Consider the following 55660-nt stretch of genomic DNA (forward strand, 5'->3'; position numbering starts at 1 on the left):
AGGGCTTCCAGCGCCGGTTCATGGCGCGCAACGACATTCCGGGCCTCCCGGACTTCGAGGAGTTTACCGACACCGAGGCTGCCTGTGCGTACATCGACGAGTACGACGGCGACCTGGTCGTCAAACCGGCGGGACTGACCGGCGGGAAAGGCGTCCGCGTCATCGGCGATCAGGTGACGGCCGAGGAGGCCAAGGCCTACATCCGCGAGTCCGAACACGACCGCCTCGTCCTCGAGGAGCGACTCGTCGGCGAGGAGTTCACCGTCCAGGCGCTGGTCGCGAACGGCGACGTCCGCGTGACGCCCGCCGTCCAGGACCACAAACGCGCCTACGAGGGCGACGAGGGGCCAAACACTGGCGGGATGGGAAGCTACAGCGACGCGACGCTCGAACTGCCCTTCATGGACCGGGCGGACTACCTGGCGGCCGTCGAGATTCTCGAAGCGACCGTCGAGGCCCTCGATGGATACAAGGGCGTCCTCTACGGCCAGTTCATGCTCACCGCCGACGGAGTGAACGTCGTCGAGTTCAACGCTCGCTTCGGCGACCCCGAGGCGATGAACACGCTGCCCGTCTTGGAGACCGACCCGCTCGACGTGCTCGTATCGGCCCGGGAGGGCGAGTCCCTCCCCCAACTCCAGTTCCAGTCGGGCGCGACGGTCTGTAAGTACGCCGTCCCTGACGGGTACCCGACCGATCCGGACGCCGGTGCGAAAGTCCAGATCGACCCCGAAAGTGCCGGTGACGCCCGACTGTTCTACGCGAGCGTCGACGAACGCGACGACGGGATCTACACGACGACCTCCCGCTCGTTTGCGGTCGTCGGCATCGCGGATTCGATCACCGACGCCGAGGCGATCACGACCGACGCCCTACAGCGGGCAGGCACTGAGGGGTTGCGCGTGCGCTGGGACATCGGCACACCCGACCTGGTCCAGTCTCGGATCGACCACATGGCCGAATTGCGCGGGGAGTGACTTCCAGGCCTGATTCTCTCAGGGACAACCAGTCTTGTCCGCTGGCCCCAACAACGGGCAACAGTTGTGAGGAGGGGAGGTATTACCCCCCTGGCACCCGTCTATCTGTGTATGGCAACGTACACGAACCGCTATCGAGTCGACGCATCGTTCGACGAAACGATCGAAGCCGTCACTGACGCGCTGGGTGAGGAAGGCTTTGGCGTTCTTGCGGACATCGACATGCAAGGGGCGTTCCAGTCGAAACTCGACGAGGAGTTCGACCGCTATCGCATCCTGGGCGCGTGCAATCCTGCACTGGCCTTCGACGCGCTCGACGAGGAGTTCGAACTCGGCGCACTCCTGCCCTGTAACGTCGTCGTCTACGACGACGGCGATGCCACGGGCGTCAGCGTCGTCGACCCGACCGAGATGCTGTCGGTCGTCGACAACGACGACCTCGACCCGATAGTCGACGAGGTCGCCGGACGACTCGAACGGGCACTCGAGGCAGTTCCGGATGCGGAACCGGTCGGCGAGTGACCGGGCGCGTCTCCGAGACGACAGCGTCACGGCGTCTACGCCGCTCCGAAAGAAGCGTTTCACGCCGTCTGCACTGATCGAATCGGGATCCACACGATGAATCGTCGTGGTCGCCGATCCCAAGGAATTTGGCCGTGCTTGCCGGACATATCTGTATGAACCAACAGCGAACCGACGCCCTCGTCGACGCGACGTACGGCGCGCTGATCTTCGTCTCTGTGATCCTGATCGTCGTCGTCGACAACGATGTCGGACTGGCGTTTGGGATTGGTGTCCTGGTCTCGTACTTCGTCCACGTGGCCTGGAAGATGTCACAGTACGATCCCGACTGGATGGTGTCGGCTGTCGAACAGACTGTCGAGGAGACGGTGACTGAGACCGTCGACGAGACGGTCGAGAAGCAGGTCGGCGAGACTGTCGAATCCACCGTCAAGGAGACTGTCGACAAGCAGATGGGCGATTCCGTCAACGCGAGCGTCGAGGAGACGGTCGGCGAGACGGTCGAGAAAACCGTCGAAGCGGCCGTCGACGAGCAAGTCGGTGAAACGGTCGAAAAGACGGTCGAAGAGACCGTCGACGAAACGGTCGGCGAAACGGTCGAAGAGACCGTCGGCGAAACAGTCGAGGAAACCGTCGAACAAACGGTCGAGGAGACGGTCGAAGAAACGGTCGGGAAGACGGTCGAGGAGACGGTCGAAGAGACCGTCGAGCAAACGGTCGAGGAGAAAGTCCAAGAGACTGTCGAGGAGAAGGTCGACGACTCCGTCGTCGACACGGACGACGACCCGGAGGCCGACTCCGACTGAGAGTCCGGTCACCAGTCAATTATTTAAAAGGGACAGAGACGGTGAGTGCTGTACTGTCGTCGCTCAGGACGGCGAGACGACGATCTGCTGGCCCCGGTCGATCGCGCGTTCGAGTTCTTCGGCGATCGCACTTCCCCGGGAGACCTGAATCTCGCCGCCGCGGCTTACCGTTGCCGTAAAGAGGTACTCGCCGTCGGCCTGCACTTCGACCGTGTCACCGGCGTGACCCTCTGCCGGGACGATGACGTGACGAGACGTGATTTCCGGGGTGACCGCCACGCCTGCCGAATTGCTGTTTGGCGCACTTCCGGAACTCCCGGCTGTCGACCCGCGACGCTTCCCGCCCGGTCGTTCGTCGAACGTCCGGACGTCGATGTCGATGCCGAGACGGTTCTCGACGTCGCTGATTCGGCCACCGCCTTTGCCGATCACCTGGGAGATGTCCCGGTCCTCGACCCAGACGACCGCCCGATCGCGACCGCGGACTTCGACCTCGACGTGGCCGTCGGCGATCGACCGGATCTCGCGTTCGACCTCCTGGCGGGCGATCCGATCGACGCCGCTCTCGCTGTCCTCTCTGTCGCCGATCGGGACTGTCACAACCTGGCGGTTGAAGGTGTAGATCTCGTACTCGGGCCGGCCGGTCTCGAAGTCCTCGATGACGATCACTGGCCGCGCGAGGTCTTCCTCCATCAACCCCTCGGGGACCTTCACTTCCGTGGTGACGTCGTAGACGGTGTCGATCTCGCCGGCCTCGATGTAGACGACGGTGTCGACGACCTGGGGGATCATGCCAAGTTCTACCCGGCCGACCAGTCGCTGGAGTGCGTCGATGGCCCGCGTCGCGTGGACGACGCCGATCATGCCCACGCCGGCCAGGCGCATGTCCGCGAACACCTCGAAGTCGTCGGTCTTGCGCACCTCGTCGTAGATGGTGTAATCGGGTCGCACCATCAGCAAGGAGTCGGCCGTCCGCTCCATCGAGCCTGCGAGTTCGGTGTACTGGGTGACCTGCGGACCGACCTGGAGGTCGCGGGGCTTCTCCATCGTCTTGACCGAGTAGTCGGCGTCGGTCAGGAACTCGGCGACCGCCTGGGCGAAGGTGGACTTGCCGGCCCCCGGCGCACCCGAGATGAGGACGCCGCGCTGGCGTTCGACCAGCCGATCCCGGAGTTCGTCGGCGTACTCGTAATCCTCGAGGTCCGTCTTGACGATCGGCCGGACGGCCGTGATCTCAAGGCCGTCCGAGAAGGGCGGGCGGGCGATCGCGATCCGGTATTCGCGGAACTGGACGATACGCATTCCGGGTTCGTCGATCTCGATGAATCCGTCCGGGCTGGCGCGAGCGCTCTCCTCGATGTCGTGGGCGAACTCCTTGAGTTGGGCCTCGGTCGAGACCTCCTCGCGAATGCGCTCGTAGTGCATGTCGCCGATCGCCCCGCGCTTGGCCATCGGCGCGACGCCGACCTTGAGGTGGACGCTCATCGTCGTCTCGTCGAAGAAATGTCCGATATCGAGCGATTCGACGTCTCTGCCGACCGGTTCGATGAAGACGACGTCGAGCCCTTTCGCGCGGGCGACTTCGCTCTGGACGACGTCGCTGGTGACCAACGTCGCGCCCCGATCGTCGGCCAGGTCGCGGATCAGCGCGTCGACGTCGCCTTCGTCGGCGGCCCGTCGCTCGCTCGATTCGGGTCGCCGGCCGACGTACTCGACGTCGATCTCGCCGTCGTCTGCCAGGTCGGCGAGCCGTTGGAGCTCCTCGAGGCCGTCCCAGCCGGTCTGTCGCCCCTCGTTGGCCTGGGCTTCGAGTTCGCCGACGACTGCCTCCGGGACCGCGACCGTCGCGCCGGCGAATTCGCCGTCCGCGATGCGATCGGACACACGCCCGTCGATGACGACGCTCGTGTCCGGTACGATGTTCATATCGGAAGCTGGGGACGCGCCGGTGATAAACACAAGCATCCTTCGCGAGCCAGACTGGCCTGACACACGTCAGGCCGACCGTCCACAGCGCCGAAGTCTATTTGGGTTCCTCCCGCGAGTTAGGCAGTATGACAGACCGGTACAGACAGTCCGACTGGCTCGTCGATCGGCTTCGGAACGTCCTCCGGTTCTATTATCCCGCCGGTATCGACGACGAATACGGCGGCTACATCGCTCAACTCGACGAGGAGACCGGCGAAGTCTACGACGCTGAGTCGAAACACCTGGTCGCCACGACCCGCTACGTCGTGAACTTCTGTCTCGGGGATCGGTTCGACGGCGACGGGCCGTGGCTCGGGGCCGCCGAGCGCGGCGTCGAATTCCTTCGAGAGAGCCACTACGATCCAGAAACCGGTGGCTACGACTGGCTGCTCGAAGGCTCTGAGACGGTCGATCGACGACGCGTCTGCTACGGGCACGCTTTCGTCCTCCTTGCGTACGCCAGAGCACACGAGGCCGGCATAGACGCGGCTCGCGAGGGGATCGAGGAGACGTACGGTCTCCTGCTGGAGCACTTCTGGGAACCAGCGTATCACCTCTGTAAGAGCGAGTTCGACGGCGACTTCGATGACGCATCGGACTATCGCGGGCAAAACGCCAACATGCACACCTGCGAGGCGATGCTCGCCGCCCACGAGGCGACCGGCGAGGATCGGTATCTCGATCGCGCTCGCGAAATCGCCCACGCGCTCACCGTCGACCTGGCCGCCGAAGACGACGGCCGGTTGTGGGAACACTACACCGAGGAGTGGGACCACGACATGGATTACAATCGAGACAAACCGGCGGACCTCTTTCGCCCGTGGGGCTACCAGCCGGGCCATCACATCGAGTGGGCGAAGCTGCTGGCGATTCTGGACCGGTACGCCGACGTCGACTGGGCGATCGACCGCGCCGAGGAACTGTTCGAGATCGCCATCGAAGACGGGTGGGACGACGAATACGGCGGATTCTACTACACTTTCGACCGCGACGGCGAGCCGATCGTCGAAGACAAATACGGCTGGCCGGTCGCCGAGGGGATCGGCGCGGCCGCGGCGCTCTACGAGCGAACCGGTGACGAGGGCTACCTGGACTGGTACGACCGTCTCTGGGACTATGCTCAGGACTACCTGAGCGCCCCCGGCGGGAATTTCTACACCAAGTTGACGCGGGAGAACGAACCGGTCGAGACTGACGAAGGGCCAGCCGTCGAGCCCGGGTATCACCCGATCGGGGCCTGTTTCGAGGGGCTTCGGTCGCTGTCGGGCGATACGTAGGCGGCTCGACGCACCGCGCTCCCCGTCACTCGGCGGTGAGTTCGACGGGGTACTCGGTCAGGTTTTCCGCACCGTCTTCGGTGACGACCAGGAAATCCTCGATCCTGACGCCGCCGACGTCGGGATCGTAGAGCCCCGGTTCGATCGTAATGACGTGGCCGGGTTCGAGTTCGCCGCCACGCTGACTCACGCTCGGTTGCTCGTGGACCGCCAGCCCGACGCCGTGGCCGGTCGTGTGGATGAAGCCCGTCTCGGTACTCCCGTCGCTGCGCAGCGTCGGCAGGCCCGCGTCCTCGTAGACGTCACAGACAGCGTCGTGGACTTCAGCACCGGTGACACCCGGTTCGACCGCATCGATGGCTGCTTTCCGTGCTCGATCGGTCAGTTCGAACCACTCCTCGATCGTCTCGCTCGGCTCGCCGACCAGGAACGTCCGTGTCATGTCGGCGTGGTACTTCGTCGCCTTGTCCCGGGGGAAGATGTCGAGGATGATGGGTTCCTCGGCAAGGAGCGGACCGCTACCCTGGTCGTGGGGATCGGCGGCGTCCGCGCCGCAGGCGACGATCGTCTCGTCGAGCGCACACCCGTCTCTGAGGAGCGTCACCTCGATCTCCTCGCGGACGCGCTCGCTTGTCAGCACTTCGCCCTCGTGGACGAGTCGGCCCTCGTCGTCCACGCCAGCCCCCCTGATGAGGTCCTCGGCGGCGGCCATCGCGCGCTCGTTGGCTCGCTGGGCGGCCCGGACGTGCTCGATTTCTTCGTCCGTCTTTACGGCTCGGGCTTGCTCGATGGCGTCGTCGTGATCGACGACGACCTCGATACCCTGCTCGCGGAGTGCGTCCGCCGTTCCCGTCGGGAACCGTGGCGGAACGGCGACACTTTCGACGTCGTGATCGCGCAGGAATGCCGCTCGAACCTGGGCGGCCGCCTCGCGACGGCCGTGTTCCTCGAGACGTTGATCGTACGCGAAGTCGACGAAGCGCTCGACCGTATCGGCGCGCGCGTCCCGCTTCGCGCGGCCGAACTCCAGACTTCGAACGAACAGCAGGTGCGTACCGCCGGCGTACAGCGTCACGAACGGGTCGGGAGCGTCGAACCCGGAGAGGTACTGCTGGTTCGGATCGGTTCCGTCGGCGTCCAGAAGATAGCCGTCGGCGTCGAGTGCATCGAGGCGAGCGTCGACCGCTGAGAGGTCAGGATCCATGCCGTCGGTTCGGGCCGCGACCGCCAAAGGGCTACCGACCTTCGGCCAGCAACCGCGCCTCGACGTAGGCTTCGGCTTCCGCCCGCATCGACGAGAGATCGAGATCGGAGGTCACCTGCTCGGCCATCGCGCCGGATAGCATCGTATGCAACATGGTCGCCACCTGTTCGGGATCGACCTCCCGGAAGGTGCCGTCCTCGATGCCGTCGCGGATGACGTCAGCGAGTCGATCCCGGAAAAAGCGGTCGTGTTCGGTGAAGTGGCGACGGTACTCCTGGTCGGTGGCTGCCTGGGCACGCATCTCGGCCATCGCACGCTGAAACGCCATTGACTCTGGCGTCTCCTCGGCGAATATTCGGTCGAACAGGGTCAGCAATCGTTCGTCCGCGCTCGCCCCAGACTCAGTGCCCAGGCCAGCCTCAGCGTCCTCGAGCAGGTACGAGAGGAAGTCGACCAGAAGCTCGTCTTTCCCTTCGTAGTGGTGATAGAGTAGCGACGTGCTCTTCGGGAAGTGCTGGCCGATCCGGTCGATAGTCAGATCCGCATACCCGTGTTCGAGCAACGCCGCGTACGTCGCTTTCAGGATTTCGATACGCGTCTCCGCTGGGTCGTCAGGAAAGAGTCCCGATTGCATCGTTGGTGGTACTGTGTCGGGGTCCTCGATTAGTCTCCCGGTTTAGACCTGTGGCACGACGAGACGGACAGCACCTTCAGAGCTTCCCAACCCGTGACTGTTTCTGAGGAGACACGAGCGACTCCACTGGCTGATGAAACAGCCGCTCTGGACATTGGTGTAAACAATCTCGTCGCCTGTACCACGACGACCGGCGAGCAATACCTGTACGAAGGCCGCGAGTTGTTCCAGCGTTTGCGCGAGACGACACGGGAGGTCTCCCGGCTACAATCCAAACTCGAAGACGGACGATACAGTAGCGAGCGTATCCGGCGACTGTACCGAAAGCGAACCCGTCGTCGTGACCACGCCCAAGAAGCACTGTGTCGTGATTTGCTCGAACGGCTGTACGCCGAGGGCGTGGACACGGTGCATATCGGTGGCTTGACTGACGTGCTGGAGACGCACTGGTCGGTCGAGACGAACGCCAAGACCCACAACTTCTGGGCGTTCAAGCAATTCACTGATACTGCCGGCTGTAACAGACTGAAGGAATTCGCCACCCCGGTGTGGCGAATATCATTACGAACTTACAGCCGGCAGTATGAACGACTGGCCTGCACTGCCGAGGAATACGGCATCTCGATGGAAGTTCGGTCAGAGGCGTGGACCAGCCAAGAGTGCCCGCAGTGCGGTTCGACAGACCGAACGACACGGCATCAGGACACACTCACCTGTCCGTGTGGGTTCGAGGAGCACGCCAACCTCACGGCATCAGAGAGGTTCTTGGAGCGGCAGACAGAGGAAGCAGTCAGGCCGATGGCACGGCCCGTGTGGTTCGAGTGGGACGACCACGACTGGTCAGAGTTGTCATGCTCTCATCGTCCCAAAGAACAGCGCACAGACCAGAGTACCGCCCACCGTGACGGGAATATTGCCTCCGGGGAGTCTTGGGCCGGCTGAGACTCCCACGGAGGAAACCGCGCCGTCGTCGGGCAAGGCCCGACTGCCTGAGGGATCTTTGATCCCTCTCTGTTTACGGCGCGGGGGATGTCATATCCAGGGTAACTTCCCACGATCGTACTCCTGTTCGTCCCTGGAATCGCTCTCACTCGGAGTGTCGTCTTCCTGTCCGGAATCGGCTGCGTTGGCCGTACTCGATGCGTCCCCGCGACCGACTCCACCGTCGGTCGTCGGAATCGCGGTTTCTGGCGACCCGTCGCCGGTCTCGGGATCGATCGCGAGGAGGGCGGTCACACCGAGGACAGCCAGCGACAGCGGCGCTTCCGGGGGGACAAGTCCGTAGATCGACAGTGGCAGGACGCCGAGAGCGACTGCACTGCCGAAGCGGAAGCGGTCGATGTCGACCATCGTCCGGAGCCAGGGGCCAAGCGCCGCGATCAACAGGGCGAATGCGACACCGACGGCGGCGGCGGCCGTCCCGCGGACCACCAGCCCAGGGTCCGTCGCGAGGGCGAACTCTGCTCCCGACAGGTCGACGCTGGCGACGAGCCCGATGCCGATGACGACCGCTGGCCGAGGGAGGAACTCGCCGATCCGAGCACTCGCCGTCTTGGCTGCGATCGCGAGGATCACGAGGCCGGCGAACCGCTCGAAGACGGCCAGATCGAGGACGCTGCTGATGGTCGGTGCGAGCGTGGCCTCGACGGCCGCGATCGGCACCAACAGGATGCCGACGCCGAGGACGGCCACTATCTGCTCGCGGGGCGAGCCGTCCATGTCGGCGAGGATGACGGCGACGGTCGCACTCCCACCGAAGACGAGCAGGCCGATCTCGACGATCCCGACGACGTCGTCGACTGCTCCTGCGAGTATCAGTGCCGGGAACACGCCGTCGACCAGCGGAAGGATCATGACCGTCGCCAGGAGCCGCTGGGCACCGCCGACGCGTCGCTCGATGGCGAGCGCGATCGGATGCTGGGAGCTACTCATCAGGGACGCAGGCCGTCTCCCGTGGCCAGTGGGTACCTGGACCGTCTCCGGCATCGCTGAAGAACACCGTGACGGTCGTGCTCCGCCGGCTGCCAGTCGGTGACAGCGTCGAAATTAAATGTCCCCATCGACTTCCCTGTATTACTCATCGCTTCGGTAGCCGCAGGCTGCTCACAGGCGATCCGCGAGTTGATGGGGATGGCGGAAGCCATATGAAAAACCACGAAGGATAGAAGTAAAAACGTTGTGTGAGACGCGCCCGCAAGCGACGCGATCTATGGGAAATTCCCGCATAATGCGTGAATAGCAACTCTATTGTCCGTATTTATGACTGAATGTAGAAATACGCGGGCGGAAAGCAGACTGGAGCTGGACATTTGCTTGTTCGATCATTATGTTTTGGGGTGTTCGGCCCAGGAGTCAACCGGCGGCTGGACGCAACTGGGGTCGGCGGGAACTCGCAACGCTTTTGGCCCACGCTGTGCGACCGCTTACATGGCGAAGAACGATCGACCGTTTTCCGCGAAACTCGAGGTACCGGAAGCGCTGACCTTCGACGACGTCCTGTTGCGACCCAAGGAGAGTCGCGTGGAACCGGACGACGCGGCGACTGAGACGCACGTCTCGAAGAACGTCTCGCTGAACGTCCCCGTTCTCTCGGCGGCGATGGACACCGTCACCGAGAGCGAGATGGCGATCGCGATGGCCCGCCACGGCGGACTCGGCGTCATCCATCGGAATATGGACGTCGACCGGATGGTCACCGAGATCGAACGCGTCAAGCGTGCCGACGAGCTCATCATTCGAGACGTCGTCACCGCTGACCCGGACCAGACTGTCAGTGAGGTCGACGCGATGATGCAACGGGAGGGCGTCAGTGGGGCGCCCGTCGTCGGCGACGACGACGAGGTTCTGGGCATCATCTCGGCGACGGACATCCGGCCGTACCTGGAGGTTGGTGATTCCGACGCCGTCAGCGAGGCCATGACCGACGAGGTCATCACCGCCGACGCGGACGTCTCTCCACGGGAGGCGCTCGAACTCATGTACGAGCACAAGATCGAGCGCGTCCCGATCGTCGACGACGGGGACCGCCTCATCGGGCTCGTGACCATGCAGGGCATCCTCCAGCGTCGCGAGTTCGATCAGGCCGCCCGCGACGAGAACGGTCGCCTCCGGTGTGGCGTCGCCGTCGGCCCCTTCGAGGAAGACCGAGCCAAGGCAGCCGACGACGCTGGTGCGGACGTCATCTTCATCGACTGCGCGCACGCGCACAATCTCGACGTCGTCGATACCGCTCGTGATATCAAGGCCGACGTCGACGCTGACGTCGTGGTCGGCAACATCGGCACCCGGGAAGCCGCCGAGGCGCTTGCCGACTTCGCCGACGGACTCAAGGTCGGGATCGGCCCGGGTAGCATCTGTACGACGCGGATCGTCTCCGGGTCGGGGATGCCCCAGCTATCGGCCGTCGCCGAGGTCGCGGACGTCGCGGCCGAGCACGACGTCCCCGTCATTGCGGACGGTGGCATCCGCTACTCCGGCGACGCGATCAAGGCCATCGGGGCCGGCGCTGACGCCGTGATGCTCGGGTCGTACTTCGCGGGTACCGACGAGGCTCCGGGTCGCATCATCACGCGCAACGGCAAGAAGTACAAGCAGTACCGCGGGATGGGCAGCGTCGGTGCGATGAAATCCGGCGGTGGCGAACGATACCTCAAGGACGTCGAAGATCAGGACGAGGAAGACTACGTCCCGGAGGGTGTCGAGGCCGCAACCCCCTATCAGGGACCGGTCGAGAACGAACTCCACCAGATGGTCGGCGGGATGCAGTCCGGCATGGGCTACGTCGGTGCGAGTTCGATCCCTGAATTCAAAGAGCGCGCCGAATTCGTCCGCGTCTCCAGTGCCGGCCAACAGGAGAACCACCCACACGACGTCCTCATCACCGACGAAGCACCGAACTACAGTCCTGGCGAGTGACGACGGGGCAGTAGCGGAAAAACGACTTACTGCAGCTTTCGCCCGGCGGACAGGCCACTCCTGAGTGCCGCGCGTGTCCGCCCGATGCCGTTGACCCAGTCTCCGGCGATCGCCAAGTCAGACTCGAGCGCCTGTTCGATCAGTTCTCCGTCCGGCCTCCGCGTGGGGATCGCGTCGCCCCAGCGCTGGTACTCCCACCAGTTCGGATCGACGATCCGGTCGTCGCCGATGAGTTCCCTGGCTCGATGGGTCGCGGCCTCGGCGGCAGCGGCCGGCGACGTCTGTGGGTGGGTGACGACCCAGCTCGGGCCGAACTGGACGACGATCACCGTCTCGCCGTCCGGGACGTGGCCTGGCTTGTGGCGCTCGTTGGACACCCACGCCACGTCGTAGACACTCTCCTCGCTGACGAGTCCGAAGTACGGCGTCTCCAGCTCGAAGGCGAAGTGAAGCGCGACGGTGTCCATCGTCCGGTAGGGGATCTGGTTGATGGCGATGGCTAACTCCTCGCGCAGCGGCGCGTCCCAGTCGGCGGTCTCGAGCAGCACTGACGCCGATGCCGTGGGCACCGCGAGCACGACCTCGTCGAATTCCCGATCGCCCTCCTCAGTCGTGAGTCGCCAGCCATCGTCGAGTCGTTCGAGGTGTGTGACGCCGACTCCCTCTTTCAGTGTCGCGCCACTGGCGTCGATCATGCCCCGGACGATCTCGTCGAGCCCGCCACGACCCGTCCATCGCGAGTTCTGCGGTGTCTCGCCCGCGGTGACCTCCCCCGCGGCGTCGAAGCGCCAGACCGGCGGTTCGATCTCGACGAGGTCGCTCCTGGCGGCGTCTCTGACGATTTCTTCGAGGTCCGGATCGCCGACTTCGAGGTAATTCGCCCCGAAGTCGAAGACACATCCGTTTCGCCGTCGACTCGCCATCCGCCCCCCAACCCTGTCCATCTCGTAGACGGTGACGTCGGCGTCACTCAACGCGTAAGCTGCGCCGGCTCCGGCGATCCCGCCACCGACAATCCCGATTTCGTCGCTCATAGTAGCTCTTCGCCGGCGGGTACCTAAAAGTCGGGCTTGCAGGCAGGTACTGTCCCATTTCGTCTACAACCGGTTGTTGTCGTCGTTGCGCGCCAGAAGTAGCGGGAGGTGGATCTGAACCACGGTCGTTCCGCATTCGCTCCACTCCCTGCTTCAAATCCACTCGTATACGATTTGCTGCTCACGGACTTGTTCGCAGCAAAATAGTAGCGGGAGGCGGATTTGAACCACGCGAAACGCTCGCTACGCTCGCGTTTCTCTATTTCAAAACCACTCTATACGATTTGCTGCTCACGGACTTGTTCGCAGCAAAATAGTAGCGGGAGGTGGATTTGAACCACCGATCTGCGGGTTATGAGCCCGCCGGAATCTCCTAGCTATCCCATCCCGCTACCCCATTGTACCCTCGGTCGTCAATTAAGGGTTGTGATTCGGATGCCGTCCGTTAATTCCTCCCGTGGATCTAGGCCCGGTCTTCCTGATGGACTCGCCAGGTGAACAGACTCTCGAAAACGTAGTTTACCGTCATCGCCACCGCGATCGCGATCGGACTCGCCGCCAGGAACCACAGGTCCACGTCGAAGACGACCAGCGTTATGGCCAACTGCTGAGTGAGGACCCAGTAGACGCCCAGTTGAACCGCCACACCGCCCGACCTGACGAGGTGTGAGCGCACCAGCCGACCCAGAATTGACCGCGGGCGTCGCTCTCCTTCCCGGGCGAACGTCCAGCGGTCGTTGACGGCGAACATCACCAGGATCGCTGCCTCGATACCGGCAGCCTTCGCCCACATCTCGGGGACGCCGGCTCCGAGACGTAATCCGGCCAGGACCGCGTTGTCGACAACTGCGCCGACGACGCCGACTGACGCGAACTTGCCGAAGCGGACGCCCGACAGCAGCGCGCCGACCGTCCGTCCCGCACTGGGATCCGTCATATATCCTCCCGGTAGACGAGCGCACTCTCGTCGCCCCGGTGGATCGAACCCGGCGCAGACGGACGGTCCGCTGCGAGCTTGGCTGCCCGCCGACGCGCTGCGAGCAGGGTCCGGGCGAGCGACAGCGACGTCCGGACCGGCGAGACCGTCGACCCAGGCTGGTCGACCCACGTGACCGGCACCTCCGTGATTCGAAGGTCCAGCGCCCCCGCGATCGCGACCAACTCGACGTCCCAGGCAAACCCGGGCTCGAAGATGTGCTCGCGAACTGATTCCCAGGCTGATTCCGAGATCGCCTTCGCTCCACACTGATAATCGTACAGCCGCGCTTCGAGGGATCGTCGCGCCAGCCAGGCGAACCCGTCGCCCAGAAATCGCCGGCCGAGCGTCTGATGGCTCGTGACGTTCGCGTCCGGATGGCGACGCGACCCGACAGCGAGATCCGCTCGCTCCGCGAGGACGGGGCCGAGGACATCAGCAAAATCGTCGGCAGGTACCGACCCGTCCGCGTCCGCGAACGCGAGCACTCCGGTATCGAGACTCTCGAACCCGGCGGTGATCGCGGCCCCTTTCCCACGTCGATACGGGACCGCGTTGACGCGGGCGGGGAGGTCTCGGAGCCGCTCGGCTGTCTCCGCGCTGGCCGCGTCGAGTTCGATCAGGAGGGCGTCGGGATCGATGGTCGATCGGAGGGTCTGAACGTACGATTCGAGCGCGGGGACGTCGGGGCGGTAGGCCGGCACGACGACACCGACGGACCGACTCATTGCCGAAGCGTTCGAGGGAACGACCAAAAGCCGTTTGGGTTCGACACTCGCGTCGCTTCCGACGCTGGGTCCTCTGGTCGGTTGATGACACAAGACGTTTAGGCGAGTTCGGCGTTCTCCCGCGTGATGGAGTTCGGGCTCGTCCTGACGTGGCTTGCGGTCTACCTCGTAGTGCTGTTTGTCGGATTTATCATCACGCGCGCGGTGCTGGCCGGACTGGCTGACGAGGGGGCCGGGATTGCCCTTCCGGCTGCACTGGCGATCGTCTGGGTGGTGACGTACCTTCTCGGCCACGTCTCGCTCCCAATCGGGCTGTGGGCTGGACTCGCGACGCTCGCGGCCGTGGCTGTCCTCGCCCGACGCAGGCGGACAGGTCGGATCGACCTCTCCCCTTTCCTGGAGACCGCGGCAGTGTTTACGGTGGCGTTCCTCCTTCTGGTCGCGATCCGGGCATTCGACCCCGCTGTCCACCCCGGCGGGGGCGAGAAGTTCCTCGATTTCGGCCTCCTTCGGTCGCTGTTGCGTGGGTCGACGCTGCCACCCGCGGACTTCTGGTTCGCCGGCGAACCCGTCCAGTACTACTACGGTGGCCACCTGCTCGCGTCGATGCTCGCCCGGCTGACGGGGACAGCCGGCCGATACGCGTACAACCTCGCCCTCGCCGGCTTCTACGCGATGGTGGTGACCGCAGCCTACGGACTGGCGAAGAACGTCGCTGTCGACCGCGAGCTTCCGGGACGGCTGGCCGGTGGGCTCGGGGCCTTTTTCGTCGGGGTTGCGAGCAACCTCGTGCCGGCCGGTCAGCTCGTCGTCCTCGCGCTTCCCGCCGGGCTCTCGGCACGGCTGGCTGAGACGGCCGGCTTCGACCTCGAGGGACTCGCGACCGGGCTCGCGAACTTCGATTACTGGACGGCGAGCCGGGTAATTCCGGGGACGATCAACGAGTTCCCGGTGTTCGCCTGGCTCAACGGCGACATGCACGCTCACATGACGAGCACGCCGTTCCTGTTGCTCGCGGCGACGCTGCTGTATGGCTACTACCGGACGCCCGCCGACCAGCGAATGCGCCGACTGGGGTTGCTCTCCGCGCTCGGTCCCCTGGCGGCGATGCTCGCCGTCGTCAACACCTGGTCGTTCCCGTCGGTGGGCGGACTCACCGTCTTGACCGTGGCGCTCGCGCCCGCGAGCCCCCAATCGCTGCTTCCCGCTCACTTCTCCCAGCGGCTGGCCTCGAAGGACTGGTGGCGACGCGAGACGGTCCGACACTTCCTTGCAGTTGCGGCCGGGACCGCCGTACTCGCAATCGGGTTCGCCCTCTCAGTTCCCTTCTGGCTTGCCGCGGCCAGTGGCGGCCAGGGGATCGGCCTGTTCCCGCCCCGGAGCGGTCTCGGACCGCTGTTGCTCGTCCACGGTGCGTTCCTGGTGGCGTTCGGACTCTACTTCGCACGTTACACTATGCCACACCTGAACCGCCCGTGGGAGATCGTGGGGCTGGTTGTGGCGCTGTTGGTCGTGACTCTGCTGGCCGACGCCCCGGCCGTCGCGCTCTTCGGGACGCTGATTCTCGGCGGGTGGGCCCTTCGGCGGATCGATGCCCACGCGGACGGCCCGACGCCTGGCTTCGAGACAATTTTGATCGTGGCCGGGGCGGGCCTGGCACTGCTCGTCGAGTTCGTCTTCGTTCGCGAGCACGCCGGGCCAGGCCGGATGAACACCGTCTTCAAGGTCTACGCCCAGGTCTGGATTCTCTGGAGTGCGGCGATCGGTGTCGTCCTCGCCGGGCTCGTCGCTGACCGGCGACCCTCGATCGGCCTCAGACGTGTGGGCTGGCGACGCGGGTTCGCCGTCCTGACGGCCGCACTCGTTCTCGTCACCGGCATCTACGGCGGACTGGCGCTGTCACAGCACTTCGCCAATGGACCAACGGGGACCGCCACGGGGGAGCCGACGCTCGACGCCCTGGCGTTCGTCGAGGCGGACCATCCCGGAGAAGCGCCGGCGATCCGCTGGCTCGACGATCTCGAGGGCCAGCCCACCATTGTCTCTCGCCCCGGAACCGATATCTACCGGTGGGTCAACGGGCCGTCGAGTCTGACTGGTATCCCGACAGTCGCTGGCTGGGTCCACGAGACCGGGTATCGGGAGCCCGCCGCCTACTGGAAGCGCGTCGACGACGTCGAGCAAATTTTCACGGGCGAGCCGGCGGTCCAGCGCGGCCTGCTGGCCGCTTACGGCGTCGAGTATATTTACGTCGGGCCACTCGAACGGGGGGCCTACGACGAGATCACGGTAGATCGAATCGACGCCGTGACGGTCGCAGAATCCTGGAACGAGGTGACGATATATCGCGTCGATCAGAACGCACTCCCGTCCTGACTGATCGCTCAGGCGGCCTCGACGACCGTGATCGTCTCGGCGTCCGCTGAAAGCGTCTCCATGTGCATCGGGATGTAGTTCCGGCGTTCGAAGTCCTCGCGTTCGTCCTCGCTGCCGACGGTACACCACAGCTGGGGCCGGTCGGGGCCGTGCCAGTCGCCCTGGCGGTTGATCCCGAAGCAGACGTACTCCTCGCCCTCGTACTCGATGACGGCGTCCTTGCGGATGCCGGGGTCGCCGTGGATGATGAGTCGCTTCATGCCGTCGACTTCGACCATTCCGGCATTAAGCGCTTCGGAGCATGCAGTCCGCACCTGGAGACCAACGACGCCACGTGTCTGCTTCACACTCACGTCCGGCGCTCGCGTGGAACCAAACGGGTTTTAAGCCGGGCTGTCTAACTCTCCGGCAAGGTAGATATCCATGCAGATGCCACGCCGGTTTAACACCTACTGTCCGCATTGCAACGAGCACCACGAGCACGAGGTCGAGCGGGTCCGACAGGGACGGACGACCGGGATGACGAAGGTCAACGGTCGCCAGCGCGAGCGCCAGTCCGGGATCGGGAACGACGGCAAGTTCTCGAAGGTCCCCGGTGGCGACAAGCCGACGAAGAAGACCAACCTCACGTACCGTTGCTCGGAGTGTGGGAACGCCCACCTTCGCGAGGGATGGCGCGCCGGCCGCATCGAGTTCCAGGAGTAACGATGCCGGGGAACTTCTACAGCGTCCGATGCCCGGACTGTGAGAACGAACAGGTCGTCTTCGGCAAGGCAGCGAGTGAAGTCGTCTGTGCCGTCTGTGGGAACACGCTCGTCCGACCGACCGGTGGAAAAGCCACCATCGAAGGCGACGTACTCGAGACGGTCGAACAACGATGAAGTTCAGCGGCTGGCCCGAACCCGGCGAACTCGTCGTCGGACGTGTCGACGAGATCGAGGACTTCGGCGTCTTCGTCGACCTCTTAGAGTACGAGGACAAGCGCGGGCTGGCCCACATCAGCGAGGTCGCCTCGGGCTGGATCAAGAACGTCCGCGACCACGTCAACGAGGGCCAGACCGTCGTCGCGAAGGTGCTCGACGTCGACGAGGACGCCCAGCAGATCGACCTCTCGATCAAGGACGTCAACGACCACCAGCGCAAGGACACCATCCAGGAGTGGAAAAACGAGCAGAAGGCCGACAACTGGATGACCATCGCCTTCGGCGAGGACCTCGAAGCCGACCGGTATGCCGCCATCGCCGAGGAACTCATCGCCGGGTTCGGCTCGATGTACGACGGCTTCGAGCAGGCAGCTATCCACGGGACGGACGCACTCGAGGAGACTGACCTCGCTGACGACGAGATCGACGCGATTGTCGAGGCGGCACGCGAGAACGTCTCGGTCCCGTACGTCAACGTCACGGGCTACGTCGACCTTCGTTGCCCCGAGAGCGACGGCGTCGACGCGATCAAGGAGGCGATGCAGGCCGCCGAGGGGAACGGCGAACTTCCGGAGGAGATCGAACTCGCGGTCACCTACGTCGGGGCACCCGAGTACCGGATCGAGGTGCAGGCCCCTGACTACAAGACCGCCGAGTCTCAACTCGAAGCGAGCGCAGACCGCGCCGCGACGGCGATCGAGTCTTGCGGTGGCTCCGCCGAATTCCACCGCGAGCGCACCACCGACGAGGAATGAAGGCAGACATCCGGGTGTGTTCGGCGTGGCGCGACCGCCACGACCGTCCGGTGTACACGCTCGGTGAGGTCTGCCCCGAGTGTGGCGCGGCGACCGAAAACGCCGTTCCGGCTCCCTTTTCGCCCGAAGATCACTACGGCGAGTATCGACGCGCTCTTAAACGACGACGCCGGCAGTAGGCGGTATGGACGACTACGAGGTCGAGGTTCTCGACGATGTCGAACTCGACGAACCGGTGCTGGTCGAGGGGTTGCCCGGCGTGGGTCACGTGGGAAAACTTGCGGCCGAACACTTACTCGAAGAACTCGAGAGCACGCCGGTCAGGCGCGTCTACTCGACGCACTTCCCGCCACAAGTCAGCGTCGAGGACGGCGTCGAACTCGCGAGCGCGACGTTTCACGCCGTGACGCCCGAGGACGGCCAGGACATGCTCGTCCTCTCGGGCGACCATCAGGCCCAGGACAACACCGGCCACTACGGCCTGGTCGATACGTTCCTCGACGTCGCCGAAGACTTCGACGTCGAGCGGCTCGTCGCGCTGGGCGGCGTCCCGACGGGCGAACTCATCGAGGAGTACGACGTCATCGGCGCGGTCACGACCGAGGACCTGGAGACAGAGCTCTCGGAAGCCGGCGTCGACTTCCGGGAGAACGAACCCGCCGGCGGGATCGTCGGCGTCTCTGGGCTCCTGCTCGGGATGGGCCAGCGCCGGGAGTGGCCGGCCGCCTGTCTGATGGGCGAGACCTCCGGGTATCTCGTCGATCCCAAGAGCGCCCAGGCGGTCCTCGAGATCCTCCAGGACGTCCTCGGGTTCGAGGTCGATTATGCCTCTCTCGAAGAGCGCGCCGACGAGATGGAGGAGGTCGTCCGGAAGATCCAGGAGATGGAACAGGGTGCGCCCAGCACGCCCGACGAGGACCTCCGGTATATCGGCTGAGGGCGGCTTTCGACCCTAGATCCCGCGGCTCATCAACTGACTCCGCAGGATGTCACTCTCGGCAGCGGCGGCGAGCGGATCGACGACCAGGACGGACACGTCCGATCCGAGCGCTCCTTGCTCGGCCAGCGTCGTTGCCCCTGCTAATGCGACACCGCCAGTCGCACTGACTTCGACGCCGGTCGTGGCGTTGGCGTCGACGGCGGCCGCGAGCGCGTCGTCGTCCGGCACGGCGACGGCATCGCCGTCGCTGGCCGCAAGCGCGTCGAGCGCGAGCGATCCGACGGCGGGGTCGGGAATTTCGAGGGGGCCGATCACGCTGTCGGGCGTGTCCCAGGGCTCGATCTCCCCCTCGGCTTCGTGGGCAGTGACGATCGGCGCACATCCCTTCGGCTGTGCCGCGTACAGTTCGGGCAGTGAGTCGAGTCGCTCCATCTCCTTGAGGGCTGACAGGCCGGCGAAGAAACCGGCGAGTCGCGTCCCATGGCCGACGGGCACGACGACGGCGTCGGGCGAGTTCGGCTGCTTGCCGAACAGATCCCACGCGAGCGTCGCTGCGCCGAGTTGTCGAAACGGAGAGTCCGGACCGATCTGGAATCCCTCGGTGTCGGCACTGTCGTAGGCGGCCGCTGCGTCGGCGTACCGCCCCTCGACGACCGAAAGATCCCCGCCGTGGACGTTCGTCATCGCCTTCTCGAGGAACGCCGTCCGAGAGGGGACGTACGCAAGCGATTCGAGGCCGGCACGACCGGCGTAGGCGGCGGCCGACCGTGCAGCGTTGCCCGTCGAGGGCAGGACGACGCGCTCGGCGTCACGCTCGGCGGCGACCGAGACAGCAACTGCAAGTTCTCGATCCACGGCGCTGCCGGTCGGGTTGCGTCCCTCGTCGGCGATCCGGACGCTCTCGACGCCGAGTTCGGAGGCCAGTGACGGTGCGTCGACGACAGTTCGTCCGCCTGCACCGAGCGAGACGACCCGCGAATCCGAGTCGAATCCGATCGCCGGGGCGAAACGGTCGATTCCGGTTGCATCGTGCGTTCTTGCATCGAGGGCCTTTGCAAGCGCCCCGGGATCGAACGCGGGCGTGACTGGGTCGCCACAGTCGGGACAGGTCGTCTCGACGTCGTCCGGAGCGTGAGTTCTCCCGCACGTCGGGCAGTCGAAGCCGGCGAGCGCGCCGTCGGTGTGCATGTCCGTTCGTCAGGCCGCCCCGCTAAAGTGTGGTCCGGTCACCAGTGTGGTCCGGTCACAGACGTGTGCCGACTGTCCCCAACCGCGGGGCTCGACCGGGGTTTTTGACGCTCCCGACCGTAGCCCGGGCCATGACAGACGTCCTCGTCGCGGGCGGCGGCCTCGCCGGGCTGGTCGCCGCGCGTCACCTCGCCGAAGACGGGCTAGACGTAACGGTGTTCGAGCGCGAGTCGACCGTCGGCGGCCGCGTCCACACGCACCGGGAAGACGGGTTTATCTACGACCAGGGGTTCCAGGTCGTCTTCGACAGCTATCCCGCGGTCGAGCGCGAACTCGACGTGGACGCGCTCGACCTGCGCCGGTTCGCCCCCGGCGCGACGCTGGCACGACCGGGCGAGCGTAGCGTCATCGCCGATCCACTCCGGAACCCCCGGACCGCCACGCAGACGGTGTTCAACCGCGAGATCACCCTTGGCGATAAACTCCACATCCTGAGACTCCGCCGGGAACTCGCCGGCCGCGAGGAAGCCGATATTTTCGATCCGGCGGGGCCTGACCGCACGATCGAGGCCGCACTGGCCGATCGCGGGTTCTCGCGGGCCTTCGGTCAGCGCTTCGTCGCGCCGTTCTACGGCGGGATCACGCTCGATCGGTCGCTGTCGACGGACGCGCGGATATTCGAGTACACGTTCGCCAGACTCGCCGACGGGTCGGCGGCGGTCCCGGCCGACGGGATGGCGGCTATCCCGGAGCAACTGGCCCGTCGTGCCCGTGAGGCCGGCGCACGGATCGAGACGGGCGCGACTGTCGAGTCGATCGAGACTGCTGGGGCCGGCGAGGCAGCGACGACCGGCGAAGAGGTCTCGGTGACCGTCGACGGCGAGACGATCACCGCCGGGAGTGTCGTCGTCGCGACCGATCCCGAGACGGCCGCCGATCTCACGGGCGTCGAAACGCCGACCGAGTATCGGGGGTGTACTACCGTTTACGCGTCGTTGCCGTCCGGAACGCCACTGGATACGGGGAAACGCCTCCTGTTGAACGTCGAGGACGATCGGCCCAACCACGTCGCGCCGATGTCAGCCGTCGCGCCCGAGTACGCACCGGATGGCCAGCAGTTGCTCGCCGCGACGTTCCTGGGTGTGCCCGCGGCCGACGACGAGACACTGTTCGAGGAGACGAAGGACACCCTCTCACGGTGGTATCCGGAGCGGTCGTTCGCAGACCTCGAACATCGGCAGACCGACCGAGTTCCGTTCGCCCAGATCGACCAGCCGCCGGGGTTCCAGTCGGGGCTACCCGATCCAGACGATCCGGACGGCCCTGTCGTCCTGGCCGGCGACTACACGCGCTGGAGTTCGATCCAGAGTGCGCTCGAAAGCGGTCGCATCGCCGCTGATCGGGTTACAGACGCGTCGTGACTCCCCTGACTCGTCGCCGACTCAGTGACCGCCGGCCCGACCAGTCGGTTCTTCGGCGAGCGCTTTCGGGACGAGCCACCGGGTCAACGCGAGCAACACACTGAGGACGAACAGGCTCACCAGCAGTAGTATGACGGCGGCTTCCATAGCGGGGAGTTCGTCGGCGGTGACCAAAACGCTGGTGGGTACCGAGAGGGACAGTGCGGAGCTGACGGCGTCCCGTCCTTACAGCATCTCCCTGAGCGATCCCAGCGGCGGGAACTCCAGGGTCTCGGCGGCCTTCTCGTCACGGACAATCGGTCGGAACGCGCTCGCGTTCTGGATTAGTGGCGAGTGAAAGTCGGCGGCACGCATCTGGTTGATCCGGACGCCGGCGACGAGGTCGTTGAACGACGGCAACACGACGACGTCGCTCCCGCGGTACGCGTCGACGCCATGGAGGTAACACGGCCGCCTTTGACCCTCGATCTCGATGGCCGGGTGATCGTGGCCGATCAGGTATCGCTCGGCCGACGACGCTGGTGGGTCGTGGCCGTGGAGGACGACAGTCTCACCGTCGGCGAGGGCGTAGCTGTCGGGTGTCGCCCCGTCCCAGACAGCGTCGAGGAGCACGTCGTGGTTTCCGGGCGTGATGATCAGGTCCGCGCCGTGGTCGGCGACGGACGCCCGGAGGTCCGCGAACGCACTCGCGACGCCTGGCGGAAGCGAATCGAACGAGTGCAACGCGTCGCCGGCGATCACGACCTCCGCGGGGTCGTGTGCGTCCAGCAGGGTCCCGATTCGATCACACATGGACGCGTCCGAGCCGAGCGACAGTTCGACGTTCGAGGATCGCTCCCGGCCGAAGTGCAGATCTGCGACGACGAGCGTCTCGCCGACGATCACGGCCCGGTCCCGAAACGTCGGTTCCATCACTACGCCATCGACGACCCACGGGCGTAAGGGTGTCGTCGGGAGTCGATCGAGCCGAAAGGGACACGTCCCCGGGCTACAACTGGGGGTTTTTTACTCAGCGCCCCCAGGTTCCCGACATGATCGACGTCCTCGACAACAAGCGGACGGCGACCCGCTTTCGGATCCTCGTCGAGATCGCCGAACGCCAGCCAGCGGTGAGCCAGGGTGAGATCGCCGACGCCGTCGGCGTCACGAGCCAGGCCGTCAGCGAGTACATCCGCGAATTGGTCGAGGATGGCTTCGTCGAGAAAGAGGGCCGTTCGCGCTACCGGGTCACCAATGAGGGCGTCGACTGGCTGTTCTCCGCGGCGACGGACGTCCGCCGGTTCGCCGACCACGTGACCGAGGACGTCCTCGGGAGCGTTCAGGAGGACGCCGCGATCGCCCTCAAGCCCGTCAACGAAGGCCAGACAGTCACGCTCTCGATCGCCGACGGCCTCCTCCAGGCGCGACCGGGTGACGGCGAGGCGACGGGCGTCGCCACGACCGACGCCGAGGCGGGCGAGGTCGTCGGCGTCACCGGATTCGAAGGCGTCATCGACCTCGAACCCGGCGAAGTCACCATTCTGCAGGTGCCACCCATTCGATCCGACGAGACACCACCGCTGGATTCGATCCGAGACGCGGTCGAGACTGCTGACCTCGTGGCGGCGGCGGGCGTCGAGGCCGTCGGCGCGCTCCGGGCGATCGACTGTGAGCCGGCGATCCACTTTGCGGCCGGGGCGGTCGCCGCCGACGCGGCGAGTCGGGGCCTCGAGGTTGTGGTCGTGGCGACGACCGACGCGGTCGGTCGGGTTACCGACGCCCTCCGGGACAGCGACGTCTCCTATGCCGTCACGTAGCTGCTTCCAAAGCCTTGAGAGGCGTCGAGCCGAACGGTTGGGTATGAGCGACATCGAAGCCGCTGTCGAGGAATTTCTCAAAGAATACGACGACGCCCGCGAGGACTACGATCGCGGGTACGTCGACGCCGACGCGACCGTGCGACTGGTCGATTCCCACGTCGAGGACCTCCGGGACGCACTGGAGTGACCCCGGCTGGGACCCCCTCTCGTGGCGCGGGCGAGGTGGCTGCATGCCGGACGTTCCCACGGAAAACCGGCAGCTGTGCCGGGAACGCCGTCGTTTTACGCACCGATCCGCTACCGGCGAGCAATGAGTCAGGAGAGCGAGCGTACCCCGGGCGATCTGACGGCGACGGGGATGGCGCTCAGACACGACCGCGAGTGGGACTACGAACTCGACCGGATCGGAGACGCCGTCGCGGAGCGAAACGCCAACACCGTCGGACTGCAGTTCCCCGAGGGACTCAAGCGCCGCGGCCCGGCCGTCGCCGACGACCTCCGACGGACGCTTCCCGAGGACGTGGCGGTCATGCTCTCGGGGGAACCCTGCTATGGTGCCTGTGATCTCGACATCGAGTTGATGCGCCAGAGCGACGTCTTCGTCCACTTCGGCCACAGCCCGATGAACGAGTCCGAACAGATCATCTACGTCCCGCTGTTCTCGAACGTCGACGTTCTCCCGATCATGGAGGAGTCCCTCGCGGAGTTCGACGATCCCGAGGTGGACGAGGACATCGGCCTCGTCACGACGGCCCAGCACATGAACAAGTTCGAAGAGATGCGGGAGTTCCTCGAAGCGCGGGGCTATACGGTCCACACGCGGCGTGGCGACGAGCGACTGACCCACGAGGGTCAGGTACTTGGGTGCAATTACGCGTCGGCGGACGTCGACGCCGAGCAGATCCTCTACGTCGGCGGCGGGAAGTTCCATCCGATGGGCCTGGCGATGGACAAACCGGACAAACACATCGTCATCGCCGACCCCGTCAACAACGTCGTCGACATCGCTGACGCCGAGGCGCTGATCAAACAGCGCTACGGGGCGATCCACCGGGCGATGGACGCCGAAACCTGGGGAATCATCTACTCGACGAAGATCGGCCAAGGCCGCCTCGAACGCGCACGCCAGATCGTCGAGGACAACGACGACGCCTACCTCCTGACGATGAACAACGTCACGCCCCAGAAGCTCACTAACTTCGGACTCGACGCGTACGTCAACACCGCCTGCCCCCGGATCACGACAGACGACGGCCCGCAGTTCAAACAGCCGATGCTCACGCCCGGCGAGTACGAGATCGCGATCGGCGAGAAACCGATGGATTCGCTCAGCTTCGATACCTTCCACGGCACGTGGTAAGCTGTCGATCGGCGAACGCCACGGCCCTCTTTTCAGCGTGACCGGGAACACGTCGTGGAGTACTTCACTCGCCCGCCCGAACGAGAGTCCATGAAACGATCGCTCGAAGAACACGCCGCCCGGTTCGACGAGCAGGCCGACGCCTACGACGGCGACAACTCGCCCGAGTACCGGGCGTGTGCCGACCTGGTGATCGAACATGCCGATCCTGACGGGGACGACACCGTCCTCGATCTCGGGACAGGCACCGGCGCGATTGCCCTCGCGCTGGCTCCAGCGGCCGGCCACGTGATCGGCCGCGACATCAGCGAGGGGATGCGCGAACAGGCTCGAGGGAAAGCTGCCGACCGTGGCCTGGACAACACCGAGTTCGGCGAGGGTCGGTTTCGCGATCCGAACCTGCCGGATGGGGCCGACGTGGACGTCGTGGTCTCGAACTTCGCCATGCACCACCTCAGCGACGCCGAGAAGCGTGACGCGATCGAGACCATCGCGAGTCTGGAACCGACGCGGTTCGTCCTCGGCGACGTGATGTTCTTCGGGACGCCTGACCCCGACGAGCCGTTCTATTCGCCCGACGTCGACGATCCCGCCACCGTCGGGACGCTGGTCGACGCCTTCACCGACGCCGGGTTCGCGCTCACTGCCGTCGAGCGCGTCCACGATCAGGTCGGCGTGCTGGTGGCCGAACGAGTCCCGATGAAGCCACCTGCGGAGGACAGCCCATGAAGCACCTCCCGAAGCACTTCCGCCAGCGCTGGCGGTATCTCGCGGTCGAACTCGAAACCTGGCCGGACGCCGACTTCGATCGTGGCACCTTCCAGCGCCACCTCTGGTTCGCGGCCCAGAACCTCCTGGGTGACGTCGGCTCGGCGTCGGTCGGTCTATCGGTCCTCCGCTTCGACCGTGCGGGGCCGACCGGGACGGCGATCGTCCGGACGCGTCGCGACGAAGTGACGAACGCCCGGGCGGTACTCGCCACCCTCGCGTCCGTCGGCGACGATCCAGTCGGCCTCCGGGTCCGGGGCGTCAGCGGGACCGTCCGCGCGTGTGAGGAAACGTATTTAGGCGGCCGACCGGAAGCCAGGGATCAGACCGTCGCCTTCGAGGGAGCCGATCGATCCGCAGTCGCCCGGGGCGGCCGGGTCGACGTGGCCGTCGATGACGGGTTCGTCGGGGCAACCAACGGCGATCTTCACTAACGATGCAAGGACAAAAACAGCAGGCCTACGATCGCGGTATCACTATCTTCTCACCCGACGGGCGACTCTATCAGGTCGAGTACGCCCGTGAAGCCGTCAAACGGGGAACGGCGTCCATCGGGATTCGGACAGCCGACGGGGTCGTCCTCGCGGTGGACAAGCAGGTTCGCTCCCCGCTCATGGTGCGTGATTCCGTCGAGAAGCTTCACAAGGCCGACGACCACATTGGAATCGCCAGCGCGGGTCACGTCGCCGACGCCCGCCAGCTCATCGACTTCGCCCGCCGGCAGGCCCAGCTCAATCGCCTCCGATACGGTGAAGCCATCGGTGTCGAGACGCTTACGAAGGCGGTCACCGACCACGTCCAGCAGTACACCCAGATCGGTGGCGCTCGTCCGTTCGGCGTCGCGCTGATGATCGCCGGCGTCAGCGACGGGCAACCCTATCTGTACGAGACCGATCCCTCCGGAACGCCCTACGAGTGGAAGGCACTCGCCATCGGAGCTGATCGGGGTGCGATCCGGGAGTATCTCGAAGCCAATTACGACGAGGAGATGACGCTAGAGGCCGGCGTCGAGTTGGCACTCGAGGCACTGGAGTCAGTCGCCGAAGGGGGGCTGACGCCCGAGGGTGTCGGACTCGCAACGATTGCCGTCGAGGGCGCCCAATTCCACAAGTTCACCGACGCCGAGACAGAGGCGTACCTCAGCGATCTGGAGCTGCTCGCCACAGACGACGAGGATGATTCGACGGAAGACGACGAAGCAGGCCCGACGGAAGACGGGGGCACACCCCCGGAAGCGGACGAGGACAGCGACGATTCGGTCGACGACTGATCGGCTGAAAGGGAGGTTTCGAATTCGTGCGACCCCGAGAGCATCCGACACGGATTCGCGAATGGGTGGGCCAAAGCGGCGGTTCTCGAATTGCGGGACGTACCTGGCAGTAAGTCTGGGCGGCCGGTATCTCTCGGCTTGCGTGCGTTCGGAAACACCTTTTAGTCGGCCCCAAGTAGGAGTAACACATGATATCGCTTGACGAGGCTGTCACGGCCCGTCTGGAAACACACGGCGAACGCTTCGAGGTGCTGGTCGATCCCGACGCCGCGCTCGCGATGAAACGCGGTGACTTCGAGGGTGAGCTCGAGGACGTCATCGCCGCCGAGGACGTCTTCGAGAACGCCTCACGTGGTGACCGACCGCCGGAGAATGCCCTCGAAGAGGTCTTTGAAACGACCGAGCCCCTGGAAATCATTCCCGAGGTCATCGAACGGGGGGAGATCCAGATCACGGCCGACCAGCGCCGGGAGATGCAGGAGCGCAAACACCGCGAACTCGTCCAGCGCATCACCCGCAACGCGGTCAATCCACAGATGGACGACGCGCCTCACCCGCCGGACCGGATCGAGTCCGCCCTGGAAGAAGCCGGGTTCCAGGTCGATCCGATGGAACCTGTCGAGAACCAGGTCGACGACGCACTCGACGCCCTCAGGCCGGTAATTCCGATCCGCTTCGACGAGGTCACCGTCGCGGTCCAACTGCCACCCGATTACGCCGGGAGCGGACAGGCGAAGATCCGGGAGTTCGGGGACTTAGAGAGCGAAGAGTGGCAAAGCGACGGCTCGTGGGTCGGCGTGCTCACCTTCCCCGCCGGCCTCCAGAACGACTTCTACGAACTCGCAAACGAGGTTTCCAGCGGCGGGGCCGAGACGCGCATCATCAAGGACGAAGACGACATCAAAACTCGTTGATGCCATCGGTGGGTCGTCCCGTCAAATCTATCTGAGCCCAGGTCAGATCACTCACTGCGAAGGCAATATACGAATGGGCTGGCTCCCTCTCGAGCGCTACCGACGACCCGAATACACCGGTGCGAACCGATGTCTGCCGTGTACCGTTGTCAACAGTGTCATCGCTGTCGTGATCGGAAACACGACGTTTACGCTCTTGGTGGGCCTGAACACTCGCCCGACTCTCGCAGCGACAGTCGCGATCGGCGTAATCGCGATCGCCGGCGTCCAGATCTGGCTCCGTGGCTATCTGCTCCCCGGTACACCGACGCTCTCGGCGCGGTACTTCCCGCCGTGGGTACTCCGTGCCTTCGGCAAGGAGCCGTTCGTAGTCGATGGGACGCGCAGCGAATCTGGGATCGACACGGAACGGCCCCTCGCTGGGGCAAACGCCGTTCGATTCGGCGAACGCACGGCCTACGGCACCCTCGAGGACACCTTCGCGGACGAGTGGCAGGCTGCGATCGAGGACCTCGCTTCCGTCGAAACGACTGTCGTGGATGTCTTCGACGTTGACGGTGCAGTCCAGATCGACGAGAGGGGCAATCACGTGATACTCACGCTCGATGGCCGTCCGTTCGGCCGATGGGTCTCGCGAGCAGCGCTGCTCGCGGACCTCGGGGCCGGCCGCGTGCTCGCCAGCCGATACGACGGGTGGGGCGAACTGGAGACAGCAGAGCGCGGACAGGTCCTCGCCCAGCTGCGACGATACATCGACGCCTGTCCCGCGTGTGCGGGCGAGGCAGTCTCCAGCTTGGATTCCGCGACGTCTTGTTGTCGTGAGTACGAGGTTGTCACTGTCTCGTGTTCGGACTGCGGGACGCGGTTGTCTGAAGTGCCTGTCGCGGCTGTCGACGAACACGAAGCGGTGTCCTGAACCGTCTCGTTTGTCCCTATACGGCTTCCAGGGCCGATTCTGGGTGGCAAGCGGCCATCGGGAACTTCACAAGGCTTATGCGCGAGTTGGCAGTTTCCTTGCCTAATGAGTGTTCGGAGGGTTCCCGACATATGAGTGGGCTGAATGACTACGTTAGCGATGATTCGCCTGTCAACGACGTCATCGAGTGGTTGTCGGCGTGGTACCACGTCCTGATCGTCGCCGGCCTGTTCGGGTTCATGGTCTGGCTGCGAGCCCGAACGTGGGGTCGATTCCTCGTCGACGGGAAGGTCCTTTTCAGTGGGAACGACCCGTGGTATCACCTGCGCCAGATCTCCTATACGGTCTCACACTGGCCCTCGACGATGCCGTTCGATCCCTGGACGGAGTTCCCCACCGGAACGTTCGTCGGCCAGTTCGGGACGTTCATGGATCAGTTGGTCGCGACAGCGGCGCTCGTCATCGGCCTCGGAAGCCCGAGTGACGAATTGGTCCGTCTCGTCGCGCTGTTCTCCCCGGTCGTCTTCGGTGCGGCGATCGTCGTGCCGACGTACTACCTCGGCAAGCGGATGGGCGGTCGACTCGGTGGGGTGATCGCCGCGCTCGTCCTCGCGCTGTCGGCCGGGGAACTCCTCCAGCGGAGCCTCGTCGGGTTCGCGGACCACCAGGTCGTCGAGGCGCTGTTTCAGGCCCTCGCCGTCCTCGGAATTTTGATCGCCGTTCGGGTGGCACAGGAGGAAAAACCAGTCTACGAGCTGTTCGTCGACCGCGACTGGGCGGCGCTTCGTCGCCCGCTGGGATGGGCGACGCTGGCCGGCGCTGGCCTCGGACTGTATCTCTGGACGTGGCCGCCGGCGATCCTCCTCATCGGGATCCTGGGAGTCTACGTGACCATTCAACTGCCGGTCGCCTACCTCCGCGGCGAGAGTCCCGAACACGTCGGGATCGCGACAGCGACGATCTTCTCCGTGGCCGGTGTCCTCTCGCTGGTCTCGATCACTTCGTTCGACCTCAACATGGTCCAGCTATCGCTGGCCCAGCCGGCACTCGCATTCGCTGGCGTCGCGTGGTCACTCGGATTGGCCTGGCTCGCACGTGAATGGGACCGACGTCATCTTGCGAGCTGGCAGTACCCCGCGACGGTCTTCGGTGGACTCGTCGTCGGTGCCGTCCTGCTCGCCGTACTGCTGCCGGACCTGTTCTGGTACTTCTTCGATCAGTTGCTCCGGTTCGTCGGCTTCACCGTCAACCCGACCGCCTCGGCCAGTACGGTCGGCGAAGTTCAGCCTCTGACGACGATCGATCCACTCTGGCAGTGGTTCGGGGCCGCGCCATTTGTCGCGGTCGCTGGGGTCGGCATTGCCATCGCTCACCAGTACCTCAGCGACGAACTCAAGCCGGAGTTGCTCTTTGTCGCCCTCTGGTTCGTGTTCATGGTCGCGGCGACGTTCACCCAGCAGCGATTCGCCTACTACCTCACCGTTCCGACCGCGACGCTGACTGCCCTCGTCGTCACCTGGCTGTTCGGGTATCTCCGCTCGGCTGCTGACAGCAGCGACCTCGAGACCTATCAGGTCCTGACGATCCTCAGCGTGGTCGTCGCCGTCGTCCTGCCGATGGTCGTCGTCTATCCGACCGCCATCGACGTCTCCGGACAGAACGGTCCTGGTGGCGTCTCCGGCTGGGAGAGTAGCCTCGAGTGGATGAGCGAGAACACGCCCGCCGTGGGCAACTACGGCGGGGCCGGCAACGCCGAAGACCTCGACTTCTATGGCACCTACGAGCGGACCGACGACTACGAGTATCCCGACGGTGCCTACGGCGTGATGTCGTGGTGGGACTACGGTCACTGGATCACCCAGGAAGGCGAACGCATCCCCGTAGCCAACCCGTTCCAGGGCAACGCCGACAAAGCAGCCAGGTTCTTGATCGCTCAAAACGAGTCGGAGGCGGCTGGTGCCCTCGACGTGGTGAGCGAAAACGAGACCGACGCCCAGACGCGCTACGCGATGATCGACTGGAAGATGGCGACTGCCAACGGCGCTTTCGGCGGGAAGTACTTCGCGCCGCCGAACTTCCTCGATACCGTCTCTGAGTCGACGTACTACCGCAAGGTTCGCGGACTCGTCTCGACCGAGGAGCAGTCCTCGATCACCAGCCAGTATTACACCGTCCAGAAACAGGCTTACTACGAGTCGATGTCAGCCCGGCTGTACCGGTATCACGGGAGCGCTGCCTCACCGGAGAACGTGCCGGGCGTCAGTACTCAGGGGCGGATTCCGGTCGTCGACTGGGAGGAGACCCCGGTGACGCTTTCCGACGGGACTGAAACGACCTGGAACGTCCCGGCGAGAAACGAGAACGGGTCGGCCCAGGCGCTGCGATGGTTCGACAACCGCACGGCCGCAGAAGCCTACGTCGCCGAGGACGGAACCGCTCAGATCGGTGGGCTCGGGAAGATTCCGGCCGAGGAGGTGCCCGCACTTGAACACTACCGGCTGGTCCACGTGAGCAACCAGAGCCAGAACTCGTTCACGGCGAGCCAGCCCGGCCTGCTGTGGTTCGCCCAACAGAACGCCCAGAATCAGCAGGTGCAGTATCAGTCTGGCGTGGGCGTCCGGGATCTGCTGGGCGGGACGTTCTCCGAACCCAACAGCGCCTGGACGAAGACCTTCGAGCGGGTCCCTGGCGCGACCGTCGAAGGAACTGGCCCGGCCAATACGAACGTCACAGCCTCCGTCGAGATGGAGATGCCCAACGCCAACGGGACGTTCACCTACCGCCAGCACGCCCAGACTGACGCTGACGGCGAGTTCACGATGACGCTACCGTACTCGACGACGGACTACGACGCGGTGAGTACCGAAGACGGCTACACGAACGTCAGCGTGCGAGCGAACGGGTCCTACGAGTTCCGAACACCGTCGACGACCCACTCGACGAACGAGAGCGTGACGGTGACTGCCTACACCGACACCGCGGACGTCTCCGACGAGCAAGTCGTCGGGACCGACGAGTCGGTCGTGGAAGTCAACCTGACCGAGTCCGTCCTCTTCGAACAGGATCTCAATTCCTCGGACGATTCGACGAACGAGACGGGCGAGAACACGACAGACGGCACCGAGACGAGCGACACGGACGGTGGATCGACCGGCGAAACGGACGAGAACACGACCGAATCGCTCGCGCCTGCAATCGCCGTCGGCGACGCACCGATCGCTCGCGCAGCTCCCACCGGCTACTAAATCGTGTCTACGGAACAGTCACCCTCGGCTCTCGACGTTCGCGCCTGGGTGGTGATCTACCTCAAGGGGGTTGCGATGGGGACGGCCGACTCGGTCCCTGGCGTCTCCGGCGGGACGATCGCGCTCATCACCGGCATCTACGAGCGGTTGATCAGCGCCATTGCGACACTCGATCCCCGGGCCGCCAGACACCTCCTCCGGGTGCATCACGCAAACGGCCGACAGGCGCTGGTCAGCCGCTTGCTCGCGATGGATGTCCCGTTCCTGGTCGTTCTCGGGTCCGGTGTCGCGACGGCGATCGTGGTCGTCTCGCGGGTGATGCACGCGGCACTCGCCGACGCACGAGCGCTTACGTTCGCGTTCTTCTTCGGGTTGATCGCCGCGTCGGCGGTCGTCCTCTACGAACACGTCTCGGTCGCCACGCCCGGGCGGATCGCCGCCGCGGTCATCGGGTTCGCGCTCGCCTTTCTCGTCTCGGGCGTTTCGGCTGGTTCGGAAGCCTCCCACGCGTTGCCGTTCGTCTTCGTGGCGGGGGCTATCGCGATCACCGCGATGATCTTGCCGGGCGTCTCGGGGGCGTTCTTCCTCGTCCTCCTCGGCCAATACGACCACCTGACGACGGTCCTCAAACGGTTCGTCGACCGGTTGGTCGGCCTCGCGGTCGGTGACGCGACGCTCGCCGACGTATTCGACCTCGGGACGACTGTCCTGACGTTCGGGGTCGGCGCGATTCTCGGCTTGCTCGCGTTCGCCCGGGTCGTCCAGTGGGCGCTCGCGACCTACCGGGCGGCGACGTTGACCTTCCTCGTGAGTTTGATGGTCGGGGCGCTCCGGTTGCCCGCCATCGAGGTTCTCGACAACACCGCTGCCTGGACGCCGGGGACGACGGTCGCGACGCTCGCGGCTGGCGGCGTCGGTGCGCTCGCGGTCCTCCTGTTGGATCGGTACACGGAGTCGCTGTCGTACTGACAGCTCGCGCCGACGGGATCCGAGTCGGTAGCGTTTTCCCCACGCTGGGCCTGCCAGAGCGTATGCGCGTCCTCAACTATCTCGATTTCGAGCGGTATCTCGGTTCTTCCGGGATCACCACGGCGGCCAGTCACCAGCGGAGGGCGCTGGCCGGGCGAGGCGTCGAGGTGGAAACGTCGCCCTGGGACGGTCGAAACCCGCTGACTGCCAGCCTCTCGAATCTCGGCACCGATTCGGTATGGACCGACTTCGACGTGGCTCACTGTAACCTCATCGGCCCCGGGTCGATCGCCGTCGCCAGGCACGCAAAGCGCCAGGATATCCCCCTCATCCTGCACTCTCACGTCACTCGCGAGGACTTCCAGGAGAGCTTTCGGGGGTCGAACCAGATCTCGAAGCCGCTCGGTCGCTATCTCCGGTGGTTCTATTCGCAGGCTGACCTCGTGCTCTGTCCCAGTGAATACACCCGCCGGGTGCTCGAGTCCTATCCCGTCTCGGCCCCGATCCGACCGATGACCAACGGCGTCGACCTCGACGCACTCGACGGCTACGAGAAGTTCCAGGCCTCCGCCAGGGAGAAACACGACCTCGACGGCGTCGTCGTCTTCGCCGTCGGGCAGGTCTTCGAGCGCAAGGGACTCACCACGTTCTGCCGGGTCGCCCAGCAAACCCCCTACGACTTCGCGTGGTTCGGTCCCTACAGCACGAGCCCGCTGGCCTCGAAGACGGTCAAACGCTGGACGCAGAACCCACCGGAGAACGTCACTTTCACCGGCTGGGTCGAGGACATTCGGGAAGCCTACGGCGCGGGCGACATCTACCTGTTCCCCACCAAAACCGAGAACCAGGGCATCGCAGTCCTCGAGGCGATGGCCGCCGGGAAGGCCGTCGTCATCCGGGACATTCCGGTCTTCGAGGAGTTCTTCACCGACGGCGAGGACTGTCTGAAAGCCGAGACTGACGCGGAGTTCCGCGAGGCGGTCGAACGCCTCGCCGAGAACCCCGAACTCCGCGAGCGGCTGGGCGAGAACGCTCGCGAGACGGCTGAACAACACAGTCTGGATCGCGTCGGCGAGGAACTCGTCTCGGTCTATCGGGCACTGCTCGACGGGGACGATCCGATCGAGGCCTGAGTGCCGGGCCGCTTTGCTTTCGAGACGCCAACAGTACAACTAACTACGCCCGCCGAGACAGGGGTATTCACGGATGAATCGAGACAGCGCCCCCCGATCCGGGGATCGACAGACAGGAGCGTGGGAACATGGTCGCTGACACGGGGTATTTCGCGATCGAGATACTGGTCGTGGCGTTTGCGGGCGGCGCGATCGGGGCTGCCGTCGGCGGGATGGCCGCGCTTTCCCTCTCTGGGCTCGCGCTCGTCGTCGGCGAGGTTGCCAATGCTGCGTCGGGGGCCGCGACAGGGAGCCCCGCGGCGCTCGGACTGACGTCGCTGGTCGGATACGGCCCGGCGCTTGGCCCCCACGTCGCCTTCGCCGGCGGCGTCGCGGCGGCAGCCTATCTCGGGCGACACGAGGACGCCGATTCGTTCGCGTACCACCGGGCGAAAGACGTCTTCACGCCGAACGGCGCGCAGGTCGACGCGCTGCTCGCCGGCGGCGCGTTCGGCGTGATCGGGTATTGGCTGGCTGCACTCTCGCGGACGCTTGGGCTCCCGGTCGATCCAGTCATGGCGAGCGTCGTCGTCTCGGGCTTGCTCGCCAGAATCGCATTCGGATACCCGCTGGTCGGGTTCATTCGGGACGGCCTCCTCGACGTGTCTCCCTCCGAGCGCGGGGAGATCCGGACGGCGTTGGATGGGACAGAGGAGGGCGAGGGAACTCGACTGGCCGTCGAACCGTGGGCCCCACAGCAACACCGGTGGCTCCAGCAGGCACTTCTCGGTGTTGTCGTCGGTGTCTTCGCTGCCTACGTGACCTACGTGACCCAGCGGTACTACCTCGCGTTCGGTATCGCGATGGTCACGCTCGCCATTACGGTCGCCGGGGTCGATCGGTTGCCGATCGTCCACCACATCGCGTTCCCGGCCGGTATCGCCGCATTGTCGATGCCAGCCCACGGAATCGAAGTGGCGCTCGCTCTCGGTGTCGGCTTCGGTATCGCGAGCGCACTGATCGCCGAACTCGGCGGGCGGCTCCTTTACGCCCACGCGGATACGCACGTCGACCCACCAGCGATCGCCATCACGGTGACGACGCTCGCAATCGGGTTGCTGACGACTGTCGGCATCTTCGAGCAGGGACTCATTCCGGCGTTGTAGGGCGAAATCAGTGCAGGCGTCCCGGTCTGGGTCGATCGACGGCGACGAACGGGTGTGCCGGCGATCGATCGCCCGTCTCACGCTCGCCGAGACGCCTCGGGGCGCGCTTAGATCTCTTCGACGGGGCTGTAATTACCGTTGATGTCCCACTCGTGGAGACAATGCGGGCTGCCGGTCTCCTCGTCGGATGCGGCCCAGACGCCGCGGTCGTCGTCCCAGACCTCCATGCGTCCACACCGCTCGCATTCGCGTTCGTTCGGGGGTACGATTCGGATCATGGGTGAGCGGAAGGCGCGAGCCGACAAGAATGTCTCGGGTCCACGGGTGGACGGTTACAACTCGACGCTGCCCGGGATGAGGCTACTGGAGCGAAGTAACTGTCCGGTGGTATCATAGACCAGCAGTGTCTGTTTCTCGAAGCGAACGCGGTCGTCGCCGGTCACGATCTCGACCCGGTAGCGACCGTCGTCGGCCTCGGCGACGTCGACGACGCGCTGTACGGCCGTGGTTTCGGCGTCGAGTTCAACGATGAACGCCCCGGTAAGGCGCTTGGCGATGCTCACCACGCCCGTCTCTCCCTCACGTTTGCGAAACGCCACGTCGACGTCCGCGCTCTCGAGCGTTGCACCGTCCCCGTCGGTCAGTCGGTCGCGAAGGACGGCCACACTCCCGCTGTAGTCGACCCGCAGCGTCGGAACGTCGGGGGCGTCGGGCGTATTGCCGGCCGGGATCGCAGTCACGCTGAAGTGTTCGCGCTTCATCCGATATGTAGTGGTATGTGTTACTATAGCATGAAGGTGACGGCGGCGACAGGTTCGGCCGTTTGGCACTCGTCTTTCTGGCGGCATCTGCCCGCCGGCTGGTGCGCTGGTGACTGTCGACGCCGATCGTCATGACGGGCGCGTGGCGTCCGAATTTAAGTACCTGGACTCGCAATTCGGCATAAGCAACGACGTCGGACGCGTCGCGAAGAAAGTACGATGTCAGAACCAGATCGCCCACGCGACGGGGGAGGCAACGCAAATGTCGGGACAGCCACACGGACAGGTGACGAGGTCGCCGACCGCGGGCCACTCGGCGCGGCAAAGGACTGGCTCGTTCGCGTCAAGCGTTCCCTTGCAGGATCGCACGTCGTCGTCGAGAATTACGACCCGCTCCGACACGAACACTTGACGAACTTCGGCGGACTTCCCGGGATGAACGAGATCGAACGCTACTGGCTGAACGCGCCCTACGCGTTCGCGTCGATCAATTACGACCCGGAGCAGGACGAACACCGCTATCACGTCGTCGAACCCGGTCTTGACGACTTCGAGCGCGATCTCTTGGATCGGCTGTTCGAGGACGTCCGCGATCCGCTGTTGTATCGGGCGAACGTCGACGAAGACCCGGAAGGCGCGTTGCTCTCGGAACTTCGGGAGCGCTTAGAGGAGTACGGCGTCGACGTCCGGATCGAGACGGTCCATCGGCTCTTCTATTACCTCTTCAGGGAGTTTCAGGGCTACGGCAAGATCGATCCACTGATGCACGACCCTGCGATCGAGGACATCTCGTGTGACGGGGCGGGATTGCCGATCTTCATCTATCACGACGGCTATACCGACATCGAGACGAACCTGACCTACGACGCCGCCGAACTCGAGAACGTCGTCGTTCAACTTGCCCAGCGCTCGGGTCGACACATCTCGGTTGCCGATCCCGTCGTCTCGACGACACTGCCCGACGGTTCACGGATCGAACTCGCTCTTGGGACTGAAGTGACGCCACGCGGGTCGGCCTTTACGATTCGGAAGTACGCCGAGGACCCGTTCACACCGATCGACCTGCTCGAGTACGGCACCTTCAGCAAGGAGATGCTCGCGTATCTCTGGCTCGCCATCGAGCACAACAAGTCACTGCTGTTCGCCGGCGGGACCGCGGCCGGGAAGACGACTTCGATGAACGCCGTCTCGATGTTTATCCCGCCGCGAGCGAAGGTTCTCACCATCGAAGACACCCGCGAACTCTCGCTGTATCACGACAACTGGTTGTCGTCGGTGACGCGCGAGCGCTTCGACGAGGACGACATCTCAATGTACGACCTCCTGCGGTCGGCCCTGCGCCATCGCCCGGAGTACATCGTGGTCGGTGAGGTGCGCGGCGAGGAGGCGATCACGCTGTTCCAGGCGATGAACACCGGTCACACGACGTTCTCGACGATGCATGCCGACTCGGTCCAGACGGTCATCAATCGCTTAGAGAACGAGCCGATCAACGTCCCGCGACCGATGGTCCAGAGCCTGGACGTCCTGGCCGTCCAGGTGTTGACCCGCCAGGGCGACGAGCGCGTGCGTCGGGCGAAGACGCTGGCGGAGATCGAGGGTATCGATCAGCGGACGGGCGAACTCGACTACGCCAACGCCTACGAGTGGCAGTCAAACACGGACAGCTACGCCCAACGGGACTCCTCGTTGCTCGAAGGGATCCGCGAGGAACGCGGCTGGAGTCAGTCCGAACTCCTCCGTGAACTCGACGATCGAGAGCGCTTTCTCGCCCATCTCCAGGCGGAGGGCGTCTCGGACTACCGCCGGTTTACGTCGTTCGTTAATCGATACTACGCCGATAAGGACGCCGTCATGTCGCGAATCGAGGGCGAATCCACCACGGAGACATGAGCCTCACGGGATACCTGCCACTGGTCGCCGCACTCGCGCTCGCCGGAGCGCTCGCGCTGACCCGCTTCAGCCCGCGTCTCGACAGGGTGTTCACCCGGATCGCTCGCCAGTATTTCAGCCAGCACATCGGTGAGTCACCGGCCCGCGAGCGCCTGCTCGCGTCCGCGTACGTCGAGACGACCTACCGGGTGTACGCGGCCAAGACGCACCTCTACACCGCACTCACAGCACTCATTGGCGGGATGATCGGCGTCTACGTCGTCGGCGGAGCCCTGATCGTGATCCCGACCATCGCCGCCGTCCTCGCCGACCTCCCGTCGGTCATGGGCGACGTCCTGGGCAATCGGAACCTCGAAATCGTCCTCCCGCCTGACCAGGTGTTCCTCGTCCTTACCGTCGGTGGGGTCGTGATCGGCGGGCTTTCCGCAGTTGTGACCTACGTTGCTCGCTGGCAACTCCCGGCAGGTGACGCCGAAGTTCGCCGTCGGGGAATCAACGAAGCGCTCCCCCGGACGGTCGCGTTTATTTATGCGCTCTCCCGTGGAGGCCTTGCCTTCCCTGATGTCATGCGAACGCTCGGGCGTAACCGGGAGATCTACGGCGACGCGGCCGACGAGATGAGCGTCGCCGTCCGGGAGATGGACCTCTTCGGGACGGACATGATCTCGGCGATCAGGCGGGCGGCCCACCGCAGTCCCAGCGACACGTTCCGGACGTTCGGCGAGAACCTCGCGAGCGTCCTCGCCAGCGGCCAGCAGATCCCCCAGTTTCTGGAAGACCAGTACGACCGCCTCCAGGAGGAGGCCGAGCAACGCCAGGAGGAAGTGCTCGAACTGCTCGCGACTATCGCCGAAGCCTACGTCACGACGCTGGTCGCCGGCATCCTCTTCCTGTTGACGATCCTGCTGGTGTTCGGGTTGACGGTGACCGATACGCTCCCCTTCCTCCAGTTGCTCACGTACCTCATCATTCCGCTGTCGAACGCGTTGTTCGTCGTCTTCCTGGTGCAGAAACTCGAGGAACTCGGCGTCGCCCGGGAGAGTGGCGTCGCGGCCCTGGAAGGCGAGACGCCGGATACGATCGCTCCCGAGACACCGACGGCGACCGCCGACGGCGGTCACCTCCCGCGGCTGTCGGCCGGCCGGTCACAGCTCCAGTTGTACGACCGGATCAGTCGGTTCAAGCGCGTCCTCCGTCGCCCGATCCAGACGATCATCTGGAACCCGACGCGGATCTTCTATCTCACGGTCCCGATTGCGCTCCTGTGGCTGGCCGTTCGTGCGCCTGGAACGATCACGGAGTACGGGTTCAACCTCCGACTGGCTGATGATTTGATCATTCAGGTCTCTCTGTTCGTGATCGGTACGTTCGCCATCGTCCGGGAGATCTACTCCCGGCGGATCGACCGCATCGAGGCCGCGACGCCGGAGTTGCTCGAACGGCTGGCGAGCCTCAACGAGGCCGGGATGTCCTTCGTCGAGAGTCTCGACCGGGTCCGGGATTCGGATCTCGGCGTCCTGACCGACGAGGTAAATCGCATCTGGACGGACGTTTCGATGGGAGCGAACGCCGCCGACGCCCTGCGTCGGTTCGGCCGGCGAGTCCGAACAGCTTCGATCGCCCGGGTCGTCACGTTGCTCACCCACGCGATGCGGGCGAGCGGTCGCCTCGGACCTGTCCTGCGGATCGCCTCCGCACAGGCTCGTTCGGACCTCGAACTCCGTCGGGAGCGCCGCCAGCAGATGTTCACCTACCTGGTCGTGATCTACGTCTCGTTTCTGGTCTTTCTGGTCATCATCTTCGCCGTCGAGGAGGTACTCGTCCCGAGCCTCCCTGATAACGTTCCCGTCCCCGAGTCCAACCGCCTGGGCGTCGACGTCACCGCCTTCGCGAGACTCGGACAGGTCAACAAGCCCGCCTACACGCTGATCTTCCTGCACGCCGCGCTGATCCAGGCAGTGTTGTCGGGATTCGTGGCCGGGCTCCTCGGCGAGGGAACGCTCAAGGACGGCGCGAAACACGCCGCGATATTGCTCGCGATCGCGTACGTTGCGATCCTCCTCGTGACCTCGCCGGTCGCGTCACTGACCATGCAGGATCAGGAGGCCCTCGGCGACGGCGTCACGATCGACTCGGTCTCGACGTCGGAAGGCGGATTCCTGGTGATCCACGACCGGACGGCCGACGGGGCGATCGTGGGTCACACCGGCTACCTGCCGCCGGGCGAGCACACGAACGTCCGCGTTCGACTCGACGAGACCCTCCAGCGCCAGACGACCCTGGTGGCCGTGCCGTATCTCGACGGGAACAGTGACAAGCAGTTCACCATCGGGGCCGATCAGCCCTACGGGACGGGCGGCGATCCGGTGGCTGTCGACGCACGCATCACGCCAGTCGAGCCCGAGTCGAGTCAGTCGCGGGCGGTCGGCGATGGCATCGCAGCCACGGTCGGAGACCGCGCGATGCCTGCATCGCCGGCGTTGCCGATCAGTCGCTGACGGCACCGGGACCGATCCCAACGACGTTGTGGTCGGCGATCCGGAGCCGGCTTCGCCGGTGACCGAACGGCTATCTGGCAGGGACTCCTATTTTCGGACATGCCGACAGACATTCCCGGAATCCACCACGTCACGGCGATCGCGAGCGGCCCACAGGAGAATTACGACTTCTACACGGAGACGCTGGGCCTCCGGCTGGTCAAACGTAGCGTCAACCAGGACGACACCTCCGTCTATCACCTCTTCTACGGCGACCGCGCGGGCTCGCCGGGAACCAGCATGACGTTCTTCCCCTACCCGGGAGCGCGACCCGGCCAGGTCGGGACCGGACAGGTAAGCACCACGGGGTTCACGATCCCGGCCGACGCCGTCGAGTACTGGCTCGACCGACTCGAGGGAGCAGGCGTCGACGTGGACGAGCCACGAGAACGGTTCGGCGAGACCGTGATCCCGTTGCGCGATCCCGACGGCCTCCCGCTTGAACTCGTCGGTGTCGAGGGCGCGCCGGCGGGCGATCCGCCCGCCGGACCGGTCCCCCCCGAGCGGGCGATCCGCGGGTTCTACGGCGTCACCCTCTCGCTCGAGGACACCGACAGCACGGTCAGAGTACTCGAGGAGATGGGCTACGAGGAGGCGGGCAGCGCGGGCGATCGAACCCGCTACGAGGCGAGCGGCGATATCGGGGCCGTCGTCGATCTGATCGCCGAACCCGACCGGGGGCGCGGTCAGCCGGGGGCGGGGACCGTCCACCACGTCGCCTTCCGGGTCACGAGCGACGAGCAGCCCGAGTGGCGGGAGCAACTCCAGACCCTCGGGCTCCGCCCGACAGAGATCGTCGATCGGAAGTGGTTCGAGTCGGTGTACACCCGGACACCGGGTGGCGTGCTCTTCGAGTACGCCACGGCCGAGCCGGGCTACACTGTCGACGAGGCCCTCGATTCGCTCGGCGAACGCCTCGTCCTCCCCGAGTGGTTCGAGGATCGCCGCGAGGAGATCGAGGCGGGACTGCCGCCGCTGTCGGTCGACAGTAACTGATTTGCCGCGGAAACGTTTCGCCGGTTAGAACAGACCGATGCCGACGCTGTAGGCCCACGACTGGGTTCCGGCGGCCGCGACGACGAGCGCGCCGCCGGCCATCACCAGGTTCTTCAGGAACGCCGTCATCTCGTCCTGCTGGTCGTCCTCGGGAACGGCCCAGAAGTCGTGCATCGTGACGGCCGAGATCAGGAGGAACCCTGCGAGTGCGACCGCGCCGACGACCGGGTAGACACCGGCGACGACGGCGAGTCCCCCCGCGATCAGGACAGCACCCGACGCGACCACGGAGAACCCCGGTGCGGGGAGCCCCTTGTATTCGGCGTAGCCCGTCATCTGCTCGCGCTGCATGAAGTGGTTGAGCCCCATGAACGCCAGGACGATGCCGAACAGGATCCGCCCGGCGAGGAGGAGAAGTCCCTCGGTTCCGGTGAACGCCATCAGGCGCTCACCTCTCGGGCGGCAGTCACGTTCTGCTGGCGATCGAGTTCGCATCCACAATCTGGTATCATTGCGTTAGGTAGTTCGAATCCGAACCTACTTATGAATTCGGCGATAAGAATGTGATCAAGTAACACCGATGTCACCGACGACAGTTGCCGACGAGCAGACGGTCGAGGAACAGAACGCGGCGGCCTGTCCGGTTGTCGAGGCCGTCGAGACGATCGGGTCGGAGTGGCGACTCGTCGTCCTGCACGAACTGGTCGACGGCGAGCAGCGATTCAACGAACTCAAGCGCTCGACGGGTGCAAGCTCACGGACGCTCTCCCGGGTCCTCGACGACCTGGAGGAGGCCGAACTCGTCGACCGCCGCGTCGAGGAGAAACCCATCGCGACCTACTATTCACTGACCGAGCGGGGCCAGGCGCTGTGTCCGGTCTTCGACGAACTCGAAGCGTGGGCCGACGAGTGGATCGACGGCGTCGAGGCGTAGGGCGGCGTACTCTCGGGACTCGAGATCAGTCAGTGACGGAAACCTCCTGGAGTGACTCGTCGTCGATCGCCTCCTGAACGCGTTCGTGGAACTCTTTCAGGACGGCCGACTCGTCCTCCGCCAGGACGACGTCGCTGGCCATCAGCGTCGCCAGCCCGAACGCCCGAGGGGTCGGCGAGTCGACGCGGTGATGGACGACACTGATTTCGCCGTCACCGATCGCGCCGAGCACGTCCTCGATCGCGTCCACGTTGAGTTTGTCTTCCAGGATTTCGCGGTAAGTCTCTTCGATCACCGCGAAGTCCTCGAGATCCTGTGCGAAGCCGAGCAACATCTCGCTGTTGACCTGCTGTTCGCTGGCTGATTTCTCGTAGCCCTTGTAGCGTTTCAGGATCATCAGCGACCGCGTCGCGTTGATCCGGAAATAGCGCTCGAGCAGGTCAGTCCCGTCGAGGCTGGCCTGGAGGTCTTCTCGCACGTCGCCCGGGTCGATCGATTCCAGCACGCCCACCACGTCGACCTTCCGGTTGAGCGGCATCGAGAGTGTAAAGCCGTGGTCGGCGACGGCGACCTGGACGTTCGCTGTGGCCTGCTGGGCGACGCGATAGGCCAGCAGTCGCGAGAGTCCGTCGTTGAACCGGCGGCCGTAGTTCGAGTGGACGTAGTACCGGCGTTCGTACGCCTCGCGGTCGCGCTCCTCCTCGATGACCAGCCGCCCGTCCGTGCTGACGCTCTCCGAGCCGGCGTAGCGCACCTGCTGGTCGAACATCTCGACGATCGCGCGGACGCTGTGCTCGTCGAGGGGGAACTCCCGCAGCCACAGCCTGGCCGCCGACTGGCCCCCCTCCGCGAGGCGATCGAATAGCCCCCGCTGGAAGGCCAGGATCTCACGGCCGAGGTCGTAACTGAGGGGCAATCGCTCGGAGTACCACGACGGGACGGTCGGGCGGGCGCTCGTGTGATCGACGTAGACCTTCGAGCCCCGACGGTAGCGAAACTCGTAATGATCCCCACCAAGGACGAACACGTCACCAGTTTCCAGGGTGTCGAGGTAGGACTCGTCGAGTTGCCCGATCCACTCGCTATCGCCACGCGTGAGCACGTCACACGTAAACGAGTCCGGAATCGTTCCGATGTTGGTCATGTAGATGACTCGCGCCAGCCGGCCGCGCTTGCCGATCAGCGTCTCGCCGACCGGGTACTCCTCGTAGTGGTACTCGCCGTCCGGTGGATCGTTCGTATCCCGCCAGATCTTCGCGTAGACGTTCTCGTCCTCCATGCCCGGATAGTCGGCGGTGAGATACCGAACGAGTCGCTCCCAGTCGTCGTCCGAATACGTTCGATAGGGATACGCACGCCGGAGGATACCCATGATCTCGGATTCCGGGCGCACCGCATTGATCGCCATGCCGTAGACGTGCTGGGTGGCCACGTCGTGGGCGTTCTCGGGAATGAACACCCGGTCGACGAAGCCCTCCTCGGCCTTCTTGAGCATGACCGCACACTCGAGAAGTTCGTCGCGATCGAGCGCGACGACTCGCCCGGTGACCGTCTCACCGAGCTGGTGGCCAGCCCGTCCCACTCGCTGGAGGAGTGCGGCGACTGACTTGGGTGAACCGACCTGCACCACCAGGTCGATGTGTGGCATGTCGATCCCGAGTTCGAGGCTCGTCGACGTGGTCACGACGTCGATGTCGCCCGACTTCAGGTCGGATTCGATGGCCTCGCGTTTCTCCCTCGAGAGGCTCCCGTGGTGACACCCCGAGTTGCCTTCGTCGTAGGCGTCGAAGCGCTCCCGGAGGTTGTGCAGGACGCGTTCGGCTCCCGAGCGCGTGTTCGTGAACACGAGCGTGTTTGTGTGCTCGCCGATCAATTCGTGCAACTGGTCGTAGAACCGGTCGTTGATCGTCGACTGTGGCGTGTGGATGAGGTCGTCGGTCGGCGTCGTGAGCTCCATGTCGAACTCGCGGGCGAAGCGGGCGTCCACGATCTCGCAATCGCGGGGATCGCCGCCCGGCTTCTCGCGGCCGACCAGGAACTCGGCCATCGTGTCCAGAGGCTCGACGGTCGCCGAGCAGCCGATTCGCGTCGGCGAGGTCTCGGCCATCGCTTCGAGACGCTCCAGCGAGACCGAGAGATGCGTCCCCCGTTTGTTCGCCGCGAGGCTGTGGATCTCGTCGACGATGACGTACTCGACGGTTTCGAGTTTCTTCTGGAACTTCGGTGAGTTCAGCAGGATGGCCAGCGTCTCGGGCGTCGTGTTGAGGATATGTGGCGTCTCTTCGAGCATCGCCTGGCGATCACTGTCCGACGTATCGCCGTGGCGGATCGCGTGGCGGATCTCGACGTCCTCGCCCCGACGGTCGAGTTTTGCGGAGATCTCCGAAAGCGGGACTTCGAGGTTGCGGTGGATGTCGTTGGCGAGACTCTTCAGCGGCGAGATATAGAGACAGTAGACGGAATTTTCCAGTCCGTCGTCGCCGCGGTCGCGACGGAAGAGCTCGTCGATGATCGCCGCGAAACTGGCCTGGGTCTTGCCCGAGCCGGTCGGCGCGGCGATGAGTGCGTTCTCGCCGTCGTGGATGTGCGGGATCGCCTCCTTCTGCGGTGGGGTGAAGAAGCCGCCGTTGTCGGGGACGTACGGACCGAACGTCTCGACCCACCATTCTCGAACGACGGGCTTGAACCGCGCCAGAACGTTGTCGTCGTCGATCCCGACGCTCTCAGGATCGAAACCGAGGTCCATGTCCGCGTCCGCGAGCAGTTCCCGTCCTCCCATTGGGTGGATCTACCTAATGGCCCGGATCGCCTTGTGTACTCGGGTCGGTGGCTGTCAGGCGATCGCCACGTGGGCGAGTGTGAAGGCCAAAAGCGCCAGCGTGATCGCAGCGAGCCCCGTCAGCACGGCTGTCAGTGCGCCGGGGGCCGTCCAGGGGCGCTCGCGACTGACCGCGCCCACGAGGCCGATGGGAAGGATCGTGGCGACGAACGGCACCGCGTGATCGACGGTCGCTCCCTCCAGGACGAGCGCCATCGGGGCGTAAGCGATGCCCAGCACAGCCCCGACGTGGACGTGTCGGCGAGGGTCGATTCCGAGGGCGGTGATGCCGACCAAGAGTCCGAACCAGATGACTGCCAGTTCTGTCCCGAACGCCACGAGGAGGTTCGCCGTCGGATCCCCGAAGAGCTCGATCCGGTTCGCGATCGGGACGACATCGAACGGGGCGAAGAAGGCCGGCGGCTCACCGGTCAGGAGGTCCGTGAACGGGTGGACGAGCAGTCCCAGCAGGGCAGCCCCGCCGATCGCGCGTGTCGAGAGTCCGACCTCGTCGGCGACCGTCGCGACGACCACGCCGGCGATCACGAACAACACGATCACGAGGCCGCCAACGGGGCCGTCCGTCACCGCAACCAGGGCAACGACTCCCGAGAGCGCAAGCCAGCCTGCGGCCCGCCGGACTGTCCACAGCCCGAATCCGAGGCTCCCGAGCACGGCGACGACTAGGGAGTGGGTCATCGTTCGGTGACGCTCATCCGTCGCGGTCCAGAAGTGATCGAACGCCGTGGAGTCTTCGGGCAGCGAGACGACCTGGAACGCGGCGTGGACGACATCGACGTCCGGCAACGAGGCGAACAGTGCGGCCGCCAGCCCGACCGCGATTGCGTATCGAAGTTCGATCCGACCGGAGAGGATCGACGGCCCGTCGGTCGGGAGCATGCGTCTCGTGAGTAGCGTCGCGAACCCGAACGCGAGGAAGGCGTGACCGACGAACACGCTCTCGTTTAGCGACCGGCGTATATGAACGTCACTCTCCCGGTGGTTCAGCCCTCTCGCCGCTGATTACCGACAGGACCTGCGAGACGAAGTCGTTGAGATAGACCGTCCCCCACGCCGCGACGATCGTGGCCCCGATGGTGTTGAAGATCAGGTCCTTCATCGTATCCTCGATGCCGTACTGAGTCAACACCGGTGAGCCGCCGATAGTCGTCGCGGCGGCGCTCGTGGTGAACTCGATGACTTCCCAGAAGACGCCGAAGGCGAGCACGAACATGAGGATGAACACGAAGACGAACCGATCCGGCAGATGGACCTCTTCCCAGTGTTCGTCCAGCGCGCGAATCGTCGCGTAGCCGGCCCCGGCGACGACTGACGCCGACAGCGCGTGAGTCAGATGGTCGTATCCGGGGATCGACTGATAGAATCCGGACCCGCCGGGCACACCGACGGTCCCCAACGAGTGTAAGAAGACAGCCGTCGTGATCCACAGCGTCAGCCGGGGGTCCATCGAGACGCTGTAGTCCCGTTCGAGCAGCGGTGGAATCTGCAGGACGACGAGGCCGATCGCGGCGTTGATCGAGATACCGACTGATCGGCGTTCGAGGCCGATGAACAGCAACCCGGTCAGGACGAACTCCATGAGCTTCGTGAGTTGCTGCTGGCGATACGTGCTGAGCCGAAGGCGCGAGCGGAGACTCACGCGCTCTCACCCCCGCGACGGACGCCGGCGTACCGACGCACGTACACCTCGAAGAACCCGCCGGCGAGCAGGCCAGCGACCGCCGAAGCGACGAACTCCCACATGAGCTGTTCCTCGATGGCGTCGTCGCTCAGCGCGGGATCGAGCAGCAGCGTCGTCCCGAGATACAGGTCAGAGAGCCACCGGGAGACGGCCCACAGTCCCGCGAAGGCTAACGTCGAGACGACGACGAACAGCAGCGCGAACTGGTAGTTCATCTCGACGTTCGTAAAGAGTTGCAACTCGACGGCCACGATCAGCGCGAGGGCAGCCACCGAGAGATACGTCGCGACCTCCCGGAAGGCGACGTTCACCCCGAAGGTGTACCCGAGCAACGGCAACGCGGCGAGGACGAACACCTCCCAGGGGATCATCACCAGCGGGTCGCGGCTGGCGACCGGCGGCAGGACTGCTAGCCCGCCAACGACCGCGGCGAAGCCAGCCCACAGTAGGTTCCCGAGGACGACATTTCCGAGGGCCGTCAGTGCGATGATGCCGACCAGCCCCCAGCCGAGTGCCGCATTGATCCGCGACTGACGCAATAGCGACGCCAGGTTCGAAGGGGTCGGTTCCATAGTATTTGTCTCGAACCCCCGAGGGAAAAGCTCCTCCCTCGGATCTGATTGGCGACCCGTTGCGGACTCAATCGAAGACGTATACTGTACCGGAACCGGCCGTCGTGTCCCCGCCCGGCGCACCGACGACTGCCGTAGTCCCGTCGCCGGACAGCGCTAGGGCATCGCCGTACCGACTGTCTCGCTGACTGCCCTCTGCCGTGAGTGCTGTTTTTGGTGTCCAGGACCCCACAGCGTGGGTGAAGACGTGGACGCTGACCGCATTCGAGTCCGTCAGTCCAGGGACGAGCGCCGTTTCCCCGTCGCCGGCCATCGCAACCGACGGTCCGAATTTCTGGGTGTGAGCGAGGGACAGTTCCGACCGGGACCACGATCCGTCTGCCCGATCGAAGACGATTGCCGATCCGCCAGTATCGTCGCCCGGACTGTCCCCGACGATCACCGTCGACCCGTCGTTCGAAACGCCGATTGCCTCGTCCAGTGGAACCGCTACGCCGTCTGCAAGCGGGAGCGTCGTCGTCGTCTCGGTCCAGGACCCGCCGGCCCGGGTGAACACCGAAACTGTATTTCCCCCGTTCGCACAGATGACGGCCGTCGATCCGCGATCCGCCAGCGCGACGCTCGATCCCAGACGGACCCGTCCATCGGGGTCCTCGGGTCTAACCGTCGCTTCCCGGGACCACTCGCCGTCGGATCGCTCGAACGCGAACGCCGCTCCCGGGACGCGCGCGGGCGTCGATCGGGGAGCGGCGACGACATCCGCCGTGATTGCCCCTCCGGAGAGCGACGCTACCCTTGCGGTGTCGTCGGACCCATCGACGTACTGCGGCGCGCCGACCAGTGCCGTCTTCCCGTCGTCAGCGATGGCGACGGCCGCGCCGAAGGCGTCGAAATACTGTCCTTCCGTGGGCGTGAACGCCGTGTCGACACTGAGTCGCGCATCCTGGTTCCACCCGTCGTCGGTGCGCTCGAACACGTACGCCGCGCCGGACACCAGTCCGTCCGTGCGCACGTCGCCCGTACATCCGATGACGGCCGTTTTCCCGTCGCCCGACAGCGCCACGCTGGCCCCGAACCCGCTAAACTCGGCTGTGTTCGTCGGGGAGAGCGTTGCTGTCCGGGACCACGAGTCGCCCGCCCGCTCGAAGACGGACACACCACTGGACTCGTCCCCGGCGGTAGTGGCGGCCGGTGCGCCGACGATGATCGTCGATCCATCGTTCGACACAGCGATCGAGTCGCCGAACTGGTCCCCGCTGGTGCCGTCCTCCGCGGTCAGTGTCGCCCGCTGTGACCATGATTTCCCCCCGCCCGGGGCGGCGATGCTTCCACATCCGGCAAGGCCCGTTACACCCGCCGCGCCGACGAGTCTGAGGGCGTCCCGGCGGTGTAGATCCATAGTCCCGAATTAACAACGAATGGGAAAAAGCTAGGGTGTTCTGGCGGGGCGGTGTTCAGATAAGCAGTACCAAAGAGTCTGTTTCTGCTTCCAAATCAGTCGAACCCTGATGGAATGAAAGGGCGAGCCAGTTTCGGGAACCCCGACAACGCAAGCCCTGTAGGCCGCAACGCGGCCGAAGCGGCAGCGAGGCGCAGGACCGAAACTGGCGAGAGCTTTCAGAGCACTCCCACCCCGTTTGTCCCCTTATCTGAACACTGCCTCTGGCGGACAGTGGCACAGCCGGCCACTCACTCCCGAAGGCCGTTGAATCGCCCGGCGAGTTCGAGGTCAGCGTCGGTTATGCCGCCGGCGTCGTGGGTCGTCAGCCGAATCTCGACCTCGCGCCAGCCGATGGTCAACTCCGGATGGTGGAAGGCTTCCTGGGCGAGGCCGCCCGCAGCCGCCGCGAAGCCGACGCCGTCGAGATAGGCGTCGAATTCGAAGGTCCGGACGATTTCGTCTTCGTCGCGCTCCCAACCAGCCGGGAGCCGCTCGTCGACTTCCCGATCGTCGAGTACGTCTGTCATACGTGATCACACGTTACTCGATGACAAGAACGTTCGGGCGAGGGCGAAAGCCCCCGGATCGACGGTTCGTCACTCCGCGTTGGCCCTCAATCGTCGGCGTCGACAGCCGTCGAGACGTGCTCCGGCACGGTCCCCTCCGCGCCCGCCACGCTCGGCGGGAATTCCTCGTCGCCGAAATCGGGGTCGAACAGCCGCAACGCCGTGTCGACAGTGGCCCAGTCGTCCGCCTCGGCGGCGTCTCTGAGCGATTTCGTCGGCGCGGCGAGTAGCTGATTGACCAGCGAGTCGGCCATCGCTTCGACGACCTCGCGCTGGTCGTCGTCGAGATCGAGCGTCGACAGCGCCTGCTCGACCTCGCGGGCCTTGACGCGCTCGGCGCTTTCGTACATCGTCGAGATCACGTCGTCGGCGCGCGAGCGCTTGTATCTGGTGAGCAAATGAGCGAGTTCGTCCGCGACGATGTCCTCGACGGTGGCGGCCGCCGCCTCGCGGTTCGCCCGTGTTTCGGCCGTCACGGCCTCGAGATCGTCGAGGTCGAAGACGTCGACGGTCGTCCGCTCGTCGACGGCCGGCGAGACGTCCCGCGGCTGACCGATGTCGACGACGACGGTTTCACCGGCCGTCTCGAAGGCAGCGGGTTCGAGGAGTGGGTCGGGGCTACCAGTCGCCGAAACGACGACCTCGGCGCGGTTGAGCGCCGCTGGCACGTCGTCCAGACCGATCGCCTCGCTCTCGACCCCGACGACTGACGCGACGTGTTCCGCGTGTGAGACTGTCCGGTTGGCGACGGCGAGGTGCTCGACGTCGCTTCGGTCGGCGAGCGCCTTGGCGGCGAGTGTCGCGATCTCGCCAGCACCGACGATCAGTGCCCGCGCGGCATCGAGATCGCACTCCCGTTCGGCGAGTTCGACGGCTGCACTTCCCAGCGAGACGACTCCCTCGTTGATCGACGTCTCGGTGCGGGCGCGCTCGCCGACGTGGATCGCCTTCGTGAGGGCCTCTTCGAGGACCGGCCCGAGCCCGTCGGCCGCGCGTGCGTCCTCGTAGGCGTCTCTGACCTGCCCGAGAATTTGATCTTCGCCAGGGACGAGCGATTCCAGTCCGGCAGCGACTCGAAGCAAGTGCCGGAGGCTCTCCTCGTGACCCATCTCGACGACCGCCGCGTCCGAGACGTCGGTGATCGCTCCCGACAGCGCTGTCTGGCCCGCGCTGGGATCGTCGGTGACTACGTAGCGTTCGGTCCGATTGCACGTCTGGAGGACGAACGCCTCACTCACACCGGGAGCGTCCAGAAGCTCTTCGACGCCAGCGCGCTGGCTGTCGGCCGCTGCCGCATCGATATCCTCGACGCTGCCGCGCTGATGAGCGACACTCACGGCCGTCACGTAGCCAGATCCCCTCACGACGTATCACCAGTCTCGTCCGAAATCACAGTTGCTACCGTTGGTCGACGTTGGGTTCGCTTGCATCTAAAGCCTTCCTAACCCGGCCCCCTTTGACGATACCCGGGCCGTCACAATGGTTCTGTCAGGGTGACTCGACGTCCTCGACGTCGTAACCCTCCTCCTGAAGGTCTGTGAGGATCGCCTCCGTGTCCGCACTGTCCTCGTAGTAGAACACCACGTCGAAGGTCCCGTCGCGCAACAGTTGCTGGCACTCCCAGACGAACTCCTCGCCCTCGATCGTCCGGCCCTGGTGCTGGTTGAGGCCGAACTCCGGGTCGTCGGTGCCGGAGTAGACGTACGTGTCGGCGTCTGTTGTCGCGTGTTCGGAAATGGCATCACCGATTTCGAGCGTCACGCGGTTGAGCTCCGGTTCCTCACTGTTGGGGACGTCCGTCCGGACGATCAGCCCTCGCAGTTCGATCTCGCCAGGTTCGATCAACGCCTCGGTCTGTTCGCGCAAGTCCTGCTCGGCCTGGTCCATGTCTCACAGTTCGGGTCGGCAGTAATACGACTCACGGTCTCCGAGCAGCCTGTCGGAAGCGCAACCGCTCGTCGTCCTGAGAGCGGAAGAAAGCGGGACGCCCCCGCTTCGACCGTATCTGTGCGTGGGAACCGTCTTCGACTCCGCTTACAGTCGGGTCAGATTCGTCGCACGCGGGCCTTTCTCGGCCTCTTCGATCTCGAATTCGACCTCCTGACCTTCCTCCAGGTCAGGGCCGCCGACGTCTTCCATGTGGAAGAACACGTCTTCGTCGGCGTCTTCAGTCTCGATGAACCCGTAACCGCCCGTATCGTTGAAGAAATCCACGGTGCCTGTCGCCATGCTTACAGCCTCGTGAGGTTCTTCGCACGCGGGCCCTTCTCGGCCTCTTCGATCTCGAACTCTACCTCTTGGCCTTCCTCGAGGTCAGGACCGCCGACGTCCTCCATGTGGAAGAACACGTCGTCGTCTGCGTCCTCAGTCTCGATGAAACCGTAACCGCCAGTGTCGTTGAAGAAATCAACCGTACCGGTCGCCATTGCAACTGGGCTAATGTGGCCGACGTATTAAAACCCTGCGGGTGGGGCCCCCGTCTTGGATGGTTCGGAACGGAAGACTCATGCGCGACGACGACGATCTATTGACATATGCGCTCGTGGATCCGAGACCGTGCGAACAGCGTCTACGAGCGACTGCTGAAGGGGGAGATCGACGGCGCTCCCGCACACGTCGCTGTAATACAGGACGGCAACCGTCGATACGCCCGCAAAGAGGGCGAGGAAACGTCGGAAGGCCATCGAGAAGGCGCTGAAACTACCGAGGCATTGCTGGAGTGGTGTGACGAACTCGGCATCGAGGAACTCACGCTGTATACCTTCTCGACGGAGAACTTCGACCGGCCGGCCGACCAGCGGGCGGTGCTGTTCGATCTCATCGAGGAGAAACTCTATGACTTCGCCGACGCCGATCGCGTCCACGAGGCTGGCGTTCGGATCCGGGCGATCGGCGAGACTCATCGCCTGCCCACACGCGTTCGGGAGGCGATCGACTACGCTGAATCCCGAACCGAAGGGTACGACCAGTTTCACCTGAACATCGCACTCGCCTACGGTGGGCGGGCCGAGTTGCTCGGTGCGGTCGAGGAGATAGCCAGCGACGTCGACACTGGCGACCTCGACCCGGGGGAAATCGACGTCGAAACGGTCGAAAACCGACTCTACGAGGGCCCGACTCGGGACGTGGACCTCATCGTCCGCACCGGTGGCGACGAGCGGACATCGAACTTCCTGCCGTGGCACGCCAACGGCAACGAGGCCGCCGCGTACTTCTGTGCGCCCTATTGGCCCGAGTTCCGGAAAATCGACTTCCTCCGGGCGATACGGACCTACGAACACCGGGCGGACTCCTGGCGGCGAACCCGGGCCAGACGCGCACTCGCGCTGGTTCGGGCCGTCAGCGACGCGGAGCTACACACTGCAAAGGGCGTCCTCCGGCGGTTCCGCGACTCACTGTCCCCTCGTGAACTCGAAGACGTCGACGTTTCGATCGACCCCGAACACGAACCCGGAAGCGACTAACTTCGAGCGGTCGGTGCTACCGATCCCCGACAGGGCTCATTGCCACTCACCGACAGCTACGCGCTGGCGGCCTCGAAACGTGCGTGAGCGTCTTCGAGCAGCGAGATGATTTCCAGGTTCTGCGGACAGGCCTCCTCACACTCGCCACAGGCGACGCAGGCGTCCGCACGTGCTGTGTCGTCCATGTCTTCGAGGGTCGAGACGACGGCGTCAGGATCGCCGCCGGTCTCCAGGCGGTTGTATAAGTCGAAGTTCCGCGGGATTTCGACCCCGGTCGGACACGGCATACAGTAGTTACAGCCGGTACAGTCGACGGCCATCAGTTCTTCAAATCGGTCGCGAGCTTCTTCGATAGCAGCGTGATCGTCCGCGGAGAACTGACTGACGCCGGATCGAGACGCGATCTCGACGTTCTCGTTCACCTGATCCATCGTCGACATACCGCTCAAGACCAGCGATACTTCCGGTTGATCCCACAGCCATTGCAGCGCCCACGCGACAGGTGGGCGATCGGCCGCGGCGCGTTCGAACGCTTCGGCGACGGGATCGGGGAGATCAGTCGCAAGCCGCCCGCCTCGAAGGGGTTCCATGACGATGACACCGAGCCCCCGATCGACCGCATATTGCAGCCCGTCACGTCCGGCCTGAAACTCCTCGTCGAGGTAGTTGTACTGGATCTGGCAGAAGTCCCAGTCGTAGGCGTCGACAATCTCTTTGAAAAGGTCGACATCGTCGTGGAAGGAGAACCCAACGTGGTCGATCTTCCCCGCGTCGTGGACGTCTTCGAGCCAACCGAAGACATCGACGGACTGGTAATTCTCCCAGAAGTCCTGACCGAGGGCATGGAGGAGATAGCAGTCGACGGTCTCGACGCCGAGTCGATCGAGCTGAGCGTCGAGATAGTGATCGAGGTCGGCCTGTGACTCGATCTCCCAGGACGGCATCTTCGTCGCGAGATGGACTTCCTCGCGATAGCCGTCTTCGAGTGCCTGGCCGACGACGCGTTCGCTCTCGCCGTCGTGATACGGCCAGGCAGTGTCGACGTAGTTGACCCCGTTGTCGATCGCCGTCCGGATCATCTCGATCGCGCGGTCCTCGTCGACTGAACCCTCCTCGTCGGTGGGCAATCGCATCGCGCCGAATCCGAGTGCGGACGGTTCCCAGTCGATCGACGAACCGAAGTCACGATATTGCATGGCGATACAGTCCCATGCAAGTATTGCCTATTTAGCGTTTGGGTGTCTGCTGGATCGCTGTCGGGTGGCGGCGATCCGAAACCGCTCGACCGAAAAATAGCGCGTATTGCGTCGATTAGATGTCGCGGCCGGTGTTCTGCCGGAGGCGTTCGTACATGTCTTCTGGGGGATCCACAGAGGCAGTGACGTCAGTCCCGTCGAAGTCGGAGACCCGGAGAAGTTCCGGTCCGTTCGTGCTGATCTGCCAGTAGAACGTATAGCGTTTCGTCTGCGTCAATACTGCGTCCTCTGCCGTCTCGTCAGTCGAGAGCTGCGTCGTCGTAAACGACGCGTCGGAGGGGCGGGACGACGGAGATTTACAGCTCATTGTCTATCTTTTCCTAAATGCGCCCAGACGTATAAGTACCTAGATCCAGATATCATTTGTAGGCATGTTACCGATAACCGTGTAAGTGCTTACACGGGTTGGAAATCAACTAACGCCCAATTTTGCCTTATATTGAATCGATTGTCAGAACAAGATGTGAATTAACCATACTCAGACCAACAATTATAGACGACCATTATAGACAGGAATTTTACTAATTTTCATGGCTGTGAATCCGACGCGTATGGAGTCGTGAGTGTGCAGTGGGCCAGAGTCAAGCGGTTGGAACTCACCCAATGTGTTACCGAAGTCGAGTCGTTCTGTGGAAGAGCGCTCACGCGACGAATCGACAGTCATTTTAATCCCCGTCCACCACGTTGGAATGGAGTTAATCGCAGGAAGCGCGTGGGTAGCCAAGCCAGGCCAACGGCGCAGCGTTGAGGGCGCTGTCCCTTGGACCCACGCCGTCCCCCTCTCGCAGTTTTCTGCCGTCGTGAACGTGATACAAATGAGTATTCACAAGCCACGGCGAAAACTACCCACATTGCTGAATCGGCAAATCAATAGACGGCAGGGCGATCCCTGTAACAGTCAGGCTAACGACAATGAGTGACGAGACTATTGCTGTCAACGGGGATCGACACGACGTGACGTTAGTGCCTGACCCGTCACACGACTGTCTCAACCAACGACAACGAACGGATTACAAGGAGTTTAGACGAGAGTTAGCACAGTGGTTACTCGGGTTCGGCAAAGATCCTGACCATGCAGAGGGGTATGCAGGTTCGACAGTCAGACGACGGATGCACGACATTGACGTGTTCTACAGGTGGGTGTGGGACGAACGTGACGGCTACACCCTGTCGATAGATACAGACGCACTTGACGACTACTGCCGGTCACTCGTCTACTCGGATCACTCGGATGCCCACAAGTCCAACGCACAGAAGTCACTCAAAACACTTGCCCGCTATCACGACGACATAGACGACTGGGACCCGTCAGTCACGTTTAGCGGGGATAGTGCCCGACAGCAACCACGGGATTTCTTCACCCGAGAGGAACGTCGGCTACTTGAAGAGGCGTCACTGGAATACGGGGGCGTGTCTCAATATCACGAACTTGCTCACGACGAGAAGAAAGAGTTGTCCCACCGATTCCGCAAGCCGATTGACGCAATCGACAGTGATGACGTACAACGGGCAAACGGGTTCAAAGTCCCTTCACTCGTGTGGACATCGTTAGATGCA

The 55660-nt window shown here is 64.5% G+C and carries 56 protein-coding genes, 1 tRNA gene and 1 pseudogene (2 of these 58 cut by a window edge); 31 read left to right on the plus strand and 27 right to left on the minus strand.

What is annotated here, in order from left to right; genetic code table 11:
• From purD to HTIA_RS13285, 3 genes are all read left to right on the plus strand, one after another.
• On the plus strand, positions 1-977 hold the 3' portion of the coding sequence (gene purD / locus HTIA_RS13275; RefSeq protein ID WP_020936456.1) for a phosphoribosylamine--glycine ligase. It extends 316 nt beyond the left edge of the window; the window shows 977 of its 1293 coding nt (coding positions 317-1293); its start codon lies beyond the left edge, outside the window; the stop codon is at positions 975-977.
• A gap of 111 nt (positions 978-1088) precedes the next feature.
• Complete coding sequence (locus HTIA_RS13280; RefSeq protein ID WP_008525471.1) at positions 1089-1499, plus strand: DUF302 domain-containing protein; 411 nt, start codon at positions 1089-1091, stop codon at positions 1497-1499.
• 155 nt (positions 1500-1654) lie between these two features.
• Positions 1655-2305: a hypothetical protein gene (locus tag HTIA_RS13285; RefSeq protein WP_008525469.1), complete on the plus strand. Its 651-nt coding sequence runs from the start codon at positions 1655-1657 to the stop codon at positions 2303-2305.
• Positions 2306-2368: 63 nt separating this feature from the next.
• Here HTIA_RS13285 and HTIA_RS13290 read toward each other — a convergent pair whose 3' ends face one another.
• Positions 2369-4231, minus strand: a complete 1863-nt coding sequence (locus HTIA_RS13290) for a PINc/VapC family ATPase (protein WP_008525467.1) — start codon at positions 4229-4231, stop codon at positions 2369-2371.
• Positions 4232-4359: 128 nt separating this feature from the next.
• Here HTIA_RS13290 and HTIA_RS13295 point away from each other — a divergent pair, with 128 nt between their 5' ends.
• On the plus strand, positions 4360-5550 hold the full coding sequence (locus HTIA_RS13295) for an AGE family epimerase/isomerase (protein ID WP_008525465.1): 1191 nt from the start codon (positions 4360-4362) through the stop codon (positions 5548-5550).
• Positions 5551-5575: 25 nt separating this feature from the next.
• Here the strand turns inward: HTIA_RS13295 and HTIA_RS13300 are convergent, their stop codons facing one another.
• Both HTIA_RS13300 and HTIA_RS13305 read right to left on the minus strand, forming a co-directional pair.
• Complete coding sequence (locus HTIA_RS13300) at positions 5576-6754, minus strand: M24 family metallopeptidase (RefSeq protein ID WP_020936458.1); 1179 nt, start codon at positions 6752-6754, stop codon at positions 5576-5578.
• 31 nt (positions 6755-6785) lie between these two features.
• Positions 6786-7388 (minus strand): TetR/AcrR family transcriptional regulator, encoded by a 603-nt coding sequence (locus HTIA_RS13305; protein WP_008525460.1) that lies wholly within the window; start codon positions 7386-7388, stop codon positions 6786-6788.
• 42 nt (positions 7389-7430) lie between these two features.
• On the opposite strand from HTIA_RS13305, the pseudogene HTIA_RS13310 reads away from it, so the two are divergent.
• A pseudogene (locus HTIA_RS13310) lies at positions 7431-8330 on the plus strand (transposase); the annotation flags it as partial.
• A 90-nt stretch (positions 8331-8420) separates the two neighbouring features.
• Here the strand turns inward: HTIA_RS13310 and HTIA_RS13315 are convergent.
• On the minus strand, positions 8421-9320 hold the full coding sequence (locus HTIA_RS13315) for a DUF5794 domain-containing protein (protein WP_008525453.1): 900 nt from the start codon (positions 9318-9320) through the stop codon (positions 8421-8423).
• A 495-nt stretch (positions 9321-9815) separates the two neighbouring features.
• Between HTIA_RS13315 and guaB the strand changes: the two genes are divergently transcribed.
• Complete coding sequence (gene guaB, locus HTIA_RS13325; protein ID WP_008525451.1) at positions 9816-11303, plus strand: IMP dehydrogenase; 1488 nt, start codon at positions 9816-9818, stop codon at positions 11301-11303.
• Positions 11304-11329: 26 nt separating this feature from the next.
• Here guaB and HTIA_RS13330 read toward each other — a convergent pair whose 3' ends face one another.
• The 4 genes from HTIA_RS13330 to HTIA_RS13345 all read right to left on the minus strand — a co-directional run bounded on the left by HTIA_RS13330 (position 11330) and on the right by HTIA_RS13345 (position 14041).
• Positions 11330-12337, minus strand: coding sequence for an NAD(P)/FAD-dependent oxidoreductase (locus HTIA_RS13330; RefSeq protein WP_008525450.1), 1008 nt, complete (start codon positions 12335-12337; stop codon positions 11330-11332).
• A gap of 317 nt (positions 12338-12654) precedes the next feature.
• Positions 12655-12729, minus strand: a tRNA-Met gene (locus HTIA_RS13335).
• Positions 12730-12800: 71 nt separating this feature from the next.
• Entirely contained in the window at positions 12801-13274 is a 474-nt protein-coding gene (locus HTIA_RS13340) for a GtrA family protein (RefSeq protein WP_008525449.1), read from the minus strand.
• Positions 13271-14041 carry a glycosyltransferase gene (locus HTIA_RS13345; protein WP_008525448.1) on the minus strand — a complete coding sequence of 257 codons (771 nt, stop codon included), beginning with the start codon at positions 14039-14041 and terminating at the stop codon, positions 13271-13273. The genes HTIA_RS13340 and HTIA_RS13345 overlap by 4 nt, the downstream gene beginning before the upstream one ends.
• A gap of 126 nt (positions 14042-14167) precedes the next feature.
• Between HTIA_RS13345 and HTIA_RS13350 the strand changes: the two genes are divergently transcribed.
• Positions 14168-16417 (plus strand): DUF2298 domain-containing protein, encoded by a 2250-nt coding sequence (locus HTIA_RS13350; protein ID WP_008525447.1) that lies wholly within the window; start codon positions 14168-14170, stop codon positions 16415-16417.
• Positions 16418-16425: 8 nt separating this feature from the next.
• Here the strand turns inward: HTIA_RS13350 and HTIA_RS13355 are convergent, their stop codons facing one another.
• Complete coding sequence (locus HTIA_RS13355) at positions 16426-16677, minus strand: HAH_0734 family protein (protein ID WP_044951209.1); 252 nt, start codon at positions 16675-16677, stop codon at positions 16426-16428.
• Between the two features lie 163 nt (positions 16678-16840).
• Between HTIA_RS13355 and HTIA_RS13360 the strand changes: the two genes are divergently transcribed.
• The 5 genes from HTIA_RS13360 to HTIA_RS13380 are packed head-to-tail and all read left to right on the plus strand — an operon-like array spanning position 16841 to position 19032.
• On the plus strand, positions 16841-17122 hold the full coding sequence (locus tag HTIA_RS13360) for a 50S ribosomal protein L44e (RefSeq protein WP_008525445.1): 282 nt from the start codon (positions 16841-16843) through the stop codon (positions 17120-17122).
• A 2-nt stretch (positions 17123-17124) separates the two neighbouring features.
• Entirely contained in the window at positions 17125-17298 is a 174-nt protein-coding gene (locus HTIA_RS13365) for a 30S ribosomal protein S27e (RefSeq protein WP_008525444.1), read from the plus strand.
• A complete protein-coding gene (locus tag HTIA_RS13370; RefSeq protein ID WP_008525443.1) occupies positions 17295-18095 on the plus strand; it encodes a translation initiation factor IF-2 subunit alpha in 801 nt (266 codons plus the stop codon). Before HTIA_RS13365 ends, HTIA_RS13370 begins: the two co-directional genes overlap by 4 nt.
• Entirely contained in the window at positions 18092-18274 is a 183-nt protein-coding gene (locus tag HTIA_RS13375) for an RNA-protein complex protein Nop10 (protein ID WP_008525441.1), read from the plus strand. The genes HTIA_RS13370 and HTIA_RS13375 overlap by 4 nt, the downstream gene beginning before the upstream one ends.
• 5 nt (positions 18275-18279) lie before the next feature.
• Complete coding sequence (locus HTIA_RS13380) at positions 18280-19032, plus strand: proteasome assembly chaperone family protein (protein ID WP_008525439.1); 753 nt, start codon at positions 18280-18282, stop codon at positions 19030-19032.
• Positions 19033-19047: 15 nt separating this feature from the next.
• Here HTIA_RS13380 and HTIA_RS13385 read toward each other — a convergent pair whose 3' ends face one another.
• Positions 19048-20223 carry a pyridoxal-phosphate dependent enzyme gene (locus HTIA_RS13385; RefSeq protein ID WP_008525437.1) on the minus strand — a complete coding sequence of 392 codons (1176 nt, stop codon included), beginning with the start codon at positions 20221-20223 and terminating at the stop codon, positions 19048-19050.
• 131 nt (positions 20224-20354) lie between these two features.
• On the opposite strand from HTIA_RS13385, the gene HTIA_RS13390 reads away from it, so the two are divergent.
• Positions 20355-21644: an NAD(P)/FAD-dependent oxidoreductase gene (locus HTIA_RS13390; RefSeq protein WP_008525436.1), complete on the plus strand. Its 1290-nt coding sequence runs from the start codon at positions 20355-20357 to the stop codon at positions 21642-21644.
• A 21-nt stretch (positions 21645-21665) separates the two neighbouring features.
• Here HTIA_RS13390 and HTIA_RS17315 read toward each other — a convergent pair whose 3' ends face one another.
• Together HTIA_RS17315 and HTIA_RS13395 are read right to left on the minus strand one after the other, a co-directional pair.
• The gene (locus HTIA_RS17315; protein ID WP_008525434.1) at positions 21666-21791 is read right to left on the minus strand and encodes a hypothetical protein; all 126 of its coding nucleotides are present in this window, start codon (positions 21789-21791) and stop codon (positions 21666-21668) included.
• A 78-nt stretch (positions 21792-21869) separates the two neighbouring features.
• Positions 21870-22556: a metallophosphoesterase gene (locus HTIA_RS13395; protein ID WP_008525433.1), complete on the minus strand. Its 687-nt coding sequence runs from the start codon at positions 22554-22556 to the stop codon at positions 21870-21872.
• A gap of 119 nt (positions 22557-22675) precedes the next feature.
• On the opposite strand from HTIA_RS13395, the gene HTIA_RS13400 reads away from it, so the two are divergent.
• From HTIA_RS13400 to HTIA_RS13450, 12 genes are all read left to right on the plus strand, one after another.
• On the plus strand, positions 22676-23440 hold the full coding sequence (locus HTIA_RS13400) for a DUF7839 domain-containing protein (RefSeq protein WP_008525432.1): 765 nt from the start codon (positions 22676-22678) through the stop codon (positions 23438-23440).
• A gap of 43 nt (positions 23441-23483) precedes the next feature.
• Entirely contained in the window at positions 23484-23630 is a 147-nt protein-coding gene (locus tag HTIA_RS16910; RefSeq protein ID WP_008525431.1) for a hypothetical protein, read from the plus strand.
• A 123-nt stretch (positions 23631-23753) separates the two neighbouring features.
• The gene (gene dph2, locus HTIA_RS13405; protein ID WP_008525430.1) at positions 23754-24803 is read left to right on the plus strand and encodes a diphthamide biosynthesis enzyme Dph2; all 1050 of its coding nucleotides are present in this window, start codon (positions 23754-23756) and stop codon (positions 24801-24803) included.
• Positions 24804-24893: 90 nt separating this feature from the next.
• Complete coding sequence (locus HTIA_RS13410; RefSeq protein WP_008525429.1) at positions 24894-25532, plus strand: class I SAM-dependent methyltransferase; 639 nt, start codon at positions 24894-24896, stop codon at positions 25530-25532.
• The gene (locus tag HTIA_RS13415) at positions 25529-26005 is read left to right on the plus strand and encodes an Rpp14/Pop5 family protein (RefSeq protein WP_008525428.1); all 477 of its coding nucleotides are present in this window, start codon (positions 25529-25531) and stop codon (positions 26003-26005) included. The genes HTIA_RS13410 and HTIA_RS13415 overlap by 4 nt, the downstream gene beginning before the upstream one ends.
• 2 nt (positions 26006-26007) lie before the next feature.
• A complete protein-coding gene (gene psmA / locus HTIA_RS13420; protein WP_008525427.1) occupies positions 26008-26841 on the plus strand; it encodes an archaeal proteasome endopeptidase complex subunit alpha in 834 nt (277 codons plus the stop codon).
• 188 nt (positions 26842-27029) lie between these two features.
• A complete protein-coding gene (locus HTIA_RS13425; protein ID WP_008525425.1) occupies positions 27030-27755 on the plus strand; it encodes a ribosome assembly factor SBDS in 726 nt (241 codons plus the stop codon).
• Between the two features lie 199 nt (positions 27756-27954).
• Positions 27955-28671 (plus strand): hypothetical protein, encoded by a 717-nt coding sequence (locus HTIA_RS13430; RefSeq protein ID WP_020936462.1) that lies wholly within the window; start codon positions 27955-27957, stop codon positions 28669-28671.
• A gap of 131 nt (positions 28672-28802) precedes the next feature.
• Complete coding sequence (locus HTIA_RS13435; protein WP_008525421.1) at positions 28803-31916, plus strand: oligosaccharyl transferase, archaeosortase A system-associated; 3114 nt, start codon at positions 28803-28805, stop codon at positions 31914-31916.
• A 75-nt stretch (positions 31917-31991) separates the two neighbouring features.
• Positions 31992-32885, plus strand: a complete 894-nt coding sequence (locus tag HTIA_RS13440; protein ID WP_044951211.1) for a DUF368 domain-containing protein — start codon at positions 31992-31994, stop codon at positions 32883-32885.
• A gap of 62 nt (positions 32886-32947) precedes the next feature.
• Complete coding sequence (locus tag HTIA_RS13445) at positions 32948-34018, plus strand: glycosyltransferase family 4 protein (protein ID WP_008525417.1); 1071 nt, start codon at positions 32948-32950, stop codon at positions 34016-34018.
• Positions 34019-34146: 128 nt separating this feature from the next.
• Positions 34147-35163 (plus strand): hypothetical protein, encoded by a 1017-nt coding sequence (locus HTIA_RS13450; protein WP_008525416.1) that lies wholly within the window; start codon positions 34147-34149, stop codon positions 35161-35163.
• Positions 35164-35270: 107 nt separating this feature from the next.
• Here HTIA_RS13450 and HTIA_RS16915 read toward each other — a convergent pair whose 3' ends face one another.
• The gene (locus HTIA_RS16915) at positions 35271-35441 is read right to left on the minus strand and encodes an HEWD family protein (protein ID WP_008525415.1); all 171 of its coding nucleotides are present in this window, start codon (positions 35439-35441) and stop codon (positions 35271-35273) included.
• 54 nt (positions 35442-35495) lie between these two features.
• Entirely contained in the window at positions 35496-35924 is a 429-nt protein-coding gene (locus HTIA_RS13455; protein ID WP_008525414.1) for a DUF5793 family protein, read from the minus strand.
• A 219-nt stretch (positions 35925-36143) separates the two neighbouring features.
• Here HTIA_RS13455 and HTIA_RS13460 point away from each other — a divergent pair, with 219 nt between their 5' ends.
• The 3 genes from HTIA_RS13460 (at position 36144) to HTIA_RS13470 (ending at position 41350) form a co-directional block, all read left to right on the plus strand.
• Positions 36144-37817, plus strand: coding sequence for a type II/IV secretion system ATPase subunit (locus HTIA_RS13460; protein WP_008525413.1), 1674 nt, complete (start codon positions 36144-36146; stop codon positions 37815-37817).
• Positions 37814-40315 carry a type II secretion system F family protein gene (locus HTIA_RS13465; protein WP_008525411.1) on the plus strand — a complete coding sequence of 834 codons (2502 nt, stop codon included), beginning with the start codon at positions 37814-37816 and terminating at the stop codon, positions 40313-40315. Before HTIA_RS13460 ends, HTIA_RS13465 begins: the two co-directional genes overlap by 4 nt.
• 99 nt (positions 40316-40414) lie before the next feature.
• Entirely contained in the window at positions 40415-41350 is a 936-nt protein-coding gene (locus tag HTIA_RS13470; protein WP_020936464.1) for a ring-cleaving dioxygenase, read from the plus strand.
• Between the two features lie 24 nt (positions 41351-41374).
• Here the strand turns inward: HTIA_RS13470 and HTIA_RS13475 are convergent, their stop codons facing one another.
• Complete coding sequence (locus HTIA_RS13475; RefSeq protein ID WP_020936465.1) at positions 41375-41791, minus strand: DoxX family protein; 417 nt, start codon at positions 41789-41791, stop codon at positions 41375-41377.
• Positions 41792-41930: 139 nt separating this feature from the next.
• Here HTIA_RS13475 and HTIA_RS13480 point away from each other — a divergent pair, with 139 nt between their 5' ends.
• A complete protein-coding gene (locus tag HTIA_RS13480) occupies positions 41931-42284 on the plus strand; it encodes a winged helix-turn-helix transcriptional regulator (RefSeq protein ID WP_008525406.1) in 354 nt (117 codons plus the stop codon).
• A gap of 25 nt (positions 42285-42309) precedes the next feature.
• On the opposite strand, the gene HTIA_RS13485 is transcribed toward HTIA_RS13480, so the two are convergent.
• The 10 genes from HTIA_RS13485 to HTIA_RS13530 form a co-directional block, all read right to left on the minus strand.
• Entirely contained in the window at positions 42310-45063 is a 2754-nt protein-coding gene (locus tag HTIA_RS13485; RefSeq protein ID WP_008525405.1) for an ATP-dependent helicase, read from the minus strand.
• A 54-nt stretch (positions 45064-45117) separates the two neighbouring features.
• Positions 45118-46059 (minus strand): metal-dependent hydrolase, encoded by a 942-nt coding sequence (locus tag HTIA_RS13490; protein WP_008525404.1) that lies wholly within the window; start codon positions 46057-46059, stop codon positions 45118-45120.
• A gap of 31 nt (positions 46060-46090) precedes the next feature.
• On the minus strand, positions 46091-46762 hold the full coding sequence (locus HTIA_RS13495) for a hypothetical protein (RefSeq protein WP_008525403.1): 672 nt from the start codon (positions 46760-46762) through the stop codon (positions 46091-46093).
• Positions 46759-47376, minus strand: coding sequence for a hypothetical protein (locus HTIA_RS13500; protein ID WP_008525402.1), 618 nt, complete (start codon positions 47374-47376; stop codon positions 46759-46761). Before HTIA_RS13500 ends, HTIA_RS13495 begins: the two co-directional genes overlap by 4 nt.
• Positions 47377-47443: 67 nt before the next feature.
• The gene (locus HTIA_RS13505; RefSeq protein ID WP_008525401.1) at positions 47444-48775 is read right to left on the minus strand and encodes an FG-GAP repeat protein; all 1332 of its coding nucleotides are present in this window, start codon (positions 48773-48775) and stop codon (positions 47444-47446) included.
• A gap of 290 nt (positions 48776-49065) precedes the next feature.
• Entirely contained in the window at positions 49066-49344 is a 279-nt protein-coding gene (locus tag HTIA_RS13510; RefSeq protein WP_008525400.1) for a 4a-hydroxytetrahydrobiopterin dehydratase, read from the minus strand.
• 86 nt (positions 49345-49430) lie between these two features.
• Positions 49431-50747, minus strand: a complete 1317-nt coding sequence (hemA, locus tag HTIA_RS13515) for a glutamyl-tRNA reductase (protein ID WP_044950822.1) — start codon at positions 50745-50747, stop codon at positions 49431-49433.
• 124 nt (positions 50748-50871) lie between these two features.
• A complete protein-coding gene (locus tag HTIA_RS13520; RefSeq protein ID WP_008525398.1) occupies positions 50872-51270 on the minus strand; it encodes a DUF5778 family protein in 399 nt (132 codons plus the stop codon).
• A gap of 147 nt (positions 51271-51417) precedes the next feature.
• Positions 51418-51612 (minus strand): cold-shock protein, encoded by a 195-nt coding sequence (locus HTIA_RS13525; RefSeq protein WP_008525396.1) that lies wholly within the window; start codon positions 51610-51612, stop codon positions 51418-51420.
• 2 nt (positions 51613-51614) lie between these two features.
• Positions 51615-51809 (minus strand): cold-shock protein, encoded by a 195-nt coding sequence (locus HTIA_RS13530; protein ID WP_008525394.1) that lies wholly within the window; start codon positions 51807-51809, stop codon positions 51615-51617.
• Between the two features lie 108 nt (positions 51810-51917).
• Between HTIA_RS13530 and uppS the strand changes: the two genes are divergently transcribed.
• Complete coding sequence (gene uppS / locus HTIA_RS13535; protein ID WP_008525392.1) at positions 51918-52847, plus strand: polyprenyl diphosphate synthase; 930 nt, start codon at positions 51918-51920, stop codon at positions 52845-52847.
• 56 nt (positions 52848-52903) lie between these two features.
• Here uppS and HTIA_RS13540 read toward each other — a convergent pair whose 3' ends face one another.
• Positions 52904-54043 (minus strand): aldo/keto reductase, encoded by a 1140-nt coding sequence (locus HTIA_RS13540; RefSeq protein WP_008525391.1) that lies wholly within the window; start codon positions 54041-54043, stop codon positions 52904-52906.
• Positions 54044-54158: 115 nt separating this feature from the next.
• On the minus strand, positions 54159-54410 hold the full coding sequence (locus tag HTIA_RS13545; RefSeq protein ID WP_008525389.1) for a hypothetical protein: 252 nt from the start codon (positions 54408-54410) through the stop codon (positions 54159-54161).
• 605 nt (positions 54411-55015) lie between these two features.
• Here HTIA_RS13545 and HTIA_RS13550 point away from each other — a divergent pair.
• Positions 55016-55660, plus strand: the 5' portion of a protein-coding gene (locus tag HTIA_RS13550) for a tyrosine-type recombinase/integrase (RefSeq protein WP_021029403.1). It continues 462 nt past the right edge of the window; the window shows 645 of its 1107 coding nt (coding positions 1-645); it begins with the start codon at positions 55016-55018; its stop codon lies off the right edge, out of view.

Source organism: Halorhabdus tiamatea SARL4B (assembly GCF_000470655.1).
In the GTDB taxonomy this organism is placed as follows: Archaea; Halobacteriota; Halobacteria; order Halobacteriales; family Haloarculaceae; genus Halorhabdus; species Halorhabdus tiamatea.

Bases quoted from the DNA above. Each gene is read 5' to 3' on its own strand.
- HTIA_RS13280 (WP_008525471.1), top strand. From the start codon at position 1,089: ATGGCAACGTACACGAACCGCTATCGAGTCGACGCATCGTTCGACGAA.
- HTIA_RS13455 (WP_008525414.1), bottom strand. From the start codon at position 35,924: ATGAAGCGCGAACACTTCAGCGTGACTGCGATCCCGGCCGGCAATACG.
- HTIA_RS13285 (WP_008525469.1), top strand. From the start codon at position 1,655: ATGAACCAACAGCGAACCGACGCCCTCGTCGACGCGACGTACGGCGCG.
- HTIA_RS13465 (WP_008525411.1), top strand. From the start codon at position 37,814: ATGAGCCTCACGGGATACCTGCCACTGGTCGCCGCACTCGCGCTCGCC.
- HTIA_RS13545 (WP_008525389.1), bottom strand. From the start codon at position 54,410: ATGAGCTGTAAATCTCCGTCGTCCCGCCCCTCCGACGCGTCGTTTACG.
- HTIA_RS13355 (WP_044951209.1), bottom strand. From the start codon at position 16,677: ATGAAGCGACTCATCATCCACGGCGACCCCGGCATCCGCAAGGACGCC.
- HTIA_RS13440 (WP_044951211.1), top strand. From the start codon at position 31,992: ATGGGGACGGCCGACTCGGTCCCTGGCGTCTCCGGCGGGACGATCGCG.
- HTIA_RS13525 (WP_008525396.1), bottom strand. From the start codon at position 51,612: ATGGCGACAGGCACCGTGGATTTCTTCAACGATACGGGCGGTTACGGG.
- HTIA_RS13425 (WP_008525425.1), top strand. From the start codon at position 27,030: ATGATATCGCTTGACGAGGCTGTCACGGCCCGTCTGGAAACACACGGC.
- guaB (WP_008525451.1), top strand. From the start codon at position 9,816: ATGGCGAAGAACGATCGACCGTTTTCCGCGAAACTCGAGGTACCGGAA.
- HTIA_RS13400 (WP_008525432.1), top strand. From the start codon at position 22,676: ATGATCGACGTCCTCGACAACAAGCGGACGGCGACCCGCTTTCGGATC.
- HTIA_RS13470 (WP_020936464.1), top strand. From the start codon at position 40,415: ATGCCGACAGACATTCCCGGAATCCACCACGTCACGGCGATCGCGAGC.
- HTIA_RS13415 (WP_008525428.1), top strand. From the start codon at position 25,529: ATGAAGCACCTCCCGAAGCACTTCCGCCAGCGCTGGCGGTATCTCGCG.
- HTIA_RS13345 (WP_008525448.1), bottom strand. From the start codon at position 14,041: ATGAGTCGGTCCGTCGGTGTCGTCGTGCCGGCCTACCGCCCCGACGTC.
- HTIA_RS13305 (WP_008525460.1), bottom strand. From the start codon at position 7,388: ATGCAATCGGGACTCTTTCCTGACGACCCAGCGGAGACGCGTATCGAA.
- HTIA_RS13450 (WP_008525416.1), top strand. From the start codon at position 34,147: ATGGTCGCTGACACGGGGTATTTCGCGATCGAGATACTGGTCGTGGCG.
- HTIA_RS17315 (WP_008525434.1), bottom strand. From the start codon at position 21,791: ATGGAAGCCGCCGTCATACTACTGCTGGTGAGCCTGTTCGTCCTCAGT.
- HTIA_RS13395 (WP_008525433.1), bottom strand. From the start codon at position 22,556: ATGGAACCGACGTTTCGGGACCGGGCCGTGATCGTCGGCGAGACGCTC.
- HTIA_RS13445 (WP_008525417.1), top strand. From the start codon at position 32,948: ATGCGCGTCCTCAACTATCTCGATTTCGAGCGGTATCTCGGTTCTTCC.
- psmA (WP_008525427.1), top strand. From the start codon at position 26,008: ATGCAAGGACAAAAACAGCAGGCCTACGATCGCGGTATCACTATCTTC.
- HTIA_RS13410 (WP_008525429.1), top strand. From the start codon at position 24,894: ATGAAACGATCGCTCGAAGAACACGCCGCCCGGTTCGACGAGCAGGCC.
- HTIA_RS13520 (WP_008525398.1), bottom strand. From the start codon at position 51,270: ATGGACCAGGCCGAGCAGGACTTGCGCGAACAGACCGAGGCGTTGATC.
- HTIA_RS13435 (WP_008525421.1), top strand. From the start codon at position 28,803: ATGAGTGGGCTGAATGACTACGTTAGCGATGATTCGCCTGTCAACGAC.
- HTIA_RS13365 (WP_008525444.1), top strand. From the start codon at position 17,125: ATGCCGGGGAACTTCTACAGCGTCCGATGCCCGGACTGTGAGAACGAA.
- HTIA_RS13505 (WP_008525401.1), bottom strand. From the start codon at position 48,775: ATGGATCTACACCGCCGGGACGCCCTCAGACTCGTCGGCGCGGCGGGT.
- HTIA_RS13540 (WP_008525391.1), bottom strand. From the start codon at position 54,043: ATGCAATATCGTGACTTCGGTTCGTCGATCGACTGGGAACCGTCCGCA.
- HTIA_RS13500 (WP_008525402.1), bottom strand. From the start codon at position 47,376: ATGGAACCGACCCCTTCGAACCTGGCGTCGCTATTGCGTCAGTCGCGG.
- HTIA_RS13390 (WP_008525436.1), top strand. From the start codon at position 20,355: ATGACAGACGTCCTCGTCGCGGGCGGCGGCCTCGCCGGGCTGGTCGCC.
- dph2 (WP_008525430.1), top strand. From the start codon at position 23,754: ATGAGTCAGGAGAGCGAGCGTACCCCGGGCGATCTGACGGCGACGGGG.
- HTIA_RS13480 (WP_008525406.1), top strand. From the start codon at position 41,931: ATGTCACCGACGACAGTTGCCGACGAGCAGACGGTCGAGGAACAGAAC.
- HTIA_RS13510 (WP_008525400.1), bottom strand. From the start codon at position 49,344: ATGACAGACGTACTCGACGATCGGGAAGTCGACGAGCGGCTCCCGGCT.
- HTIA_RS13460 (WP_008525413.1), top strand. From the start codon at position 36,144: ATGTCAGAACCAGATCGCCCACGCGACGGGGGAGGCAACGCAAATGTC.
- HTIA_RS13330 (WP_008525450.1), bottom strand. From the start codon at position 12,337: ATGAGCGACGAAATCGGGATTGTCGGTGGCGGGATCGCCGGAGCCGGC.
- HTIA_RS13530 (WP_008525394.1), bottom strand. From the start codon at position 51,809: ATGGCGACCGGTACGGTTGATTTCTTCAACGACACTGGCGGTTACGGT.
- HTIA_RS13475 (WP_020936465.1), bottom strand. From the start codon at position 41,791: ATGGCGTTCACCGGAACCGAGGGACTTCTCCTCCTCGCCGGGCGGATC.
- HTIA_RS13350 (WP_008525447.1), top strand. From the start codon at position 14,168: ATGGAGTTCGGGCTCGTCCTGACGTGGCTTGCGGTCTACCTCGTAGTG.
- HTIA_RS13380 (WP_008525439.1), top strand. From the start codon at position 18,280: ATGGACGACTACGAGGTCGAGGTTCTCGACGATGTCGAACTCGACGAA.
- HTIA_RS13290 (WP_008525467.1), bottom strand. From the start codon at position 4,231: ATGAACATCGTACCGGACACGAGCGTCGTCATCGACGGGCGTGTGTCC.
- HTIA_RS13370 (WP_008525443.1), top strand. From the start codon at position 17,295: ATGAAGTTCAGCGGCTGGCCCGAACCCGGCGAACTCGTCGTCGGACGT.
- HTIA_RS13340 (WP_008525449.1), bottom strand. From the start codon at position 13,274: ATGACGGATCCCAGTGCGGGACGGACGGTCGGCGCGCTGCTGTCGGGC.
- HTIA_RS13300 (WP_020936458.1), bottom strand. From the start codon at position 6,754: ATGGATCCTGACCTCTCAGCGGTCGACGCTCGCCTCGATGCACTCGAC.
- HTIA_RS16910 (WP_008525431.1), top strand. From the start codon at position 23,484: ATGAGCGACATCGAAGCCGCTGTCGAGGAATTTCTCAAAGAATACGAC.
- HTIA_RS13485 (WP_008525405.1), bottom strand. From the start codon at position 45,063: ATGGGAGGACGGGAACTGCTCGCGGACGCGGACATGGACCTCGGTTTC.
- HTIA_RS13315 (WP_008525453.1), bottom strand. From the start codon at position 9,320: ATGAGTAGCTCCCAGCATCCGATCGCGCTCGCCATCGAGCGACGCGTC.
- HTIA_RS13295 (WP_008525465.1), top strand. From the start codon at position 4,360: ATGACAGACCGGTACAGACAGTCCGACTGGCTCGTCGATCGGCTTCGG.
- uppS (WP_008525392.1), top strand. From the start codon at position 51,918: ATGCGCTCGTGGATCCGAGACCGTGCGAACAGCGTCTACGAGCGACTG.
- HTIA_RS13375 (WP_008525441.1), top strand. From the start codon at position 18,092: ATGAAGGCAGACATCCGGGTGTGTTCGGCGTGGCGCGACCGCCACGAC.
- HTIA_RS13360 (WP_008525445.1), top strand. From the start codon at position 16,841: ATGCAGATGCCACGCCGGTTTAACACCTACTGTCCGCATTGCAACGAG.
- HTIA_RS16915 (WP_008525415.1), bottom strand. From the start codon at position 35,441: ATGATCCGAATCGTACCCCCGAACGAACGCGAATGCGAGCGGTGTGGA.
- HTIA_RS13385 (WP_008525437.1), bottom strand. From the start codon at position 20,223: ATGCACACCGACGGCGCGCTCGCCGGCTTCGACTGCCCGACGTGCGGG.